The 56423-nt window shown below is 68.7% G+C and carries 53 protein-coding genes and 7 pseudogenes (2 of these 60 running past the window's edge); 31 read left to right on the top strand and 29 right to left on the bottom strand.

From position 1 onward, the window contains the following. A protein-coding gene (locus tag JEK78_RS22550) for an NADPH:quinone reductase (RefSeq protein ID WP_200262004.1) crosses the window boundary here: on the bottom strand, positions 1-138 show its 5' end (the start). The gene continues 837 nt to the left of window position 1, outside the view; the window shows 138 of its 975 coding nt (coding positions 1-138); it begins with the start codon at positions 136-138; its stop codon lies off the left edge, out of view. A gap of 521 nt (positions 139-659) precedes the next feature. On the opposite strand from JEK78_RS22550, the gene JEK78_RS22555 reads away from it, so the two are divergent. Next, positions 660-1532 (top strand): isopenicillin N synthase family oxygenase, encoded by an 873-nt coding sequence (locus JEK78_RS22555; protein WP_200262005.1) that lies wholly within the window; start codon positions 660-662, stop codon positions 1530-1532. Between the two features lie 339 nt (positions 1533-1871). On the opposite strand, the gene JEK78_RS22560 is transcribed toward JEK78_RS22555, so the two are convergent. After that, complete coding sequence (locus tag JEK78_RS22560) at positions 1872-2270, bottom strand: hypothetical protein (protein ID WP_200262006.1); 399 nt, start codon at positions 2268-2270, stop codon at positions 1872-1874. Then, positions 2267-2416: pseudogene (locus tag JEK78_RS22565) on the bottom strand (IS5/IS1182 family transposase); the annotation flags it as partial. The pseudogene JEK78_RS22565 and the gene JEK78_RS22560, both read right to left, overlap by 4 nt. Positions 2417-2487: 71 nt before the next feature. Between JEK78_RS22565 and JEK78_RS22570 the strand changes: the two are divergent. The 8 genes from JEK78_RS22570 (at position 2488) to JEK78_RS22605 (ending at position 12101) form a co-directional block, all read left to right on the top strand. Continuing rightward, a protein-coding gene (locus JEK78_RS22570) for an IS3 family transposase (protein ID WP_200259843.1) occupies positions 2488-3689 on the top strand; the annotation gives its coding sequence in 2 pieces (ribosomal slippage) (positions 2488-2779 and positions 2779-3689; 1203 coding nt in all). Between the two features lie 374 nt (positions 3690-4063). Next, entirely contained in the window at positions 4064-4837 is a 774-nt protein-coding gene (locus tag JEK78_RS22575) for a hypothetical protein (protein ID WP_242483189.1), read from the top strand. Between the two features lie 76 nt (positions 4838-4913). Further along, the gene (locus JEK78_RS22580) at positions 4914-5561 is read left to right on the top strand and encodes a PadR family transcriptional regulator (RefSeq protein WP_200262007.1); all 648 of its coding nucleotides are present in this window, start codon (positions 4914-4916) and stop codon (positions 5559-5561) included. 59 nt (positions 5562-5620) lie between these two features. Then, entirely contained in the window at positions 5621-6583 is a 963-nt protein-coding gene (locus JEK78_RS22585) for an ATP-binding cassette domain-containing protein (protein ID WP_200262008.1), read from the top strand. A 9-nt stretch (positions 6584-6592) separates the two neighbouring features. After that, positions 6593-7348 (top strand): ABC transporter permease, encoded by a 756-nt coding sequence (locus tag JEK78_RS22590; RefSeq protein WP_200262009.1) that lies wholly within the window; start codon positions 6593-6595, stop codon positions 7346-7348. Between the two features lie 445 nt (positions 7349-7793). Next, positions 7794-8309, top strand: coding sequence for a hypothetical protein (locus JEK78_RS22595; protein WP_200262010.1), 516 nt, complete (start codon positions 7794-7796; stop codon positions 8307-8309). A 66-nt stretch (positions 8310-8375) separates the two neighbouring features. Next, positions 8376-9896 carry an ISKra4 family transposase gene (locus JEK78_RS22600; RefSeq protein WP_200262011.1) on the top strand — a complete coding sequence of 507 codons (1521 nt, stop codon included), beginning with the start codon at positions 8376-8378 and terminating at the stop codon, positions 9894-9896. Between the two features lie 498 nt (positions 9897-10394). Continuing rightward, a complete protein-coding gene (locus JEK78_RS22605; protein WP_200262012.1) occupies positions 10395-12101 on the top strand; it encodes an IS1634 family transposase in 1707 nt (568 codons plus the stop codon). A 64-nt stretch (positions 12102-12165) separates the two neighbouring features. Here JEK78_RS22605 and JEK78_RS22610 read toward each other — a convergent pair whose 3' ends face one another. Continuing rightward, complete coding sequence (locus tag JEK78_RS22610; protein WP_200259767.1) at positions 12166-12480, bottom strand: hypothetical protein; 315 nt, start codon at positions 12478-12480, stop codon at positions 12166-12168. Positions 12481-12586: 106 nt separating this feature from the next. Between JEK78_RS22610 and JEK78_RS22615 the strand changes: the two genes are divergently transcribed. From JEK78_RS22615 to JEK78_RS22630, 4 genes and pseudogenes are all read left to right on the top strand, one after another. Beyond that, positions 12587-13417, top strand: a complete 831-nt coding sequence (locus JEK78_RS22615) for an IS5 family transposase (RefSeq protein WP_200259770.1) — start codon at positions 12587-12589, stop codon at positions 13415-13417. Then, entirely contained in the window at positions 13414-13836 is a 423-nt protein-coding gene (locus JEK78_RS22620; protein ID WP_200259772.1) for a hypothetical protein, read from the top strand. Before JEK78_RS22615 ends, JEK78_RS22620 begins: the two co-directional genes overlap by 4 nt. Positions 13837-14614: 778 nt before the next feature. Continuing rightward, positions 14615-15816 (top strand): IS3 family transposase gene (locus tag JEK78_RS22625; protein ID WP_200264315.1). Its coding sequence is split into 2 segments (ribosomal slippage): positions 14615-14906 and positions 14906-15816, totalling 1203 coding nucleotides; the frame shifts between segments, so codons are not numbered across the junction. A gap of 627 nt (positions 15817-16443) precedes the next feature. Beyond that, positions 16444-16947: pseudogene (locus JEK78_RS22630) on the top strand (class I SAM-dependent methyltransferase); the annotation flags it as partial. A gap of 14 nt (positions 16948-16961) precedes the next feature. Here JEK78_RS22630 and JEK78_RS22635 read toward each other — a convergent pair. After that, positions 16962-18077, bottom strand: coding sequence for an IS4 family transposase (locus JEK78_RS22635; RefSeq protein ID WP_242483190.1), 1116 nt, complete (start codon positions 18075-18077; stop codon positions 16962-16964). Further along, positions 18059-18289: a transposase domain-containing protein gene (locus JEK78_RS23565; RefSeq protein WP_347341195.1), complete on the bottom strand. Its 231-nt coding sequence runs from the start codon at positions 18287-18289 to the stop codon at positions 18059-18061. The genes JEK78_RS22635 and JEK78_RS23565 overlap by 19 nt, the downstream gene beginning before the upstream one ends. Before the next feature lie 169 nt (positions 18290-18458). Between JEK78_RS23565 and JEK78_RS22640 the strand changes: the two are divergent. After that, a pseudogene (locus tag JEK78_RS22640) lies at positions 18459-18593 on the top strand (SAM-dependent methyltransferase); the annotation flags it as partial. A gap of 79 nt (positions 18594-18672) precedes the next feature. Here JEK78_RS22640 and JEK78_RS22645 read toward each other — a convergent pair. The 8 genes and pseudogenes from JEK78_RS22645 to JEK78_RS22670 all read right to left on the bottom strand — a co-directional run. Beyond that, positions 18673-19554 (bottom strand): recombinase family protein, encoded by an 882-nt coding sequence (locus tag JEK78_RS22645; protein ID WP_242483191.1) that lies wholly within the window; start codon positions 19552-19554, stop codon positions 18673-18675. Between the two features lie 196 nt (positions 19555-19750). Further along, positions 19751-20701, bottom strand: a complete 951-nt coding sequence (locus JEK78_RS22650; protein ID WP_200262013.1) for a phosphotransferase — start codon at positions 20699-20701, stop codon at positions 19751-19753. An 83-nt stretch (positions 20702-20784) separates the two neighbouring features. Beyond that, entirely contained in the window at positions 20785-22440 is a 1656-nt protein-coding gene (locus JEK78_RS22655) for an ABC-F family ATP-binding cassette domain-containing protein (protein ID WP_200264317.1), read from the bottom strand. A 200-nt stretch (positions 22441-22640) separates the two neighbouring features. Next, entirely contained in the window at positions 22641-24353 is a 1713-nt protein-coding gene (locus JEK78_RS22660; protein WP_242483444.1) for a Tn3 family transposase, read from the bottom strand. A gap of 177 nt (positions 24354-24530) precedes the next feature. After that, positions 24531-25568: an IS1634 family transposase gene (locus JEK78_RS23570; RefSeq protein WP_242483192.1), complete on the bottom strand. Its 1038-nt coding sequence runs from the start codon at positions 25566-25568 to the stop codon at positions 24531-24533. Next, complete coding sequence (locus JEK78_RS23575; RefSeq protein ID WP_242483193.1) at positions 25484-26242, bottom strand: hypothetical protein; 759 nt, start codon at positions 26240-26242, stop codon at positions 25484-25486. The genes JEK78_RS23570 and JEK78_RS23575 overlap by 85 nt, the downstream gene beginning before the upstream one ends. A gap of 288 nt (positions 26243-26530) precedes the next feature. Then, positions 26531-26872 carry a transposase gene (locus JEK78_RS23580; protein WP_242483445.1) on the bottom strand — a complete coding sequence of 114 codons (342 nt, stop codon included), beginning with the start codon at positions 26870-26872 and terminating at the stop codon, positions 26531-26533. 11 nt (positions 26873-26883) lie between these two features. Next, a pseudogene (locus JEK78_RS22670) lies at positions 26884-28272 on the bottom strand (transposase); the annotation flags it as partial. 197 nt (positions 28273-28469) lie between these two features. Between JEK78_RS22670 and JEK78_RS22675 the strand changes: the two are divergent. Next, on the top strand, positions 28470-28997 hold the full coding sequence (locus tag JEK78_RS22675; RefSeq protein ID WP_200262014.1) for a DinB family protein: 528 nt from the start codon (positions 28470-28472) through the stop codon (positions 28995-28997). A 49-nt stretch (positions 28998-29046) separates the two neighbouring features. Here JEK78_RS22675 and JEK78_RS22680 read toward each other — a convergent pair. Both JEK78_RS22680 and JEK78_RS22685 read right to left on the bottom strand, forming a co-directional pair. Next, positions 29047-29178, bottom strand: a pseudogene (locus JEK78_RS22680) (ATP-binding protein); the annotation flags it as partial. 30 nt (positions 29179-29208) lie between these two features. Further along, positions 29209-30410 (bottom strand): IS3 family transposase gene (locus JEK78_RS22685; protein WP_200262015.1). Its coding sequence is split into 2 segments (ribosomal slippage): positions 29209-30119 and positions 30119-30410, totalling 1203 coding nucleotides; the frame shifts between segments, so codons are not numbered across the junction. Here JEK78_RS22685 and JEK78_RS23590 point away from each other — a divergent pair. Continuing rightward, entirely contained in the window at positions 30396-30683 is a 288-nt protein-coding gene (locus tag JEK78_RS23590; RefSeq protein ID WP_242483194.1) for a hypothetical protein, read from the top strand. The two genes, JEK78_RS22685 and JEK78_RS23590, sit on opposite strands and share 15 nt — an antisense overlap. Positions 30684-30895: 212 nt before the next feature. On the opposite strand, the gene catA is transcribed toward JEK78_RS23590, so the two are convergent. The 3 genes from catA to JEK78_RS22705 form a co-directional block, all read right to left on the bottom strand. Next, positions 30896-32263, bottom strand: coding sequence for a type A chloramphenicol O-acetyltransferase (gene catA, locus JEK78_RS22695; RefSeq protein ID WP_200262016.1), 1368 nt, complete (start codon positions 32261-32263; stop codon positions 30896-30898). A gap of 272 nt (positions 32264-32535) precedes the next feature. After that, positions 32536-33261, bottom strand: coding sequence for a hypothetical protein (locus JEK78_RS22700; protein WP_200262017.1), 726 nt, complete (start codon positions 33259-33261; stop codon positions 32536-32538). Between the two features lie 76 nt (positions 33262-33337). After that, positions 33338-33889, bottom strand: a complete 552-nt coding sequence (locus tag JEK78_RS22705; RefSeq protein ID WP_200262018.1) for a hypothetical protein — start codon at positions 33887-33889, stop codon at positions 33338-33340. Between the two features lie 46 nt (positions 33890-33935). Here JEK78_RS22705 and JEK78_RS22710 point away from each other — a divergent pair, with 46 nt between their 5' ends. Continuing rightward, positions 33936-35231, top strand: a complete 1296-nt coding sequence (locus tag JEK78_RS22710; protein WP_200262019.1) for an ISAs1 family transposase — start codon at positions 33936-33938, stop codon at positions 35229-35231. Here JEK78_RS22710 and JEK78_RS22715 read toward each other — a convergent pair whose 3' ends face one another. Continuing rightward, positions 35232-35558 (bottom strand): hypothetical protein, encoded by a 327-nt coding sequence (locus JEK78_RS22715; protein ID WP_207187882.1) that lies wholly within the window; start codon positions 35556-35558, stop codon positions 35232-35234. A gap of 393 nt (positions 35559-35951) precedes the next feature. Then, a complete protein-coding gene (locus tag JEK78_RS22720; RefSeq protein WP_200262021.1) occupies positions 35952-36827 on the bottom strand; it encodes a recombinase family protein in 876 nt (291 codons plus the stop codon). Between the two features lie 235 nt (positions 36828-37062). On the opposite strand from JEK78_RS22720, the gene JEK78_RS22725 reads away from it, so the two are divergent. After that, positions 37063-37686 (top strand): HAD family phosphatase, encoded by a 624-nt coding sequence (locus tag JEK78_RS22725; protein WP_200262022.1) that lies wholly within the window; start codon positions 37063-37065, stop codon positions 37684-37686. A gap of 29 nt (positions 37687-37715) precedes the next feature. On the opposite strand, the gene JEK78_RS22730 is transcribed toward JEK78_RS22725, so the two are convergent. Then, the gene (locus tag JEK78_RS22730; RefSeq protein WP_200262023.1) at positions 37716-38279 is read right to left on the bottom strand and encodes a hypothetical protein; all 564 of its coding nucleotides are present in this window, start codon (positions 38277-38279) and stop codon (positions 37716-37718) included. Between the two features lie 767 nt (positions 38280-39046). Here JEK78_RS22730 and JEK78_RS22735 point away from each other — a divergent pair. From JEK78_RS22735 to JEK78_RS22755, 6 genes are all read left to right on the top strand, one after another. After that, positions 39047-40093, top strand: a complete 1047-nt coding sequence (locus JEK78_RS22735) for a DUF4158 domain-containing protein (RefSeq protein WP_200262024.1) — start codon at positions 39047-39049, stop codon at positions 40091-40093. 51 nt (positions 40094-40144) lie between these two features. After that, entirely contained in the window at positions 40145-40975 is an 831-nt protein-coding gene (locus JEK78_RS22740) for an IS5 family transposase (RefSeq protein WP_200259770.1), read from the top strand. After that, complete coding sequence (locus tag JEK78_RS22745; RefSeq protein WP_200259772.1) at positions 40972-41394, top strand: hypothetical protein; 423 nt, start codon at positions 40972-40974, stop codon at positions 41392-41394. The genes JEK78_RS22740 and JEK78_RS22745 overlap by 4 nt, the downstream gene beginning before the upstream one ends. A gap of 128 nt (positions 41395-41522) precedes the next feature. Further along, the gene (locus JEK78_RS22750; RefSeq protein ID WP_200262025.1) at positions 41523-43067 is read left to right on the top strand and encodes a Tn3 family transposase; all 1545 of its coding nucleotides are present in this window, start codon (positions 41523-41525) and stop codon (positions 43065-43067) included. Next, positions 42968-44032 (top strand): tyrosine-type recombinase/integrase, encoded by a 1065-nt coding sequence (locus JEK78_RS23595; RefSeq protein ID WP_242483446.1) that lies wholly within the window; start codon positions 42968-42970, stop codon positions 44030-44032. Before JEK78_RS22750 ends, JEK78_RS23595 begins: the two co-directional genes overlap by 100 nt. Before the next feature lie 26 nt (positions 44033-44058). Continuing rightward, positions 44059-46125 carry a site-specific integrase gene (locus JEK78_RS22755; protein ID WP_200262026.1) on the top strand — a complete coding sequence of 689 codons (2067 nt, stop codon included), beginning with the start codon at positions 44059-44061 and terminating at the stop codon, positions 46123-46125. A 16-nt stretch (positions 46126-46141) separates the two neighbouring features. On the opposite strand, the gene JEK78_RS22760 is transcribed toward JEK78_RS22755, so the two are convergent. Continuing rightward, the gene (locus JEK78_RS22760; protein ID WP_200264325.1) at positions 46142-46312 is read right to left on the bottom strand and encodes a hypothetical protein; all 171 of its coding nucleotides are present in this window, start codon (positions 46310-46312) and stop codon (positions 46142-46144) included. A 43-nt stretch (positions 46313-46355) separates the two neighbouring features. Between JEK78_RS22760 and JEK78_RS22765 the strand changes: the two genes are divergently transcribed. Further along, positions 46356-47557, top strand: a protein-coding gene (locus JEK78_RS22765; RefSeq protein WP_200259843.1) for an IS3 family transposase whose coding sequence is annotated in 2 segments (ribosomal slippage) — positions 46356-46647 and positions 46647-47557 — 1203 coding nt in all. Because the reading frame shifts where the segments join, the coding sequence is not laid out codon by codon here. Between the two features lie 31 nt (positions 47558-47588). Here the strand turns inward: JEK78_RS22765 and JEK78_RS23600 are convergent. Beyond that, positions 47589-47918: pseudogene (locus JEK78_RS23600) on the bottom strand (hypothetical protein); the annotation flags it as partial. 181 nt (positions 47919-48099) lie between these two features. On the opposite strand from JEK78_RS23600, the gene JEK78_RS22770 reads away from it, so the two are divergent. The 3 genes and pseudogenes from JEK78_RS22770 (at position 48100) to JEK78_RS22780 (ending at position 50478) form a co-directional block, all read left to right on the top strand. Beyond that, positions 48100-48774 (top strand): transposase, encoded by a 675-nt coding sequence (locus JEK78_RS22770; protein WP_242483447.1) that lies wholly within the window; start codon positions 48100-48102, stop codon positions 48772-48774. 456 nt (positions 48775-49230) lie between these two features. Continuing rightward, positions 49231-50059: pseudogene (locus JEK78_RS23825) on the top strand (IS5 family transposase). Further along, on the top strand, positions 50056-50478 hold the full coding sequence (locus JEK78_RS22780; RefSeq protein ID WP_200259772.1) for a hypothetical protein: 423 nt from the start codon (positions 50056-50058) through the stop codon (positions 50476-50478). Before JEK78_RS23825 ends, JEK78_RS22780 begins: the two are co-directional and overlap by 4 nt. Positions 50479-50697: 219 nt before the next feature. On the opposite strand, the gene JEK78_RS22785 is transcribed toward JEK78_RS22780, so the two are convergent. Both JEK78_RS22785 and JEK78_RS22790 read right to left on the bottom strand, forming a co-directional pair. Then, positions 50698-50997: a transposase gene (locus tag JEK78_RS22785; RefSeq protein ID WP_200262027.1), complete on the bottom strand. Its 300-nt coding sequence runs from the start codon at positions 50995-50997 to the stop codon at positions 50698-50700. Between the two features lie 234 nt (positions 50998-51231). After that, entirely contained in the window at positions 51232-52089 is an 858-nt protein-coding gene (locus tag JEK78_RS22790; protein WP_242483196.1) for a DMT family transporter, read from the bottom strand. Positions 52090-52165: 76 nt separating this feature from the next. Between JEK78_RS22790 and JEK78_RS22795 the strand changes: the two genes are divergently transcribed. Further along, entirely contained in the window at positions 52166-53602 is a 1437-nt protein-coding gene (locus JEK78_RS22795; protein ID WP_200262029.1) for a PLP-dependent aminotransferase family protein, read from the top strand. Positions 53603-53620: 18 nt separating this feature from the next. Here the strand turns inward: JEK78_RS22795 and JEK78_RS22800 are convergent, their stop codons facing one another. Continuing rightward, positions 53621-54010, bottom strand: a complete 390-nt coding sequence (locus JEK78_RS22800) for a hypothetical protein (RefSeq protein WP_200262030.1) — start codon at positions 54008-54010, stop codon at positions 53621-53623. 141 nt (positions 54011-54151) lie between these two features. Between JEK78_RS22800 and JEK78_RS22805 the strand changes: the two genes are divergently transcribed. Both JEK78_RS22805 and JEK78_RS22810 read left to right on the top strand, forming a co-directional pair. After that, positions 54152-54463, top strand: a complete 312-nt coding sequence (locus JEK78_RS22805; RefSeq protein WP_173266951.1) for a transposase — start codon at positions 54152-54154, stop codon at positions 54461-54463. After that, on the top strand, positions 54460-55161 hold the full coding sequence (locus JEK78_RS22810; RefSeq protein ID WP_200262031.1) for an IS3 family transposase: 702 nt from the start codon (positions 54460-54462) through the stop codon (positions 55159-55161). Before JEK78_RS22805 ends, JEK78_RS22810 begins: the two co-directional genes overlap by 4 nt. 45 nt (positions 55162-55206) lie before the next feature. Here JEK78_RS22810 and JEK78_RS22815 read toward each other — a convergent pair whose 3' ends face one another. Next, positions 55207-55629 (bottom strand): hypothetical protein, encoded by a 423-nt coding sequence (locus tag JEK78_RS22815; protein WP_200259772.1) that lies wholly within the window; start codon positions 55627-55629, stop codon positions 55207-55209. Continuing rightward, positions 55626-56423, bottom strand: the 3' portion of a protein-coding gene (locus tag JEK78_RS22820) for an IS5 family transposase (protein WP_200259770.1). 33 nt of this gene lie beyond the right edge of the window; 798 of the gene's 831 nt are visible here — the last part of the coding sequence; its start codon lies off the right edge, out of view — the gene reads right to left on this strand; its stop codon occupies positions 55626-55628. The genes JEK78_RS22815 and JEK78_RS22820 overlap by 4 nt, the downstream gene beginning before the upstream one ends.

Consider the following 56423-nt stretch of genomic DNA (forward strand, 5'->3'; position numbering starts at 1 on the left):
GACGAAGGTGTCCACATGGTTGACAGCGGTGAACTCGACGTCGACGAGTACGTCGTTCGGTCCGGGCACGGGAGGGGGAAGCTCACCGTATCGAATGACGCTCGGTGAGCCCAGCTCGGTGATGAAGGCAGCACGCATGCGGCGGAGTCTCGCATCCGACCCCACGCGACGGTCGACCCTCGATCATGGAATGCGACACGGTACGTCAGGTTCCGACGGTCGGGGTCCGGGCCGCGTGCCCCGCCGCCGGTCGCCGGCAGGCAGGGGCGTCGGGACGGCCCGCGGGTGGCCGTCGCGCAAGCCCTCCGGGCCCCTGAGCAGTCCGAGGGCATCTGGGTCGACCGCCGGACTCGCGCTCCGCCCGGGCGGGGACCGCTGCCGTTTCCGGTCGAGTTGCCACATCCGTGCACCGGCGGTCGCGCCCCGCGTCGAGCGGTCGTAGCGTCGTGAAGACCAGGACGATCACGATCACGGGGGACAGAGGTGTGCCGGCGACGGGCCTGTCGGTACGCGTGAGGCCGCGGGGGCTGCCCCGCCCTGGCCGGGCCGATCGATCCTCGCCGTCGGGTCGGGACCCGGGCGAACCGAACGTCGGATCGCCGGACGGGGGTCCGCGCGGCATCGGCCTGTCGAGGTCTCGTTGATGACAAGGACATGCCATGTTGATGGAGATTCCCCTGGGCCACCGCGGCGACCGGAACCACGTGCGGGAGGCCCTGAGACTCGGAGCGTTCCTCGTCCGGAGCACCCTGCCGCAACCACTGCTCGACGAGGCGCAGGCATTTCTCGACTGCTTCTTCGACCTCCCGCCGTCGGACAAGGCGGACTGCCGTGTGCCGGGCGCCGCCGGCCGCTCCGGCTACACCCGCCCAGCCCTTCCGACGGCGGGCGAGAGCCCGCCGGGGGCTCGATCCGAGATGTTCCACTGGAGCACGAGCCTTCCCTCAGGACACCCCCTGAGGGAAGGGTTCCCGGACCGCTACCCGGTCCTCCACTTTCCCGACCACCTGGTGCCCGGCATCGGCTCGGCTCTGCGCGAGTTGCACGGACGCATGCTCCGAGTCCAGCGCGAAGCCCTCGGCGCGGTCGCCCACGCGCTCGGCGCGCCCCCGGGACACTTCGACGGCATGTTGCGTGTGGGACCTGTCGTCAGCGAGGCCGTGCGCACCATCCGGGGAGGGGTTGTGCCCCTCGCGAGTCCCCCGGGGCCCGGTGCTTCGCGCCGCCGAGAAGTCGAGGTCGCGGCTCTGCGCCCCAGACCGGTCGGAATCGAGTTCCTCTCGGATCGGCGATGGACCACCGTCGACGCTCCGGAGGGCTACGCGCTGTTCAGCGTCGGCGTCGAACTCGAACGTCTCACGGGCGGCATCGCCAGGTCGACGTCCCACCGAGCGATCGAGGAACCGGCAGACCGCGGCGCCCGCCCGAGCCTGGCACAGTTCTGCCACCCGCCTCCCTGGGCGGAGCCGCCCGCCTCCCACGCCGTCCCGCAAGGCAGCCGGTGGGCCGACTGGCCCGGGTTCCGCAGTTGATGTAGCGGGATAGTCCGTAGATTCGGGTGTTGACGTGCGGAAACGCGCCGTCGGCTGGTGGGACGGCGTGTATCTAGGGCCGGTGGTTCGTGCTGGTCAGCGGCTCGCGGGGGCGAGCTGGTAGATCCGTGGCGGTGGGTCGAGCTTGAGGGCGTTCAGCAGGTCGCGTTGGGGTTTGGTGATCTCGGTGCGCTGCTGGAAGGTGCCGGCGGGGCCGGTGAAGGTGCCGAGCTTGATGCGGTCGAGTTCGTGGCGCAGTGTCGGCCAGGTCTGTCCGGTCTGGGTCTCGGCGATGCGGGCCAGGAGCAGGGCGAGTGTCGGCGTACACGTGAGAGGGCGTTAAGTCCGTTTCTGATAGCGGCCACTTCCGGGCTGCTCGAGGAATCCCTGGCGAACGAGTCGTCCCAGGCGGGAGCGGGTGACGTTGATCGAGGGCTCGTCGTCGGGCAGACCGAGATGTTCGTGCAGGTCGCGGACGCGGAATACCTTCTCGGGGTGCTCGTTGAAGGCAGTCACGATGCGCTGGTAGACAGTGGCGGTGTCCGCGGGGGCCGGTTCGTAGTCGGGCGGGGCGAGGCTGTCGATGACCTTGCGGGTGGTGGCGAGTTCGGCCAGGCGGGCCTCGGTCTCGACGAGGGCGGTGGTGAGCCTGTCGATCTGCTCACGCAGGTCGTCGGTATGGGCGGTGGTCTTGTCGTGTTCGGTCTGCAGCAGCCGCAGGAGCTCGAAGACGTTCACGCGGCCAGCTCCACGTGGTCACGCCAGGCGGGGGTCGGGGTGGTGAGGCGGCGGAGCAGGCCGGCAGTGGAGGCCCAGTAGACGCGGGAGGCAGCGTTGTCGGGCCGGTGGTCGCAGTCGCGGGCGAGGCGGCGGTGGAGCACGAGAGGGGCCTTGACCCCGGATCCTGGACACCCGAGACACTTGGATCTTGAAGGTCCAGGAGAACGGATGTCCCGTGGTCATGAAGCACTACCCGCCTGAGTTCAAGGCGGACGCGGTCGCGCTGTACGAGTCGCGGCCCGGGGCGACGATCAAGTCGGTCGCCGCTGATCTGGGGGTCAACCCGGAGACGCTGAGGAACTGGATCCGGGCGGCCGGTGCCGCCCGTCCCCGTGGCCGCCGCCCGGAGGGTCCGGCGGTGCCGGAGTCTTCGCTTCAGGCAGAGCTCGCCGCCGCGCGGAAGAAGATCCGCGAGCTGGAGGAGGAACGCGAGCTCCTGCGGAAGGCCGCGAAGTATTTCGCCGGGGAGACGCGCTGGTGAACCGCTTCCAGTTCGTCTGCGACCACCAGCGCCGATACGGCGTGAAGCGGTTGTGCCAGGTCCTGGGCATCGCCCGCTCCAGCTTCTACTACTGGCGCCGGACCGCACCGGACCGGGCGGCCCGCCGGGCGGCCGACGCCCAGCTCGCCGCACGGATCCAAACCGTCCACCGGGAGTCGGACGGCACCTACGGTGTCCCCAGGATCACCGCCGAGCTCCGCGAGGACGGTGAGCGCGTCAACCACAAGCGCGTCGCCCGCCTCATGCGCACTGCCGGTATCGCCGGGACGCGCCTGCGCCGCAGACACCGCACCACGGTCCCGGACCCGGCCGCCGCGAAGGCGCCCGACCTGATCGGCCGGGACTTCACCGCCACGGAGCCGAACACCAGGTATGCCGGCGATATTACGTATCTCCCGCTGGAAGGTGGGAAGTTCCTCTATCTCGCCACGGTCATCGACCTCGCCTCGCGCCGCCTGGCCGGATGGGCGCTGGCCGATCACATGCGGACCGAGCTCGTCACCGATGCCCTGGACGCGGCGATACGGACCCGCGGCAGCCTCGCGGGGGCCGTCATGCACAGCGACCACGGGGCGCAATACACCAGTCGGGCCTTCGCCCACGCCTGCGCGAAGGCCGGTGTCCGCCAGTCCATGAGCGCGGTCGGCAGCTCGGCGGACAACGCGCTGGCCGAGTCCTTCAACGCGACGTTCAAGCGGGAAACCCTCCAAGGCCGCAAGAGCTGGTCCAGCGAGCGCGAAGCCCGGCTCGACGCCTTCCGATGGCTGAACCGCTACAACACCCGACGCCGCCACTCACGACTCGGACAACGCAGCCCGATCGCCTACGAGACGGCACTCGCCGCAACATCAACTACGCTGGCTCAAGCCGCATAGCCCGTGTCCAGGATTCGGGGTCAAGGCCTCACGGCGGGTCAGTGACATCAAAACTCACTGACATCGATCTTGCTGAGCCATACGAGGCGACTCCCGGAACCGCCTCCAAATGACTCCCTCACAAAGTGACACAGCCACCCCTCTCTGTCAGCCTTGGGTGAGACGCACGTCCAGCACGTGTTGACCGCACTTGCGATCAACGTCGAGCGGCTCAGCGCCCAGGAGCCCGTGGACGCCACCTACCAGCCCCGTCCTCCCACCGCGTTCCAGCAATACCTCGACGCGCGCAGCCTGCCCCGCCCACTGTGGTGGCGCCAAGGAAAGTCAACCGGCATCTCAAGATTCCCGACAGAGTCGCTCACTGGGCGACCGTGGTGGACCAGGAGCCCATCGGCCGGACACCGCGCTCCAACCCGGCCACGTACACCAAGGCCTTCAACCTGATCCGCAACCTCTTCGCAGCCACCGACGCCGCCGCCCGCCGCGGGCTGACCGCGGCCTCCTTCTCCTTCAACTCGCCGGGTGGCCGCTGTGAGCCGTGCACCGGGTACGGCGTGCGGCAGGTCGACATGAACTTCCTGCCCGACGTCTGGGTCACCTGCGACGTCTGTGAGGGCAGGCGGTACGGGTCCGACGTGCTCGCGGTGACCTACCAGGGACTGGCCATCGACGAGGTTCTGGACCTGACCGTCGACGAGGCCACCGAGGTCCTCGACACTCCCGCACTGCGGCCGGTGCTCACGGCCCTGCGGCAGACTGGTCTGGGCTATCTGCGGCTGGGGCAGAGCTCCACAGTGCTCTCGGGCGGTGAGGCACAGCGGCTGAAGCTGGCGGCCGCGCTGACCAAGGGCTCGCGGCAGCCCGGTCTGGTCGTGCTGGACGAACCGGTCACCGGTCTGCACCCGGCGGATGTCCAGGTTCTCGTCGACGCCTTCGACGTGCTCCTCGCCGCGGGCAACACCGTTGTACTCGCCGAGCACGACCTGCACCTGGCCGCCGCCGCGGACTGGCTGATCGACATGGGGCCAGGCAGCGGAGAGGCCGGGGGCACGGTCCTGCACTGCGGCCGCCCGGACGCCCTGCGACCGGACTCCGGCCCTACGGCCGAGTATCTGCTGCGGCTCCACTCGGAGTCCGCCACGACTTGACCGTCAGCCGATGCGCCGGTCGATCGATACATCAGTCGATGCCGTATAGTCGGATCCGACTAAAGGAGGTTGAAAGATGGCGGCGCGCAAACGGCCGGTCTCCAACCTGCTCGGGCTCGCAGTCCTCGGACTGCTGCTGGAGCAGCCGATGCATCCGTACGAGATGGCCACGACCCTGCGGGAACGCAACAAGGACACCAGCTTCAAGATCAAGACCGGTTCGCTCTACGACGTCGTCGAATCGCTCGTCCGGGCGGGCTGGATCGCCGAACACAGCACCGAGCGCGCCGGACGCCGGCCGGAGCGCAAGGTGTACGCCCACACCGAGATGGGCCGCAAGGAGTTCATGAGCTGGCTGGACGAACTTGTCCGCACACCGGTGAAGGAATATCCCAGCTTCCTCGCCGCAGTGAGCTACCTCGGCGTCCTGGGGCCCGAACGTGCGGTCCTGGCTCTGCGGGAACGCATTGCCCGGCTGGACGAGGAGATCGACCAGGCACGTCAGGCGCAGTCCGAGGTGCTACGCCAGCAGACGCCACGGCTGTTCGTGATCGAACTCGAATACGCCCTGACCATGGCCGAGGCCGAGCGGGACTGGGCCGGCCGGATCGTCAGCGAGATCCAGGACGGCACCCTCACCTGGCCCGAACTCACCACCAGGGAGGGCCGCCAGGTATGGGCCGATCAAGAAGAGCAGAAAGAGCGCGAAGGACTGCAGGCATGACCGCACCACCCGCATCGCACGAGCGTGCCGTACAGGATCCGTCACAGGAGGCATTACCCATGATCCAGGCCAAGGGGCTGGCCAAGACTTTCCACACCAAGCAGGGCCGCGTCGAGGCGGTGGCCGGAGTCGACTTCACCGTGAACGCGGGGGAGATCGTCGGTTTTCTCGGCCCCAACGGTGCCGGCAAGACCACCACCATGCGAATGCTCACCACCCTGCTCGGCCCGAGTTCGGGCACGGCCACCATCGCCGGATGCGATCTGATGCAGGAGGCGGCGAAGGTCCGGACGCACATCGGCTACGTCTCCCAGGCAGGCGGATCCAAGCCCAGCTCCCCGGTCCGCAGGGACATCGTCCTGCAGGCCCGCCTCTACGGGATGTCCCGTCCCGAGGCCGAGGCCCGCGCCGACGAGGTGATCGCGCAGCTCGGTCTCGAAGAGCTGGCGAACCGTGTCATCCAGAGCCTCTCGGGCGGCCAGCGCCGCCGCGTCGACATGGCACTCGGTCTGGTACACGAACCGAAGCTGCTCTTCCTCGACGAGCCCACCGCCAACCTCGACCCCGAGAGCCGCAACGGTGTCTGGGAACACATCCGTCGCCTGCGCGACGAGCACGGCACCACCGTGTTCCTCAGCACCCATTACCTGGACGAGGCCGACAACCTCTGCGACCGGGTCCTGATCATCGACAAGGGCCGCATCATCGCCGAGGACAGCCCGCAGAACCTGAAGGCCGCCATCGCCCACGACACCATCGAGATCGAGGTGGACGGCGACGCGGCGCGAGCCGCCGAACTGATCAACGCCCACGCAGAGGTCCACGGCGTCTCAGTGAACGGCACCGTGCTGTCGGTCAGTTGCCGAGGCACCGAGCGCATCCTCGCCGACCTGCTGCGCGAGTTGGAGTCCGCGCGCATCCGGGCGGAGTCCCTGCGCTTGGCGAGGCCCTCGCTCGACGACGTCTTCATGACCATGACCAACCGCAGTCCGCAGCCGGACGCGGACGCCGTCCACGCCTGAGGGAGCCCAATGATGCACACGATCCGAGACGCGGGAATCGTCTTCCGGGACGAGGCCTCGGCCGCCGCGCAGAAGAGGATGGGCCTCCTCATCGGCCTCGTCCAACCGTTCGTCTACATGGCCCTCTTCGGCCCGCTCCTGGTCAAAATGCTGCCGGAGAGCGGCCCGTCCGCCTGGCAGGTCTACATCCCGGGCCTGCTCGTCCAACTGGGCCTCTTCGCCACCGGCTACGCCGGCTTCGGCCTGATCCCCGATGTCCGCTCCGGCTATCTGGAGCGACTTCGGGTAACCCCGGCGAGCCGACTCGGGCTGCTGCTGGGGCGGGTGCTCTGGGACGTGCTGGCCCTGTTCATCCAGTCGGTCGTCATCGTCCTCATCGCCCTGCTGTTCGGGCTGCGTGCTCCCGTAGGGGGCGTACTGGCCGCCATCGCCATGATGATGCTCGTCGGGATCAGCCTGGCCTTCCTCTCCTACTCGCTGGCCCTGAAGCTGACATCGGAGTGGCTCTTCGCGCCCGTCCTCAACGGCATTGCCCTGCCGCTCATGCTGCTGTCCGGCATCCTCCTGCCGCTCTCGTACGCCCCCAGTTGGCTGAAGGCCATCGGCTCCGCCAACCCCTTGCGGTACGCGGTGGACGCCATGCGCGGATTCTTCGCCGGCGAGTACGGCTCGCACGCCGTCCTGACCGGGCTGGCTGTGGTGGTCGGCCTGATGATCGTGTCAGCGACGGCCGGTACCCGCATCTTCGCCAAGTGCAACGCCTGAGCCTTCCTACGTCTCCGGGTCTCCGGTGTCGTCGCGGGCGCGGCGGACGACTGTCGCGGTGCGGCCACGTGATGACGTTCACGGCGGCCGAAGGGAACCCCCTCGGCCGCCGCATCCCGTTTCCTCTGGCCCACCTCGGCGCGTACTGCCCGACGTGTCCCGTAGAGTCCGTCGGATCACGCTGCCGGGAGGTCGACCGTGACGCGCTCGTGATCCGCGTTCGCGTTACCAAGCCTGAGCAGACCCAAGGTCGGCTCACTCAGGGAGGCACCCCGACACGGCCCGGCCGCCAACTCTCCGCGCTCTGCCCGCAGGGCTGAGTGCGTTGTGGCAAACCGGATTGGGTGCGGATCCTTTCGGGGGATGGTTGAGCTGGGGATTTGCTGATCCGGGTGTGGAGTGGGTGGTGGCGTCTCTACCGTGTCGGTAGAGGAGGCGGTGCCGGATGGGCTCGTTGATCGGGGAACTCGAGGCGAGACAGGCGGCGGTGAGGGGTCGGGTGGAGGAACTCGAAGGGCAGATCGCCGCGTTGACGGTCCGGCTGGAAGAGGAGCGGGGCCGGCTGGAGCGGCTGACCGTGGCGCGGGAGACTCTGGAGGAGCTCGCGGCCGAAGGGATCGTCCTCGATGCGTCGGCACTGGCGGCGGAGCCGGTCGGTGGGGGCCGGGTCGTGGGGGTGCAGACCGTGACGGTCTGGCGGGAGGGGATGACCAGCGCGGATCTCCCGCCGGTCTACCGGGACATCGTGGACGTGGTCGATGACGCGCCGGGGCCGGTGCAGGCGAAGCAGATCGTGCCCCGGATCGGTCTGCCGGCCCAGACGGCGAAGATCGAAGGAACGCGGGGCAAGCTGAAACGGCTGGTCGAGCGGGGCTGGCTGGACGAACAGACTGCGGGGCTGTTCACCGCGTCCGCCCGGCGGAGGGCCGCAGGCGTGACGGGCGGCGTCAAGTCCCGGTGATGAAGGGGCTCTTCTCACTACATTCGTAGGTGCGAACCCAAACGAACGCCTGGAAGAAGAGCCCGGATGGAACGTTACGACACCAGCTGTGTCCCTGACCCGTTCGCCTCGTCGATGGAGGCGGTGAAGGCGCTGGCAGCACGGCTGTCGGCACCGGAGACCGCCGCGTTGAACCATGCCGCGGTGGAGGAGCTGATCGCCACCGACGGGCGGGAGGTCCTGCGCTTGTTCTTCCAGGACCACCTCGACCTGCGTGCCCTGCGCGAGGAACAGCACCCGCCGTCCCAGGCGGTCGTGGGTGCCGACGGTGAGGTGCGTGCGCACCGTGAAGCAGGCCGCGCCCGGCAGCTGACCTGCCTGTTCGGCACGGTGAGTGTGGTGCGGTGCGCCTGGCGGAGCCGGGGGCGCGTCGACGTGCACCCGGCGGACGTGCGGCTGTCGCTCCCGCGTGGCCGGCACAGCCACGGGATCAGGCGCCTCGCGGTCCGTGAGGCGATCCGTGGCTCGTTCGCGCAGGCCGTGGAGGCGATTGGGGAGCGGTGCGGGCCGGTACTGGGCAAGCGCCGGTCCGAGTCCCTGGTCGTCGAGGCCGCCCGCGACATCGACGCCTTCTACCGCCACAAGATCGCCCCTGTGTCCACGGCTGATATGCCGCTGGTCATCCAGGTCGACCAAAAAGGCGTGGTCATGCGACCCGAAGCCCTGCGCGAAGCCACCCGCAAGGCGGCCGAGGCGAAGAAGCGACAGGGTCGTCAGGCCCGGCTCGCGCCGGGCGAGAAGCCGAATCGGAAGCGGATGGCGACGATCGCCTGCGTTCACGACACCGTCCCCGCGAAGCGTCGTCCGCACGACATCGTCCATCCGCCCGGCGGCCGCAGCGGCCTGCGCACACCGAGTCCCGGCCCGAAGGCCGTCAACCGGTGGTGCACCGCCTCCCTCATCCACGACCCGGCCGATGTGATCGCCGAGGCATTCACCCAGGCCGCCGACCGTGACCGGGGCCATCACCGTCCCTGGCTCATCCTGGTCGACGGCGCTCACCACCAACTCGACCTCATCGAGGCCGAGGCACGGCGGCGCAGGGCGAGAATCCACGTCCTGATCGACTTCGTGCATGTCGCGGAATATGTCTGGACGGCCGCCCACGCCTTCCACCCGGTCGGCAGCGAGGCCGCGGAGACCTTCGCCGCGGAGAAACTCACCGCGATCCTGCACGGACACGCCGCCCGTGTCACCCGGGAGATGACCGCGCAGGCCGAGAAGGACCAGCTCAGCGGAGCGAAACGGGGCAGCGTGGAGACGTGCGTGCGCTACCTGACCGGGCACCTCGGCCGGCTCCGCTACGACATCGCGCTGAAGGCGGGCTGGCCGATCGCAACCGGCTCGGTCGAAGGAGCCTGCCGCCACCTCGTGGGCGACCGCCTCGACATCACCGGCGCCCGCTGGGGCCTGGACAGCGCCGAAGCCGTCCTCAAACTCCGGGCAGTCCAGGCCAACGACGACCTCGACTCCTACCTCGCCTACCACCACACCCGGGAACACCAGCGCACCTACCCCAACCAGCGCGACCACCAACCCGGAGCTTGATCAACGACCTTCCCCCGAAAGGATCCGCACCCGATCCACATCGCGGTGGTGCCGTGGGGATTGCCGGCCCGGGCGACCCGCGCGGTCAGCTGCGGGATCTCGGCTCCGGGACGGGGCTGGAGGGACACGACAGACTCCTGGGGCACTTCGGCATCACGTCTGACGATCCTGACGCAACGTCATGATCGTTAACTGCCAGTCCTCAAGATTCCCGACAGAGTCGCTCACTGGTCACCGTGATCTGCCTGGCCCTGCTGGTGTTCTGCCTGATCGAGCGCCAGGTCCGCCGGGCCCTGGGTGGCGATCAGAAGATGCAGGGCCTGTATCCGGGAAACCAGAGACCTGGGTTCGACGTAATTCGAGGGTCCTGGAGGCTCTTGCGGGCTGAAGGTGCAGGTCATCGGGGCGCGGACGGCGCAAACGGCTGGAATGGCCTAGAGACACGACTTTCTTGATTCACCTGTGTTGGCCTGCTACTTCGGCCTATCGTCTGGATCCATGTACGTGAGGACGACGAAGCGGGAGAACAAGTCCGGCACGGTCCGGTACCTGCATCTGGCCCACAACGAGTGGGATCCGGTGAAGGGGCGGGCGGTGCCGAAGGTGCTGTTCACCTTCGGCCGCGAGGACGACCTGGACCGCGAGGCGGTCAGGCGTCTGGTCATGTCTCTATCGAAGCTGCTGGAGCCGGGCGACGCGCTGGCCGCAACCGCGGCGTCGGACCTGGAGTTCGTCTCCTCGGTGCCGTTCGGCGGCGCCTATGTGCTCGACCAGCTGTGGCGCCGGTGCGGATCGACCAGATGTGGCCGGGTCGGGCAGCCCAAGCGAGGCCGGCGCCGGGACATGACCGCGACCGAGCGGGTGCTGTTCGCCCTGGTCGCCAACCGGGCGCTGGCCCCGTCGTCGAAGCTCGCGGCGGCGGAGTGGATCACGAACGACGTGCACATCGACGGCCTGGCCGAGACCGGCGAACAGCCCTGCTACCGGGCGATGGACTGGCTGCACGAGGTGCAGGACGACTTGGAGAAGCAGGTGTTCGACGAGGTCGCGAACCTGCTGAACCTGGAGGTCGACCTGCTGTTCTTCGATACCACCAGCACCTACTTCGAACTGGAGGAGCCCGACGAGCCCCTCGCCCGCAACGACGCGGGCCGGCGCCTGGACGCCGACGATGTGGACGACAACGAGGCCAGGCAGGCCGGGTTTCGGACCTACGGCAAGTCGAAGGACTCCCGCGACGACCTGCCGCAGATCGTGATCGGCATGGCCGTCACCAGGGACGGCATCCCGGTCCGCTGCTGGTGCTGGCCGGGCAACACCTCCGACCAGACGCTGATCCGGCAGGTCAAGGACGAGATGCGGGACTGGACCCTGTCCAAGATCGTGTGGGTGGCAGACCGCGGTTTCTCCTCCGCCGCCAACCGCCGCTACCTGCGCAAGGGCGACCACGCCTACATCATCGGCGAGAAGCTCCGCTCCGGAAGTCCCGAGGTGCAGGCCGCCCTGTCCCGCCAGGGCCGCTACCAGGACGTCGGCGAGAACATGCGCGTCAAGGAGGTGCGGATATCCGACACCGACCGGTTCGTCATCTGCCACAACCCTGAAGCGGCCGAGCGTGACCGGCACATGCGCGAACAACTCGTCGCCCAGCTGGCCGGCTTGATCGCCGACACCGACAAGCTCAGCGACTTCAAGCGGGGTGAACTACGCGGGAAGATCGCCGACAAGCCCGGCCTGAACCGCTACCTTCGCGCTACCCCGGCCGGCAAGCTCCGCGTCGACCAGGCGAAGATCAAGGCGGAGGAGAACCTCGACGGGAAGTACCTCCTGCGCTGCTCGGACCCCCACCTGAGCGCCGAGGACATCGCGCTGGGCTACAAGCAACTGCTCGAAGTCGAGCGCGGCTGGCGCGACATGAAGCAGATCATCGACCTGCGGCCCGTCTACCACCGCCTCGAAGAACGCATCCGAGCCCACGTCATCCTCTGCTGGCTCGCCCTCCTCCTCATCCGGATCACCGAGACCACCACCGGCAAGACCTGGCCGCACATCCGACGCGAACTCGACCGCCTCCATCTGGGCACCTTCACCGGCCGCACCGGCACGTTCCAGCAGGTCACCACCCTGACCAAGCCTCAGCGCGACCTACTCGCGAAGCTGGACATCCCCGCCCCCAAGCAGGTCGTCTCAGAGTGCGGAACGTGAGCTCTTGTCCGTTTCGTGATTGAGGGTTGGGGAAGGACCGCTGGTCGTGGGTTCGGGGTGGCCTTCAGGTCTCGGGGCGGGTGAACAAGCCGGGTTCAGGTTCGACGAGGATGCCGCGGCTGACCAGGCGTTTCAGTTTGGAGCGGATGCCTTCGGTGTTCTTCGGGAGGGTCGGCAGGTCGAGGGCCTGGCAGAGGTCGCGGGCGCGCATCGGTCGGCCCTCGTCGGCCAGGGCGGTGAGGATCTGCTGGTAGGCGGGGTGGTCCGGGATGTCGGGGCGGTCCGGCTCAGTGGCGGGTGTGGGCAGTGGGAGAGCGAGGAGGGTCTTGCGGGTGATGCGCAGGTTCTCGCTCTCCGCGTCGATCTCGCCGAGCCGCACTCTGAGAGTGCGGTATGTGGCGTTCTGTCGGTCTTGTCATCGCTCGATGGTGTGACGTTGGGGCATCGTTGCCGGTCAGGCGTTCGGGGTTCGCTTGGGTTGTGGCATGAGCATGCGCAAGCCGTACCCGAGTGATCTCACCGATGAGCAGTGGGAGCTCGTCGAACCCGTGATCACGGCGTGGAAGGCCCGGCATCCGTCGGTCAGCGGGCATCAGGGGAAGTACGCGATGCGGGAGATCGTGAACGCCATCCTCTACCAGAATCGCACGGGGTGTCAGTGGGAGTTCCTGCCCCACGACATGCCCCCGCCCGGAGCGGTGAAGTACTACTTCTACCTCTGGCGCGACGAGGGCACCGACCAGGACATTCACGACCTGCTGCGCTGGCATCTGCGAGAGAAGCGGAAACGATTAGCCGACCCGAGCCTGGTGATCCTGGACACGCAGAGCATCCACGCCGCAGTCGGCGTCCCGGCCACGACGACCGGCAAGGACGCCGCGAAAAGGGTGCCGGGGAGGAAGAGATGCCTGGCCGTGGACGTACTGGGCCTGGTCGTGGACTGCGTCGTCCTGCCCGCCTCCGCGCACGAGAACACCGCCGGCATCGCCCTGCTGGACGGTGTCGCCGGGCAGTGCGACACCGTGGCCAAAGCCCTGGTCGACCAGGGCTTCAAGAAGAAGGTCGTCGATCACGGCAAGAACGTGGGCATCGACGTCGAGATCGTCGAGCGCAACCCGGCCGGCAAGGGCTTCGTCGTGCAGGCCAAGCGGTGGATCGTGGAGCAGACGAACGGGATCCTGATGTTCTACCGCCGTCTCGTACGCGACTACGAACACCGGCCCGCCTCCTCCCGATCCCGCGTCTTCTGGGCGATGACCTCCGTGATGAGCCGCCGACTCACCGGAGCCACCCTCGCTTCCTGGAGGACCACGTGAGCGAGAACCCACAGGTCAAAGCCATCCTGGAACACATCGAAACCCGCGAGCGTGAACTAGCCGACCAGGCCGGGCAGTTCCGGGACCGCATCGAGGAGCTCAGAGTGCGGCTCGGCGAGATCGACGCGGAGAGCGAGAACCTGCGCATCACCCGCAAGACCCTCCTCGCTCTCCCACTGCCCACACCCGCCACTGAGCCGGACCGCCCCGACATCCCGGACCACCCCGCCTACCAGCAGATCCTCACCGCCCTGGCCGACGAGGGCCGACCGATGCGCGCCCGCGACCTCTGCCAGGCCCTCGACCTGCCGACCCTCCCGAAGAACACCGAAGGCATCCGCTCCAAACTGAAACGCCTGGTCAGCCGCGGCATCCTCGTCGAACCTGAACCCGGCTTGTTCACCCGCCCCGAGACCTGAAGGCCACCCCGAACCCACGACCAGCGGTCCTTCCCCAACCCTCAATCACGAAACGGACAAGAGCTCACGTTCCGCACTCTCACTTCAGCCCACACCTCGCTGACCAGCGAGAACACCACCGCCTAGAGACACGCCCTCCAGGCGGACACACGCATGTCCACCCAGGTCAGGCCCCAGATTCGCCTCTCCAGACTGCCGAATTACGTCGAACCCGGGCCACACATCGGCCGCAGAGAAACCCCCGAACGAATTTCGCTCCAACACGACATGGCTGAGCAGCCTCTGCACAGCACCAGGATGCGGACCCGGCTCAGCGCTTAGCCGCAGGTTCCCCCAGTCGGCCACGTCGGCATCCATCGCGATGGCCAGCAACACCACACACCGGAAGGCCACGAACGAGCCGGCCAGAGGCCAGGCACGCCACCACCGCACGACATACCCAGGGGCCAACCCATGGCCGCCGACACGATCTTGTATGTGAGGCGGCACCAACAGGAGCTGCGTTAGGAGTGGAGCAGCTCGACGCACCCCCAAGTCGGCACGCCATCGCTCGAAGCGCTCCCAAGACGCCAATACCCAGCGCTGAACCGGCCAAGGAAAGGACAGAAGCACTGGGACCACGACCACCCACAGAAGGGTCGCGATGAGAAGAAGACCAATCAGCACCTCGGGAGTCTCGCGCATCCCACCGCCAACAGCCTTGGTAACGGGGCCTTGACCCCGGATCCTGGACACCCGAGACACTTGGATCTTGAAGGTCCAGGAGAACGGATGTCCCGTGGTCATGAAGCACTACCCGCCTGAGTTCAAGGCGGACGCGGTCGCGCTGTACGAGTCGCGGCCCGGGGCGACGATCAAGTCGGTCGCCGCTGATCTGGGGGTCAACCCGGAGACGCTGAGGAACTGGATCCGGGCGGCCGGTGCCGCCCGTCCCCGTGGCCGCCGCCCGGAGGGTCCGGCGGTGCCGGAGCCTTCGCTTCAGGCAGAGCTCGCCGCCGCGCGGAAGAAGATCCGCGAGCTGGAGGAGGAACGCGAGCTCCTGCGGAAGGCCGCGAAGTATTTCGCCGGGGAGACGCGCTGGTGAACCGCTTCCAGTTCGTCTGCGACCACCAGCGCCGATACGGCGTGAAGCGGTTGTGCCAGGTCCTGGGCATCGCCCGCTCCAGCTTCTACTACTGGCGCCGGACCGCACCGGACCGGGCGGCCCGCCGGGCGGCCGACGCCCAGCTCGCCGCACGGATCCAAACCGTCCACCGGGAGTCGGACGGCACCTACGGTGTCCCCAGGATCACCGCCGAGCTCCGCGAGGACGGTGAGCGCGTCAACCACAAGCGCGTCGCCCGCCTCATGCGCACTGCCGGTATCGCCGGGACGCGCCTGCGCCGCAGACACCGCACCACGGTCCCGGACCCGGCCGCCGCGAAGGCGCCCGACCTGATCGGCCGGGACTTCACCGCCACGGAGCCGAACACCAGGTATGCCGGCGATATTACGTATCTCCCGCTGGAAGGTGGGAAGTTCCTCTATCTCGCCACGGTCATCGACCTCGCCTCGCGCCGCCTGGCCGGATGGGCGCTGGCCGATCACATGCGGACCGAGCTCGTCACCGATGCCCTGGACGCGGCGATACGGACCCGCGGCAGCCTCGCGGGGGCCGTCATGCACAGCGACCACGGGGCGCAATACACCAGTCGGGCCTTCGCCCACGCCTGCGCGAAGGCCGGTGTCCGCCAGTCCATGAGCGCGGTCGGCAGCTCGGCGGACAACGCGCTGGCCGAGTCCTTCAACGCGACGTTCAAGCGGGAAACCCTCCAAGGCCGCAAGAGCTGGTCCAGCGAGCGCGAAGCCCGGCTCGACGCCTTCCGATGGCTGAACCGCTACAACACCCGACGCCGCCACTCACGACTCGGACAACGCAGCCCGATCGCCTACGAGACGGCACTCGCCGCAACATCAACTACGCTGGCTCAAGCCGCATAGCCCGTGTCCAGGATTCGGGGTCAAGGCCCACGCGAGAGTCGACGCACTCCGGCCGCCGAGGTCTGGTCACCACCGGCCGCCGCAAGGGCAAGCGGCCGGAGAAGCTGCGCACCCAGGGCGGCTGGTCGAAGAACAGCCCGGTGTTCTGGGAGTACGTGGACGAGGGCGAGAAGTGGGAAGACAACGCAACCGAGGGGATCGGCCTGTGAAGAGGGAACTGTTGGGCACGCTGTGCGAGGGCACACCGCCGGTGGAGGCCCTGTTCTCCCGAAGCTACGGCGAAGTGACAAGTAGCTCCCTGTAATCAGCGTGACGCTAGGTCAGGGACAGCGGGGCGGGGTCCGGGGACTTCGCCGACCTGGAGGGCGCGCGGCCGATCAGAGGCAGCGAGCACGTGACCGAAAGCGGCCCCGGTACTGGTGTGATCGCCTAATCAACTGTCGCCAGTTCCCCGGGGGAACCCAGCCAGCTGGTCACCGACTGTGGTCGCCGGCGGCGTATCGCTTCAGGTTCTCCTGGTCTCGTTGCGGAGCCGGGTGGTGATCTTGTCGTGGTAGCCGAGCGAGTCCGCTACGACGGCGCGGGGCCGGAGAACAGCTGAGAATGGGGGGTGTTAACTTCCTTCCCGTGGCGGAGCACCAAGACGAGACCAGGGCGGCCTATGACGGGGTCGTCGAGCTGTATGCGTCGATGTTCGCTAATCGACTGGAGACCCAGCCGTTCGCGCGGAACATGATCGGCACCTTCGCCGAGCTGGTGCGCGGGACGGGGAATTCGCGGGTGGCCGACGTCGGCTGCGGGCCCGGACATCTGACGGCCATGCTGCACGACCTGGGGCTGGATGCCTTCGGGCTCGACCTCTCCCCGGCCATGGTCGACCACGCCCGGCGGGCCCATCCGGCGCTGAAGTTCGACGAGGCCCGGATGGAGGCCCTCCCAGTTGAGGACGGCGCGCTCGGCGGCGTGCTGGCCCACTACTCGATGATCCACACCCCTCCTGGGGAACTACCCGCGCTGCTCGCCGAGCAGGCGCGTGTCCTGGCACCAGGGGGCTTGCTCCTGGTTTCGTTCTTCGCGACCGACGGGCCCGAGCCGGTCCGCTTCGACCACAAGGTGACACCCGCCTATAGCTCAAGGCCGTGAAGTTAGGGTTCGGGAGCCGACGTCAAGATGTCGATGCTGATGGTGGCCTTGTACGTGTGGCGGTCGACTTTGATGCTCTTGTAGGCGTATCGGGACAAGGGCCGTTTGACCGCGCGGGGGCCGAGGCGGATTCGCCGGGCGGGCATGAGAGTGCCCAGGACCGCGTGCCCGATCGCGCCGACGAGGTCGATGACGGTGTCGGCGATCACGCCTTGAGCCTGGACGATCTGGTCACGGGCGGTGTTCAGGGCGATGGAGAAGCTGCATCGGTCGGGATCGGCGCCGGATGCCTGGGCAGCGTCGGCTATGGCGATCCGGATCACCTGGTAGGCGGTCAGGAGAGCGTAGATCTCCTGGGCGATGCCGGGCCAGGTCCGAGAGCGCAGGACGCGTCGGCCGAGCATCGATTTCTTGATCTCGAAGTAGGCCGATTCCACTTCCCAGCGCTCGTGATAGAGCCTGACCAGGTCGAATGCCGGGTGGGTGCGATGGTCAAGGAGCGTGGTGGCCAGCCGGTAGGCGCCGGTGCGGCGGCCCGCGCTGGTGGCGATGGTGATCTCGCAGATGATGACGCGGACCTCGATGTCACCGATCCTGGACAGGAACGAGCCGTCCGCAAAGACGGCCAGGACGGGCGGCTTGCGTCCCGAGGAGAGACGGGCGAGGAAGTCCGCTCCGGCGCCGGCGACGGTCGTCAGGAACGGATTGGAGGAGAATCCCCGGTCCAGCAGGACGATCATGTCGTTGGTCAGGGAGCGTGCCAGGCGGCGGCCCAGGACGGACTCGCCGGGCTTGCGGGGCCCGAAGACCGCGTCGATGACCGCGCGGGTGCCGCAGGCGACCAGGGCCACCAGCATGACCTGCGGGTATCCCGAGGCGGCGGTGTACTGGTTGGACCCCTTGCCCAGCTTGGCGCGGACCGCTTCGTCGTCGGCGACGTCCAGGTGGGTACCGTCGATCGCGACGACGAGCAGGCCCTTCCAGCGTGCTCCGGTCGTACGGATCGCGGAGACGGGTCCGCGCAGGACGTCGAACAGGGCTCGCATCGGGCGCACGCCGAGCCGGCAGCGGGCGTGCCACAGCGCGGTCGCGGTCACTTTCACCAGGGGCAGCCCCACCAGGGCGCCGGTGAGCTTGCGCCATACCTCGCGATAGCCGCAGTCTCGAACAGGGCTGCGGCCAGCAGCAGGTAGACAATGACCCGCGCGGGCAGTTTCCGCAGCCGTTGCTGGACCGTTCCGCACTCGACAAGCACGGCATCGACCAGCTCGAACGGAACGATCCGGGTCAACTCACCTAAGTGACCCGGGGCATAGAGTCCTTCGGCCACCTTGACGACACGCGTGATGGCAGACTGTCCGGACAGCGGAGCCTCCGGTGAGTGAACGGTTGTCTTGGTCGACTGCCAGTTCTACCGGGGCTCCGCTTCTTGCGTCTCCCGAACCCGCAGATCACAGCCCTATCGACAACCCAGCCCGGACCGTAACTTCACGGCCTTGGCCTATAGCTGGCCGGCGGACCGGTTCGCCGAGCTGCTGGCCGGGGCCGGGCTCGTCACGTTCGCCCGGCTGCTCCACGACCCGGCCTCCGAGCGGGGCTTCCTCGACGCCCACTTGCTGGCCCGCCTCCGCTAGAGCATGGCCTTCTACTGGTGGGCTCGCGTATTGGCCCCGAAGTCCTAGCTCAGACACCAGCCGCAAAGTGGCGGGGCGATCAGGTGCTCACTGCCGTTGTCTGCTCGTCGTGTTCGCGGAGCATCCGCATGACGGTGGCGGGGGAGGGGTGGCGGCCCTTCTTCGCGCCCTTGGTGATGACGAGCCGGGACGCCATCTCGCGCAGGCTCAGGCCCGTCTCCCGCAGGTGCAGCGCCATCGCCAGCATGTCACCGTCGGTCACCTTCATGCCGCCGATGGTCTTGCCCTTGGTGCGGGCGGTTTCGTGCCCCTCCAGCGTCTTGTCCCGGATGTAGTCGCGCTCCGCCTCCGCCATGGCGGCGAAGAACGCGAACAGGGCCGCTCCGTACCCGGCAGGGTCATGTCGGCCTTGGAGCGGGCCGGTCAGGAACTCCAGCTCGATGCCCGCGTCGCGCAGTTCCTCGGCGACCTTCAGCAGTTCCAGGGCGCCGCGGCCGAGGCGCTTCATCTCGTGCACGACCAGGGTGACCTTCGCGCCGAGGGCCCGGTACTCCCGGGCGGCGTCCAGCGCGGCCTTCATCTCGGGGCGTTCGCGGACCCGGGTGCTGATGCGCTCCTGGAACAGCCGGTGGACGTTCGCTGCGTTGAGGGCGTCGATCTGGGACTGGATCTCCTGCTGTGTGGTGGAGACGCGGGCGTAGCCGATGCGGATCTCGGCGTCGAGCGCGGGGCGGGCCGACGTCGGGGCCGGCAGTTCCCGCCAGGTGGCCCCAGGGTGGCGGACGGCCGGGGTGGCGACGCGCAGCTCGGAGCGGAGCGAGGGCACGGCCTGGAAGCGGGCGGTGTGGTAGCTGACGGCCACTTTCCCGGCCGACGTTCGGCACGGCGAGCCCGCCGGCGCCCGGCAGGTCGACATCGGGCAGGGGTGGGCCTCGACGAGGAGGTGCGGAGCGGTGTCCATGCCTCCACTGTTTCACGAGTCCGTTTCACCAATCAAGAGCTTGGAAACGGCCAATGAAACACTCCCCGACGTGATCCCCAAGGTCCGCGCGCGGTGTTGAAACAGGGACCACCTATGAAACGCCACAGCAGGTTTCCCGAAGCCTCGCCACCCAACGACGGACTGAGCGGGTACCACGCACAGCCATCGGCCGGTGTCAGCTGTCCATGCCGCCTGCGAAGGGCATCGTCTGCCAGCGGTCGACGGCAGGCTTGAGGTACTCCATCAGCTCGGGAAGCTGTGGGACCAGCGTGAGAGTGGCGACAACTCGCAGCATGCCCAGGGCGTTGACGAAGCCCAGGACCTCCTCATCGAGCGGCCTCGTGCCGTTGCGCTGCGCGCCGCGGTTGTAGGCGGATTCGTGCTCGGGTCCGAGAGCGGCCAGGTCCCACTCGACAGGCCCCAGGGTGACGAGTTCGAAGTCGGCGTACAGGTTGCCGTCCACCCCGGAGAAGATGTTCGCGGGCGGGGAGTCGCCATGGATGGGCTGGAGACCGATGCCCGGGAACCGGGCCTCAAAGGCCGCGCGTGAGCGCACGAGGGGTTCCAGGAGCTGCCACTCGCGGCGGGCACGGTCCAGCTCGGCCGCACCGATCAGGGCGGGGTGCTGGTGGAGCCGGGCGAGGCTTTCCGCGATGAACCGCGGATCGGCCGCGGACAGATAATCCAGGCGGCCGGGGTAGGTGCGCATTGCGGCGTGCAGGTCGGCGACGCTTTCGGCGTTCGCCACGTAGTCGGGTTCCGTGTCCCGGTCCTCCGGGACGAAGGGCCAGAACGTCATGGAGAGACCGCCGCGCTGCACGGGCTCCCGCGGCACGAGCGGACTGGGCACGATCACGGGGATTCCCTGGTCGGCCAGCCAACGTGTCACGTCCAGTTCGTCCTGCTGGCGGCGCGCGAGGGCGGCCAGATCTTCTGGGTGCGGCAGGACAGTGGGAATCCGGGCCACGACCGGCGAGGGCGCCAGGTGTACGACGACGGAGAAGACGTCGTGGAGCACCGTGGGGTCGGTGATGGTCAGTCCGAGCTCGCGCCCTGCCACGAGGGCCGCTTCGACGGCGGCGGAGGTGCGGGCGGCGACTTGCTGTGGTGTCAGGAAGGTGGTCATGACTCTATCGTTTCCGTGGGTCTTCTGGCTGTTGGGCAGGTCGGGGTGAGCGCCGTTCGTGGCAGAGGAGGGCCCGACGGGGGTCAGCGCCTGCGGCTGGTGCGCAGTTCCAGCTGATCCCCTTCGAAGCGCGCGCGGAAGCCGCGGTCGTGCGAGACCATGACCACCGCTCCCGGGTACGTCGCGAGCGCTGCCTGGATGTCCTCGACCAGATCGAGCGCGATGTGGTTGGTGGGCTCGTCGAGGACGAGGAGGTCCGCGGGCCGGGTCACCAGGCGGGCGATCTGCAGTCGCCGTTGCTGTCCCGCGGACAGCGCGGCAACCGGGACGTGCAGGTCCCCTTCTCGGAACAGCCCCAGGGCCAGGAGCTGTTCGGCGTACTCGTCCGGCAGCCCGGGCCACCCGGCGGCGAACGCGGCGAGCAGTGGCAGTCGGGTGGAGTGCGCGGGCAGTTCCTGCGCGAGGTAGCCGATCCTGGCGGGGCGGCGTGCCGTGCCCGCGTCCGGCTCCAGGTCGCCCGCCATGACGCGCAGGAGCGTCGTCTTGCCCGCGCCGTTCTCGCCCGTGACCAGAAGCCGCTGTCCGGGCACGATTGCAAGAAGCCCGTCCAGACGCAGCCGCCCGCCGACCCGTACGCCGTCGAACTCAGCGAGGGTGGAGCCCTGGGCGAGGCTGTCTGCCGCCGCCGGCGCCGTCGTGAAACGAAGCGGTGCCGGCGGCTGTGCCACCGGGTTGCGCCGCAGCTGGGCCAGACGCTCCCGGACGGAGCGCACCTGCCCGCCGAGCTTCGCCTCGCTGGACCGGCGGTGCTTGCCGAAACCCTGCTTCGGGTCGCGGCCGGTGCCGGCGAGTCGCCTTCCTGCGGCCTCGAGCAGCTCCTCCGTGCGAACCACCTCCTCGACCCAGTCCGCGTACCGCTGCTCCGCGCCGCGCCGGGCGGCGGCCTTCGCGGCGCGGTAGCCGGCCCAGCCGTCGCCGTACCGGCGCACCGTGCGCTCGTCCCCGTCGACCTCGAGAATCGTGGTGGCGATGCGCTCCAGGAAGCCGCGGTCGTGGGTGACGGCGACGACGGTGCCGCGGTGCGCGCGCAGGCGCTCCTCAAGCCAGCGCACGGCTGCCGCATCGAGGTGGTTGGTCGGCTCGTCGAGGAGCAGCAGTTCGGGAGAGGCGGCCAGTACACAGGCGAGCGCGAGCCTGGACTGCTCGCCGCCGGACAGCGAGCCGAGCACGCGGTCGCGGGTGATCCGGGCGAGCCCGAGCCCATGCATGGCGGCAGCCACGCGAGCGTCCGCCTCGTACCCGCCGCGTTCCTCGTACGCGATCAGCAGCTCGCCGTAGGCGGCGAGATCCCCTTCCGTCGCCTCTCCGAGGCGCATCTCCGCCACCCGCAACCGGCACTCCATGTCGTGCAAGTCAGCGAAGGCGAGGTCGACGGCGTCCTGCACGGTGCAGTCCGCATCGAGGTCAAGCGTCTGGGCCAGGTGGCCGGTGCCGCCGGCGAAGTTGACGGTGATCTCCCCGGAATCCGGCATCTCGACCGCGGCGAGCAGCCGCAGCAAGGTGGACTTGCCGGAGCCGTTCTCGCCGATGACGGCGGCCTTCTCGCCCGGACGGACGGTGAAGCAGACCTGGTCGAGGACAATCCGGGTGCCGTAGGACTTGGTGACGTTCTTGACAGACAGCTGCGCCACGGTAGCGGGGGCGACGGTGGACACGGAGGCATGGGCGCGGTCGCGCATATGGCTTTCCCTGGGCATACGAAGGGGCTACGGGCAGCAGAAGCGGCGGCGTCGGCCGTGCCCGGACTCAGACGAAGAAGAGGAAAGCCATGCCCCCACCGTAACAAGACGAATCGTCTCGCTTCAATTCGTACCTGCCGCGAAGTCCGTGATCCTCAACCCCCCTCGCTCATCCGAGGGGGGTGAGTCTGGGCAGCCCTTCATCGGTTCTCCGCGGACGATCGGGCGGCGTCCGCCGGGACGCGGGGGCGGGGCACCATGAGCCCCAGGTCGAGGCGCTTGTCCATGTCCAGGCGGAAGGTGCCGTACGGGTTGACGTTGGACCAGAACAGCGCGGTCAGGCCCCGCCGGTCCTCGTCCGAGAGCTTCTTGGCCCAGGCCGGTTCGGCCAGGATCTGCTGGATCAGCAGGGTGTTGACGTGGACGAGCGCGGACTGGAGCAGGTGCAGGGCAAGCATCGAGGTCTCGGCGTGCTCCTTGTCCGGGCCGGTCAGGGCGCCGTCCTTGCCGTAGTGCAGCACGGTGTTCGCGCTGTTCCAGTTCTCCACGACCTGGAGGCCGCCGTGAATCTCCCGGCGCAGGCCGGGGCTGGCGAGGTAGTCGCAGGCGAAGACGGTGCGGACGGCGCGGCCGAGTTCTTCGAGCGCGGCGTACGTGGGGTGCTTGGGGCCGCCGCGGGTGAAGCGCCGCAGCACCTGCTCCGCCTCCGCCGTTCCCAGGCGGAGCGAGGTCGCGTACTTCACCATCTGGTCGTACTGCTGCTCGATCAGCTCCCAGCGGATCGGCCGCGTCAGCGAGGCCCCGAGGGCGGGCCAACCGGGCGGGGCGTCGTCCGGACGGTACAGGCGGATGCTGCCGATGTTCTTCAGTCGCGGCAGCAGGCGGAAGTTCAGCAGCTCGGTGAACGCGAACCCGACCACCGAGGCGCCGTGCGTGTCGACGTAGTTGGACTCGATCTCGGCGTCCGTGCAGTGCCGCAGCACTCCCTCGATCATCGCCGCGACCTCGGACGACGAACAGGACTTGAGCTGGGAGTAGATGCAGACGTTCTTCCGTTCCACGTGCCAGTAGATCATCACGCCGTTGCCGCCGTACCGGGCGTGGTACTCGGTCATGAAGTTGCTGGACCAGGACCCGAACTTCTTCGAGTCCGACGCGCAGGCGTTGCCGCGACCCCACCAGGCAGCATCCCGGGCGGCGAACGTGCCGTTCACCAGCCTGGTCACGGCCGCACGGAGGTTGTCGACGGTGATGAAGTGCCGGCGCACGTGCCGCAGCGCGGCCTCGCTCTCGCCGTGCTCGCCGGTCGCCACGATCGCGCGGATGCCCATATTCGTGCCCAGCGCGAAGATGGCGAGCAGGAGGCGGCGCTGGAGGACGTCCCGCTCGATGCGCTCGTACGCGGCGACCGAGGAGAACTCCTCGGTGAAGCCGGTGAGGAAGTCGGAGTTCTTCAGCACGTCCAGCAGGTCCAGGACGCCCCAGCGGCGTACGACCTCGTCCTTGAGTGCTTGGAGGCCGGTGGGCTCGGCCAGCGGCTCCAGCTTCGGCACGGTGATCCACGGCTCGCCCTTGCGGGCGGTGACCTTCACCCCGCCCGCCGAGCCGTCCGCGAGCGCGGCCGAGAGCCCGTCCAGGCCCGCAGTCATGCGCTTCTTCAGGTCCGCGATGAACACCCTCGGGTTCAGCGGCTGGCGGATCGCGGCGTAGTGCACAGCGCGGGTGGCCTCGAAGTCGCCGGGCAGGTCGTCCTCCGGGTTGCACCACCGCGCGGCGCCCTCGACGTAGATCTCCCGGCGCCGGACCGCGTCCCGCAGCGCCACCAGCACACACAGCTCGTACGGGATGCGCTCGACGCGGCCCCTGTCGTCCACGACCGCCTCACGCCAGTCCCTGCGCACCACCCCGTCCATCGGCACCACGTCTGTGGCGTCGTAGAAGCGGGTCTTGCCGTCGACGCCGGCGTACTTCTCCAGCCCCGGGTTCGACGTAATTCGGCAGTCTGGAGAGGCGAATCTGGGGCCTGACCTGGGTGGACATGCGTGTGTCCGCCTGGAGGGCGTGTCTCTAGGCGGTGGTGTTCTCGCTGGTCAGCGAGGTGTGGGCTGAAGTGAGACGACCTGCTTGGGGGCGGGGATGTCCAGCTTCGCGAGTAGGTCGCGCTGAGGCTTGGTCAGGGTGGTGACCTGCTGGAACGTGCCGGTGCGGCCGGTGAAGGTGCCCAGATGGAGGCGGTCGAGTTCGCGTCGGATGTGCGGCCAGGTCTTGCCGGTGGTGGTCTCGGTGATCCGGATGAGGAGGAGGGCGAGCCAGCAGAGGATGACGTGGGCTCGGATGCGTTCTTCGAGGCGGTGGTAGACGGGCCGCAGGTCGATGATCTGCTTCATGTCGCGCCAGCCGCGCTCGACTTCGAGCAGTTGCTTGTAGCCCAGCGCGATGTCCTCGGCGCTCAGGTGGGGGTCCGAGCAGCGCAGGAGGTACTTCCCGTCGAGGTTCTCCTCCGCCTTGATCTTCGCCTGGTCGACGCGGAGCTTGCCGGCCGGGGTAGCGCGAAGGTAGCGGTTCAGGCCGGGCTTGTCGGCGATCTTCCCGCGTAGTTCACCCCGCTTGAAGTCGCTGAGCTTGTCGGTGTCGGCGATCAAGCCGGCCAGCTGGGCGACGAGTTGTTCGCGCATGTGCCGGTCACGCTCGGCCGCTTCAGGGTTGTGGCAGATGACGAACCGGTCGGTGTCGGATATCCGCACCTCCTTGACGCGCATGTTCTCGCCGACGTCCTGGTAGCGGCCCTGGCGGGACAGGGCGGCCTGCACCTCGGGACTTCCGGAGCGGAGCTTCTCGCCGATGATGTAGGCGTGGTCGCCCTTGCGCAGGTAGCGGCGGTTGGCGGCGGAGGAGAAACCGCGGTCTGCCACCCACACGATCTTGGACAGGGTCCAGTCCCGCATCTCGTCCTTGACCTGCCGGATCAGCGTCTGGTCGGAGGTGTTGCCCGGCCAGCACCAGCAGCGGACCGGGATGCCGTCCCTGGTGACGGCCATGCCGATCACGATCTGCGGCAGGTCGTCGCGGGAGTCCTTCGACTTGCCGTAGGTCCGAAACCCGGCCTGCCTGGCCTCGTTGTCGTCCACATCGTCGGCGTCCAGGCGCCGGCCCGCGCGTTGCGGGCGGGGGGGTCGGGCTCCTCCAGTTCGAAGTAGGTGCTGGTGGTATCGAAGAACAGCAGGTCGACCTCCAGGTTCAGCAGGTTCGCGACCTCGTCGAACACCTGCTTCTCCAAGTCGTCCTGCACCTCGTGCAGCCAGTCCATCGCCCGGTAGCAGGGCTGTTCGCCGGTCTCGGCCAGGCCGTCGATGTGCACGTCGTTCGTGATCCACTCCGCCGCCGCGAGCTTCGACGACGGGGCCAGCGCCCGGTTGGCGACCAGGGCGAACAGCACCCGCTCGGTCGCGGTCATGTCCCGGCGCCGGCCTCGCTTGGGCTGCCCGACCCGGCCCACGATCTGGTCGATCCGCAGCCGGCGCCACAGCTGGTCGAGCACATAGGCGCCGCCGAACGGCACCGAGGAGACGAACTCCAGGTCCGACGCCGCGGTTGCGGCCAGCGCGTCGCCCGGCTCCAGCAGCTTCGATAGAGACATGACCAGACGCCTGACCGCCTCGCGGTCCAGGTCGTCCTCGCGGCCGAAGGTGAACAGCACCTTCGGCACCGCCCGCCCCTTCACCGGATCCCACTCGTTGTGGGCCAGATGCAGGTACCGGACCGTGCCGGACTTGTTCTCCCGCTTCGTCGTCCTCACGTACATGGATCCAGACGATAGGCCGAAGTAGCAGGCCAACACAGGTGAATCAAGAAAGTCGTGTCTCTAGGCCATTCCAGCCGTTTGCGCCGTCCGCGCCCCGATGACCTGCACCTTCAGCCCGCAAGAGCCTCCAGGACCCTCGAATTACGTCGAACCCAGGCCAGCTGGCTGTGTCACTTTGTGAGGGAGTCATTTGGAGGCGGTTCCGGGAGTCGCCTCGTATGGCTCAGCAAGATCGATGTCAGTGAGTTTTGATGTCACTGACGACTCTGTTGCGCATTTTGGCTGGTGCTACGCGGCGAGTTGGTAGACGAGGCGGGACAGGCGGCTTGTCCAGGATCGTCTGGTGCGGTGGGGCTGGCGGCTGGCCCAGTGGGCGTCGAGCCGGATGATGTTGATCGCGGTGGCGGAGAAGGCGTGTTGGAGGGTGACCTTGGGCAGGCCGCGGTAGCGGGCCCGGCGCATCCCGGTGACGTCGAGGGCCTGGTTGATGGTGCCCTCGACACCTGCACGCAGGGCGTACTTGGCCTGCCAGGTGTCGCTCTTCTGCTCGGCGCGGGCGGCGGTGACGTGCTCGTGGACCTCGGGGGCCGCAGGGTGAGCATGCGATTGCCGCGGACGGCAGCGGTGCACCGCTCGCGGGAGGGGCAGGGGCGGCAGTCACCGCCGGCGAAGGCGATCACGATGGCGTCGCGGCCGTGCTGTTGCACGGGATACCAGCCGGTGCTGGTGCTGCCCTCGGGGCAGGTCACCTGGCGGGTGTTCCAGTCGATCCGGAACGCGGCCTTGTCGAAGCCCTCGGCCTCCCGTGCCTGGCGGGAGTGGTCGCCGAGGAGCGGGGTGATCATGGTGATGCCGTCGCGGGCCGCGTCGGTGACGAGGTCGGCGGAGGGGTAGCCGGAGTCGAGGTAGTGCTCGCCCGGCTTGACCTGGCGTTCGGCCAGGCGGTGCTGGATGGCGGCGGTGGCAGTCACGTCCGGCGCGGTCGAGGCGGTGGTGGCCACGTCCGTGATCAGGTGCGGGGCGCCGGCCGCGGCGGGAGCGGTGCCGTCAGTGCCGCCCGCACCGTCAGTGCCGTTGTCGTTGTCGCAGGTCTCGGTGAGGTGGACCTTGTAGCCGCACCAGAACAGCTCGTCTCCCTTCGCCGACCAGCGGGCATCCGCGTCGTAGGGCGAGGCGAGCCGCAGTTGTCCGGGCGGGACGCCGTCACTGTCGGCCTCCCGCTTCCTGACCACCTCCCGTCCCCGGGCGTTGCAGGTGACGTGGTAGGTCTGCACGAAGATCCGCCGCAGCAACTCCACCGGCTCCACTTCGCGCAGCCAAGCGGGGGCATCCGGCTCGCGCACGGCGCGCAGCAGCACGAGCGCGTCCTGCCCGTAGACCTCGGCGAGCCGGTCCCGCCTGGTCTTCGACGACGGCAGCCGCCAGGAATCCACGCGGGCCGCATACCGCAGCTCCCACTCGGCGATCCGCTCAGCCCCGAACCGGCCCGCCAGCCAGGACGGCGCCGCACCGGCCAGCGCCTCCAGCACCGCGCGCACGCTCTCCCCGGCCAGCTCCAGACGGTTCAGGTCCCGCACCGCACTGATCACGTGCGTGGAGTCCGTGCGCTGTTTCCCGCCCGCGCCGACCAGGCCCTTGCCGCGGCAGTGCTCCAGCAGCCGGTCGAAGACCAAGCGCTCCATGCCGTGCTCGACCAGCCGAGCCCGGAACCTCGCCAGCACCGTGAAGTCGAAACCGGTGTCGGTCAACTCCAGTCCCAGCGCGTACTTCCACGACAGGCGCTCACGCACCGCCTCCGCGGCCTGCCGGTCGGTCAGGTTCTCCGCGAACTGCAACACCGTGACCAGCGCCAGCATCCCCGGCGACAATCCCGCCGGCCCGCGCGCACCGAACGCCTCCGCGAACGGCTCGTCCGCGAACACCCCCGCCAACTCCTCCCGAACCCGCATCGCCAGCGAGCCGTCCGGGAACACCACCGCGGCCACCGCCGCCGTCAACTCCGGAACCTCTGGTAACCCCTGCGGCCGCATCGACACCGAGCACCGTCCTCCCCGGGCCCCGCAACAACCCGGCAGGACCCAACGGAACGATCATCCCCGACCCGACGAGCACCCCGCAGCAAAATGCGCAACAGAGTCACTGACCCGCCGTGGAAGACGGGCGAGACACGTGTTCGTCGCCAGCGAAGACGGTCGTGGCCCATAGCCGCCGCTGCCAGGGTGTGCTCATGAATACGACACCGGATGGACGGCCGATCCCGCCCGCGCATGCCGACGAGCGCACCATGCTGGAAGCATGGCTGGACTTTCACCGTGCGACTCTCGCCCTGAAGTGTTCGGGCCTCAAAGATGATCAATTACGGCTTGCTGCGGCGTCACCGTCGTCGATGACGCTGCTCGGTCTCGTTCAGCACATGGCCGAGGTGGAGCGCAACTGGTTCCAGCGTGTGTTCGCAGGTCTGACCGTGTCGCCAGTCTTCGGGGAGGGCAACTTCGACGGCTTCGCCCTTCAGCCGGAACGAGGACTCGACGAGGCGATGGCTGCCTGGCAAGGGGAGGTCGCCCGAGGTCGTGAGCTGATCGCTGACGCATCGCTGGATGACTCCGGCCAACTGTCCGAGCAGGAAGCGGGTCACGTCGGCGATCAGGGAGTCTCCCTGCGCTGGATATTGGTGCACATGATCGAGGAATACGCACGTCACAACGGTCATGCTGATCTCATCCGCGAGCAGGTCGACGGAGTCACCGGCGCGTGAGACGTGCTGGCGCGGTTGAAGCGACCGCGCCAGCACCCGGCAGCCCCTCTCAGCCGGCGGCGGCCTGCTCGGCCAGGGCTTTGGTGTGGGCGAGGCGGTAGGACTCGGTGCCGGTCTGGATGATCGCGCCGTTGAAGGTGAGACGGTCGACGATGGCAGCGCAGAGCCGGGGATCGGTGAAGGGGCCTTGACCCCGAATCCTGGACACGGGCTATGCGGCTTGAGCCAGCGTAGTTGATGTTGCGGCGAGTGCCGTCTCGTAGGCGATCGGGCTGCGTTGTCCGAGTCGTGAGTGGCGGCGTCGGGTGTTGTAGCGGTTCAGCCATCGGAAGGCGTCGAGCCGGGCTTCGCGCTCGCTGGACCAGCTCTTGCGGCCTTGGAGGGTTTCCCGCTTGAACGTCGCGTTGAAGGACTCGGCCAGCGCGTTGTCCGCCGAGCTGCCGACCGCGCTCATGGACTGGCGGACACCGGCCTTCGCGCAGGCGTGGGCGAAGGCCCGACTGGTGTATTGCGCCCCGTGGTCGCTGTGCATGACGGCCCCCGCGAGGCTGCCGCGGGTCCGTATCGCCGCGTCCAGGGCATCGGTGACGAGCTCGGTCCGCATGTGATCGGCCAGCGCCCATCCGGCCAGGCGGCGCGAGGCGAGGTCGATGACCGTGGCGAGATAGAGGAACTTCCCACCGTCCAGCGGGAGATACGTAATATCGCCGGCATACCTGGTGTTCGGCTCCGTGGCGGTGAAGTCCCGGCCGATCAGGTCGGGCGCCTTCGCGGCGGCCGGGTCCGGGACCGTGGTGCGGTGTCTGCGGCGCAGGCGCGTCCCGGCGATACCGGCAGTGCGCATGAGGCGGGCGACGCGCTTGTGGTTGACGCGCTCACCGTCCTCGCGGAGCTCGGCGGTGATCCTGGGGACACCGTAGGTGCCTTCCGACTCCCGGTGGACGGTTTGGATCCGTGCGGCGAGCTGGGCGTCGGCCGCCCGGCGGGCCGCCCGGTCCGGTGCGGTCCGGCGCCAGTAGTAGAAGCTGGAGCGGGCGATGCCCAGGACCTGGCACAACCGCTTCACGCCGTATCGGCGCTGGTGGTCGCAGACGAACTGGAAGCGGTTCACCAGCGCGTCTCCCCGGCGAAATACTTCGCGGCCTTCCGCAGGAGCTCGCGTTCCTCCTCCAGCTCGCGGATCTTCTTCCGCGCGGCGGCGAGCTCTGCCTGAAGCGAAGACTCCGGCACCGCCGGACCCTCCGGGCGGCGGCCACGGGGACGGGCGGCACCGGCCGCCCGGATCCAGTTCCTCAGCGTCTCCGGGTTGACCCCCAGATCAGCGGCGACCGACTTGATCGTCGCCCCGGGCCGCGACTCGTACAGCGCGACCGCGTCCGCCTTGAACTCAGGCGGGTAGTGCTTCATGACCACGGGACATCCGTTCTCCTGGACCTTCAAGATCCAAGTGTCTCGGGTGTCCAGGATCCGGGGTCAAGGCCCGACCTGGACGGCTGGACGCTCCACCGGCTCCGCCACAGTTCCCTCACCCACGACGCCGAGGGCGGCACCTCTACCCCGATGCTGCTGGCCCGCTCCCGCCACGCCTCCGTCCGCTCCCTGGAGCGGTACGCCCGTCCCGGCGTCGACGCGGTCGCCCGGCACGTCGCGGAGCGCGACCCTGCCGCACGTCGCCGGAACCGGTAGCGGGCGCGGCCCTACCTTGCACCGTGGGTCAGAGATAGGAGACCGGGGCCGTGATGGCAGACGGGGAGGTATTGCCAGTTCCAACTGCGGGTTCCGCTTCGCGAGCTGAGGGCCCTTCGGTCCCGGAAGACGGCGGCCTGCGCCCACTGCGCGACCCGGTCGCCGCCGGGCTTGACGACGAGGACGGCGCGAGGACTGACGAGGCCTTTTGCTCAGGCCTTCGGGGTCTCCTCCAGCCAGGTCGGATCTGTAACGAGAGCCTGCAACTCGTTGACGAGCCGTGTCGAGTGAAACCCATCCGCGGCGGCGTGGTGCACCTGTACTGCCAGGGGGAGCAGGACCCGGCCGTCTCGCTCGGTGTAGCGGCCCAGCGTGAAGATCGGCGCGAGGTGGTCCCAGCCGTTGCCGATGTTGAGGTTGAACCCGGTGAAGGACGCCCATGGCAGGCTCGACACGTCGAACGCGTTGGCCGGCAGCTTCCCCTGTGGGAAGAAGTCGGTGGCGCGACTGTGCTCCGCGAGCAGAGGGGCGGCTACGTCATGGAACGCTCCGAAGTCGGAATCGTAGGCGGCCCACACACACGCGAACGTCTCGCGTTCCGGGTTGAATACCGTGAAAGCAGGGTGCACGACAGGCCAGACGGCCGGCTCACCCGACGTAGTGAGACACATCTTGAACTCATCGTGACGGTTGACAACCGTGGAAAGTGCCCAGACTTGCGCGATGTAGGACTTACGTCGCGATCGACGCAACGCCGCAGTGAACGCGGTGACGTCCAACTCCACCGTCATCGAGTACGTGCACGGTACGAGCCGACGATAGTGCTCGAAGTGCTGTCGGCGCGGCCACGTGTCGACGTCGATCGGGGTAGGAGCGTCCATCCGCTCATCATGCCAGCCGTCGAGTTTTGGACCCAACCGATTGACGAGACCGCCGGTTCGGACAGAGAGCCGGAAGCCGATCAGCACATCTCCTCCAACCGGCCGTGGAGGGCGCCCCAGCCCTCGGGGCCCTGCCCGGCCAGGACGGCGGCGGTCGTACTCGGCCTGGGCGAGGGTGTTGCCCTCGGCGTCGAGGAGGTGCAGGACGTTGTTGGCGCCGAGGTCCTGCCAGTCGTAGCGGTGGCGGGCGGTGTTGCGGAAGCGGGCGCTGTCGGGGCTGGGTCGGCGGGGGTCGTCCTCGTACCACGCCTCGACCATCCACGAGCGGTAGTCCGGTCGCAGCTGCTCGACCAGGGCGCGGAGTTCCCGGCGGGGCCGGGGGATCTGGTCGGCGTCGCGCAGGTAGAGCGGATCGTCGCTGGCGGGGTCGCCGTGGTAGCGGACCACGGCGGCCACGGGGTGGACGAGTTCGCTCCCCCACGCGTCGCGGAGGGCCTGGCGCTCGTCGGCGGCGGCCTGGCGGCGGGCGAGTTCGGCCTGGTGGCGCTGGCGGGCCTCCCACCACTCGGCGGCCTCGGGCGGCAGCAGCACCGCGAGGGGCCGGCCGTGCCGGGTGATGAGGGTCGCCTCGCCCTGGGCTGCGTCCTCCAGAAGCTGGGTCAGTTGTGCCCGCGCTTCGCGGACTCCGTTCTCACGCACAAGCCATTGTGTACACAACTCGGGAAGCGGAACGGCCTCTACCGCCGGTTGCGGTTCCGTTGATCCTCGCCCTGGGGGCTGGCTGATTCGGCGGTAGCCCAGCGGTCGGGCGATCACGGACGCGAGAATGGGCCCCTGTGTCGAGGTCAACTCAGGGGGCCCTCAATGGTGTTCTTGCTGTTCCAGGCTGCTCGGGCGCAAGTGGACGTGGCGGGTGATCGGCGCCTTCGTGCTGTTCGCCATGGTGGCGGGCTGCCTCCACAGCTGAGGCGTCAGGAGAGGCCGAAGTCGCTGGGGCGTCCGGCCGCGACGCGTGCGCCGGCCAGCTTGCCCTCGCTCGCGGCGACGGCCAGGGCGGCGGCCTGCTCGACCTCGGGGGCGTCGTGGCTGCCCGCGGCGTCTCCGCCGAGGAGCAGGACCTGGTGCCCGTCGAGCACGGCCTTGACCCACCCGGCGGGCGGCCTGGGGAGCGTGCCCGCGTAGAACTTCTCCCCGGTCGGCGTCAGGACGGCGAGCTGCAGGTCGCGGCCGTGGGGCTGGAACACGGCCACCCACTCGGCCAGTGGCTCGGCGTCGAGCTCGGCGGTGACGAGCTGGAATCCGTTCTCCAGCAGGGCCTGCATGAACACGTTGCGCGGCTCCGACCCGTAGGTGCCGGAGTCGGTGAGCGGCGTCATCACCATGCGGGCGACGAGCACGGGTGTGCCCTCGACGATGCCCGCGGCCATCGTCATGTCGAGCCCGTCCTCGGGCTGCACGAGCGCGGCCTCGGCCTCGGCGTTCAGCTCGATGATCCGCGACGGCGCACAGCGGTCGTGCACGAACCAGATCCCGCCGGCGCCCATGGGTCCCATGCCCAGCACCACGTTGACCGGCCCGGCGTCGAGCGGCTGCTGGCACTCGATGCACGTGCCCTCGGTGATGCCGCGGGCCTGCACGGCCATCTGCGGGCCGAGGGCCTGCTTGACCTCCGGGCTCATCCGTACGGCCAGTGTCATGGCCGGCTCCCCTCCGTTGTGCCGATGACCTCGGCGTTCTCGTTCTCCGGCCACGGTACCGGCGTGGTCCTGGTGCTCATCCCTGGTTGCGTCGGCGGGCGCGCTTCTCGGCGCGGGCCTTGGCCACGGCGGCCTGCCAGCTGATCTCGGAGGACGACAGGGCGCGCGGGGCGTCGAGGGCGCGGCGCGCGGCCATCTGTGCCTCGTGGACCTCCTCGGGCTCCCGGGCGGCCCACCGCCGGGTCGGGCTCTGCTCAGCGAACCGTTCGAGGCCCCACCGCCCGGTGAGCTCGCGGCGCGTGGACTCCTCGGCGGCCTGCTTCGCCTGGGCGGCCAGCTCGGCCTCGGCGGCCAGGCGGGCGGCCTCGCGGCGGCGCTCCTGCTCCCGCAGGTCCTCCAGCCGGTCGAAGTCCGGCGGGGCCTGGACGACGGCGTTGGCGCGGGCCCGGCGGCGCTCCAGCTCGGCCGGGGTCATGTTGTCCCACCGCTCGACGTGGGCGGCGGGCACGACCTCGCGGCGGCGGCCGTAGCCGTGCTGGTTCTTCCAGGGCCCCGGCGAGTGCCTGAATTGCCCCAGCTTGGGGTGTTGATCTCGGTGGTGGGCCCCGGAAGCAGGCGAACACGGCACCTGTGGATCATGGAGTTCTCTACGCTTCAAGATCCACGAAGGTGCCGTGTTCGTTCCTCCATCATCCCCTGTCGCTGCCCCCGCTTGCGCGGTGCCCCGCCTGGAAGCCCTTGGCGAGGGGGCCGCCAAGGACCAAGTCCGCCGCCTGGTGGCCGAGTTCGAGTCGGTCACCGACCCGAGAGGGACTTGCGGGGTGCGCTACCGGCTCTCCTCACTGCTGGCCCTGATGGTCTGCGCGATGACCCCGTCCGGCCACGACTCGATCACCGCGGCGGCGGAGTGGTGCCGACGTGCGACGCCGGAGGAACTGGCCGCCTTCGGCCTGCCCTACCACCCGCTCCTCGGCCGCTACCGGGTGCCGAGCGAGAAGACCCTCCGCAGCGTCCTGGGACGCCTGGATCACGGTGAGATCTGTGCGGCGGCTTACGACTACCTGCGGCCCTTGCTGTCCGCACAGCCCCGCCGGCCGGAGCCGGTCATGCCCGACGGTGGCACCGAGCGTGAACAGCGCCGGGCCCACCGGGCGGCCGCCCATGCCGGGCCGGTACGGATCCGGCGGCGGGCGATCGCGGTGGACGGCAAGTGCCTGCGGGGCGCCAGGCGCCCGGACGGCAGCCGGGTCTTCGTCCTGTCCGCCGTCCGCCACGGCGACGGTGTCACGCTCGCCTCCCGCGAGATCGGCGCGAAGACCAACGAAATCCCCGAGTTCCAGCCCTTGCTCGACAGAATCGACGACGCGGATCTCGCGGGGGTGGTCGTGACCGCCGATGCCCTCCACGCCCAGCGCGACCACGCCACCTACCTGCACGAACGCGGCGCTCACTACCTGCTGACCATCAAGAACAACCAGCGCGGCCAGGCCCGTCAACTCCACGCCCTGCCCTGGAAGGAGATCCCCGTCATCCACCGCGACGACGCCCGCGGCCACGGCCGTCACGAACAGCGTCTCGTCCAGGTCGTCACCGTCAACGGCCTGCTCTTCCCCCACGCGGCCCAGGTCCTGCGGATCCAGCGCCGTCGCCGTCTCTACGGGGCCAAGAAGTGGTCCAGCGAGACCGTCTACGCCATCACCGACCTGCCCGCCGAGGAAGCGAACGCAGCCGAGATCGCGTCCTGGGCTCGCGGGCACTGGACGGTGGAAAACACCGTCCACTGGTGCCGAGATGTCACCTTCAACGAGGACAAGTCCCAGGTCAGGACCCACAACACGCCCGCCGTACTCGCTGCCCTGCGCGACCTGATCCGCAGCGCGCTCAAGCTCGCCGGCTATGTCAACACCGCCGCCGGACGACGAGCCCACACCGAACGCCCCCGCGTCCTCGCCCTCTACGGCATCACATGATCAAACCGGACGATCCAGGCACTCGCCGGGGCCCTGCTGGTTCTTCCGGGAGTTGATGAGCCGCCACAGGCGCCACCCGGCCAGACGGCCGAGGTTCTCGGCTCGCCAGACGATCTCGCCCCACTCGTTCCGCTTGACGACGTTGCTGGCGAGCAGTTCGACGAGCTCGGACTCGGTGGACCGGCGCAGGGCGACCTCGACCGTGTGGTGCAGGTCGTTCCACGCGTCGCCCGTGATTGACCGGCTGAGCTCCTCCGGGGTGCCGGAAGGCAAGAACACCACCCCATGGCCGAGTTGGACCCTCCACGCGTGCCACACGCGGCGCATGACCTTCCTGGCAACGGCGCTGAGGTCGTCCCCGAACGCCTGGCCAGTCCTCTTCCCAGTCGCCGCCGAAGGCGTCGTCTTTGCCTTTTCCATCCCGTTCGCCGGGATCAGCCCACTACTACCTGTAGAAGTAAAACCATCTAGCTGGGAGAACCCCCTCGCGTATAGAGGGGACGTTTTGCCATTAGCTCCAAGCAGCATGAGCCGGTGGACCCGGGCGGTGATCTCGGCGGCGCGGTCGCGGTCGGCGACGGCGATGCAGCGGAGGTCCGGGGCCGGGGCGGGCTTCGCCACGGCGGGGGCCACCAGAGCGGCCGTGGGCTCCTCTAGAGGGTCAGCCGAGATACGGCCGGAAGGGATAGCAGGGTGATCTTGCGGCCGTAGACGGGCTGTTCAGGTCTCGGGTTCGTCCTCTGCGAGGACGCGGTAAACGGAGGCGACGGATGGGTTCTGGCCCTTGTTCTTGCCGGTGGGGATGAAGAGCTTCGCCGCGATCTCGGGTACGGAGACGCCGCCGGCACGCAGGGTGCGGGCGTAGTGGGCCATGTCGTCGTCGAAGACCTTGGGCCGTCCGCCGTGCCTGCCCCGGTCTCGGGCGGACGCCTGGCCTTCGAGGGACTTCTCACGGATGTACTCGCGTTCGGACTCGGCCATGCCTGCGAAGAACGCGAAGAGGGCGGCGCCGTGCCCGGACGGGTCGTAGACCCCTTGCAGGGGCCCGGTGAGCAGTTCGAGCTCGATGTCGTTGGTGCGCAGGTCGTCGGCGATGGACAGGAGTTCCGCGGCGCCGCGTCCGAGGCGCTTCATCTCGTGGACGGTGAGAACGACCCGCTGGTGGGGGACGGCCTTCTTGATGGTGCGGGCGAAGTCCAGGGCCTTCACGAACTCGGGCCGTACTTTGACGCGGGTACTGATCTTCTCCGAGAAGACCGGGTCGCACCCGGCTTCCGCCAGGGCATCGAGCTGGCTCTGGAGTTCTTGCTGGGCGGTGCTGCAACGGGCGTAGCCCACTCTCGTGGGTTTCGTCGCAGGCTCCGGCGGGGTGGTGTCGACGGCCGGGCCCTTCGCCCAGGCGTGGCCGGGGTTCCGGTCGGCCGGGGTGCGGACTTCGAGTTCGGCGCGGAGCTGGGGTACGAGCATGAAGCGCGGAGTGTGGTACTTCGGGGCGACCTTGCCGCCGCGGGTGCGGCAGGTGCTTCCGGCGGGCACCTCACAGGTGGGGCAGTCGAACTGTTCGACGGCGGCGGCCGGTTCGGCGAGCTGGCTCATGTCGCTGACCTGTGACAGTGAAGTTTGACGGTTTGCCACCGAAGTTTGACCGCGCATCGGGCAGGGCTGTGCCTGCGGGTTCAGCGGGACGGGGGCGGCTTTCAACAGGACTGTCACGGGAACTGCTTGTTCCTTGACCTTGCCCTGGGGTGAAGGCCGAGAGTGTGCATGGATCACATGAACGAACTGCGTGCGCGTCGGTGGCTCGACCACGCAATGAACGAGGGGGAATCCGTTGGACTCGCGCTGCGTCATTCTCGATATCGGTGGAGTGCTGGAGCTCACTCCCGAGACGGGGTGGGTTGGACGCTGGGAACAGAGGCTCGGGCTGCCGACGGGTGCTGTGCACGAGCGGTTGGGAGAGGTCTGGCAGGCGGGCAGTATCGGGGCGGTCAGCGAGCCTGAGGTGCGAGATCAGGTGGCTGAGCGTCTCCGTCTCGACGCTGTTGACGTGGAAGCCTTCATGGCGGATCTGTGGGCCGAGTATCTGGGAACGCCGAACAGTGAGCTGATCACGTATGTGCGGGGTCTGCGGTCACGCTGCAGGCTGGGCATCCTGAGCAACAGCTTCGTCGGTGCCCGGGAGCGGGAGGTAGCCGCGTACCACTTTGACGAACTGGTCGAGCAGATCGTCTACTCCCACGAGATCGGCGTTTGCAAGCCCGACCCGCGCGCCTTCGAGGTGACCTGTGCCCGGCTGGGAGTGCGCCCGGAGGACTGTCTGTTCGTCGATGACGTTGCGGTCAACGTCGAGGCCGCTCAGGCAGTCGGCATGCAGGCGCACTTGTTCGAGGAGAACGCGGGGACCATCGTGCGCATCGCGGACCATCTGAACGGGAAAGTTTCGATCTCCGGCTGACGTCGCTTGCCCAACAGCCCGGACCGTGATCATGAGGGCGGTGCCGACGTCAGTGGGGTGAGCATGTCGTGCAGATCGGCGGGGTCGATCGCGGCCAGGAGCGTGATGAGGTTGTGGGTGTGGCGCATGGGTCCGCGGGGTTGCTGGTGCTGGAGTGCGATGCGGACGATGCGCCGGTCGAGTTTGTAGCGGGCGCTGAGCTGGTGCCGGTGTGTGCCGTCCTGGTAGGCGTCGAACAGGAGCATGACGAGGTTGAGCCTGGTCGGGGAGTCTGTGACCCGGCGGTCGAGCGCTGTGGAGAAGACGCAGGTCCGAGCCGGGTCGGAGTCAACGCGTCCCGGGGCGTCGGGGAGTGCCCGTCGAAGGTTGGTGACGGTCCGTCCGGTGACCTGGGCCAGCAGGTCGAGGTCTGGAGTCCCGTAGCTGCCGTGTCGGCAAAGGACCCTGAGCAGGTATTTGTAGGGCAGGTGGTTGGCGCGGGCGAGACGGCGGATGAAGGACTCGGTGCCCTCGCCGAGGCGGGGTCGGACCTGGATGGGCAGGCGGGTGAGCCGAGAAGCCTGCGAGGGGCTGTCCGCTTGGGGAGTGGTCACGGGCTGATCAGGCCGTCGTGAGCGGGGACGTTGTCCCGTACTTCCTTCCGCCGCCGGAAGGCTCTCTGGCGGCAGGCGGCGGAGCAGTATCGGCGGGCGCCGGTCCGGCCTGGGTCGATGGGGGTGCCGCAGTGGCTGCAGCCGGCCGTGGGCCTCTGCTCGGAGAGGTCGGGCTGCCGCTCGAGAACGGTCGGTCCGGCCGGTTGGAGGCGTGCGCGGTGGTGGCAGCGCGATGAACACCAGCGCCGGGCCTCTCCCTCGGCCGTCTCTGCGATGGGCTTCGCGCAAAACTCGCAGGCCAGCGGCGGGGGTTGAGTGGACTGGTCCGGGTGGCGTCGTCGTCGGTGGGCTCGCCGACGGCAGCGGGCGGAGCAGTGCTGGCGAGGGCTCCGGGCGCCGGGCTTGGTCGCCGGGAGCGGTGCGTCGCACTCTTTGCAGGTGCCGGACGTGCCTTCCAGGGTGTCCCGGAGGGCGGCGGGGTCCCGGCCGGTGGCGGCGCCGAGGCGGCTGAAGCTCGGGGCGCCTTTGTGGTGGGGCGGTTCGCAGAGGTAGTCCCGCAGGTAGCCGGCCTTGAGGTGGTTGGCGTGGGCGAGGCGGACGATGAACGCATCGGTGCCCTCGCACGGAAGCGGCCGGACCTGGGGTGCCGGTAAGAACTCTGTCACCAGCCGCAAACGGCGGTGATCTTGTGGGGGTGTCACCCGTGTGGGTGAGTCCGGGGTCGTACAGCTGCGCGGGGTGATGCCCCGAGAGGACGATCGACAACCGTGGCCCGTACCTCTTTGGACCTGGACGACCTGGTCGAGCACTGGACGCTGTTGAAGGACGAGCAGGGGCTCGTGTCCGGCAAGCGCGGCGCGACGCGCCTGGGCTTCGCCGTGCTGCTGAAGTTCTACACGCAGTACGGCCGGTTTCCCCGGGGCCGGTTCGAGCTGCCGGGCGAGGCGGTGGAGTTCGTCGCCCGGCAGGTACAGGTGCCCGCCGCCGAGCTGGACGCGTATGAGTGGAGCGGCCGGACGGTGGAGTACCACCGTGCGCAGATCCGCGGGCATCTGGGCTTTCGTGAGTGCAGTGTCGCGGACGCGGACAAGTTGACGGCCTGGCTCGCCGAGCACGTCGCGTGCAAGGAGCGGCGGCCGGAGCAGGTGCGGGTGGAACTGCTGGCCCGTTGTCGTACGGAGTGCATCGAGCCGCCCACACCGGGGCGGTGTGACCGGATCGTGGGGGCGGCGCTGCGGGTCGCCGAGGAGACGCTGACGGCGCGGATCTCGGCGCGGATCACGGTGGAGAGCATCGAGCGGATCGTGGCCCTGGTCGCTGGCGCCGACCAGGAAGACGACGCCGAACCCGGTGACGCCGGTGCTGGTGAGGGCGAGGACGGGCCGCCGGTCCTGGGGAAGATCAAGGAGGCCCCGGGCAATGTGAGCCTGGAGACGATGCTCACCGAGATCGATAAGCTGCTCGCGGTCCGCGCGGTCGGGCTGCCGCCGGATCTGTTCGCGGACGTCGCGCCGAAGGTGGTGGCCGGATGGCGGGCGCGGGCCGCGGTGGAGTCTCCCTCGCACCTGCGCACGCACCCGCTGGCGCTGCGGGTGACGCTGCTGGCCGCGCTGCTGCATGAGCGGGAGCGGGAGATCACGGACACGCTGGTGGAACTGTTGATATCCACGGTGCACCGGATCGGGGCGCGGGCGGAGAAGAAGGTCACCGAGCAGCTGGTCAACGCGTTCAAGAAGGTGTCGGGCAAGGAGAACATCCTCTTTAGAGTGCGGTATGTGGCGTTCTGTCGGTCTTGTCATCGCTCGATGGTGTGACGTTGGGGCATCGTTGCCGGTCAGGCGTTCGGGGTTCGCTTGGGTTGTGGCATGAGCATGCGCAAGCCGTACCCGAGTGATCTCACCGATGAGCAGTGGGAGCTCGTCGAACCCGTGATCACGGCGTGGAAGGCCCGGCATCCGTCGGTCAGCGGGCATCAGGGGAAGTACGCGATGCGGGAGATCGTGAACGCCATCCTCTACCAGAATCGCACGGGGTGTCAGTGGGAGTTCCTGCCCCACGACATGCCCCCGCCCGGAGCGGTGAAGTACTACTTCTACCTCTGGCGCGACGAGGGCACCGACCAGGACATTCACGACCTGCTGCGCTGGCATCTGCGAGAGAAGCGGAAACGATTAGCCGACCCGAGCCTGGTGATCCTGGACACGCAGAGCATCCACGCCGCAGTCGGCGTCCCGGCCACGACGACCGGCAAGGACGCCGCGAAAAGGGTGCCGGGGAGGAAGAGATGCCTGGCCGTGGACGTACTGGGCCTGGTCGTGGACTGCGTCGTCCTGCCCGCCTCCGCGCACGAGAACACCGCCGGCATCGCCCTGCTGGACGGTGTCGCCGGGCAGTGCGACACCGTGGCCAAAGCCCTGGTCGACCAGGGCTTCAAGAAGAAGGTCGTCGATCACGGCAAGAACGTGGGCATCGACGTCGAGATCGTCGAGCGCAACCCGGCCGGCAAGGGCTTCGTCGTGCAGGCCAAGCGGTGGATCGTGGAGCAGACGAACGGGATCCTGATGTTCTACCGCCGTCTCGTACGCGACTACGAACACCGGCCCGCCTCCTCCCGATCCCGCGTCTTCTGGGCGATGACCTCCGTGATGAGCCGCCGACTCACCGGAGCCACCCTCGCTTCCTGGAGGACCACGTGAGCGAGAACCCACAGGTCAAAGCCATCCTGGAACACATCGAAACCCGCGAGCGTGAACTAGCCGACCAGGCCGGGCAGTTCCGGGACCGCATCGAGGAGCTCAGAGTGCGGCTCGGCGAGATCGACGCGGAGAGCGAGAACCTGCGCATCACCCGCAAGACCCTCCTCGCTCTCCCACTGCCCACACCCGCCACTGAGCCGGACCGCCCCGACATCCCGGACCACCCCGCCTACCAGCAGATCCTCACCGCCCTGGCCGACGAGGGCCGACCGATGCGCGCCCGCGACCTCTGCCAGGCCCTCGACCTGCCGACCCTCCCGAAGAACACCGAAGGCATCCGCTCCAAACTGAAACGCCTGGTCAGCCGCGGCATCCTCGTCGAACCTGAACCCGGCTTGTTCACCCGCCCCGAGACCTGAAGGCCACCCCGAACCCACGACCAGCGGTCCTTCCCCAACCCTCAATCACGAAACGGACAAGAGCTCACGTTCCGCACTCTAAGCTCGCTGAGGCGTCGATCGGCGAGCCGGAGGGCACAGTCCGTGAGGTGGTCTACCCGGCGGTGTCCGGCGGGGAGCAGACGCTGCGGGAGCTGGTGCACGAGTTCAAGACCCGCGGCCCTGTCTACCGTCGCACGGTGCAGACGACGTTGAAGGCGTCGTACACCAACCACTACCGGCGCGGGCTGATCAGGCTGCTGGACGTGCTGGAGTTCCGCTCGTCCAACCACACCCACCGGCCGGTGATCGAGGCGTTGGCGTTGGTGGCCCGGTATGCGTCGGCGGGCAACACCACGTACTACCCGCTGGGCGAAACGGTGCCGGTGCACAAGGCGATGGGCGGGGACTGGGCGGAGGTCGTCCACCGCGCCGACAAGCGCGGCCGGCGCCGGGTGGTGCGCATGGTCTACGAGGTCGTCGCCTTCCAGGCTCTGCGCGACCAGCTCAAGTGCAAGGAGATCTGGGTCGTCGGCGCCGACAAGTGGCGCAACCCGGATGACGATCTGCCGCAGGACTTCGCCGAGCGGCGCGAGGAGCACTACCGCGAGCTGCGCAAGCCGCTGGACGCGGCGGTGTTCGTCGACGAGCTGCGCGAGCAGATGACCACCGAGCTGACGCTGCTGAACGACGGGATGCCCAAGCTGGGCTGGCTGGACATCGCCGAGCGCAAGTCCGGGGCGATCCGGCTGACTCCGGCCGAGGCCCAGCCCGAGCCGAAGAACCTGCGCCGGATCAAGAACGAGGTACAGCGCCGGTGGGGTGTCGTGCCGCTCATCGACATGCTGAAAGAGGCCGTGCTGCGTACCGGGTGCCTGGACGCGGTCACCTCGGTCTCCGGCGGCGGCAGCCTCTCGGCGGAGGTCCTGGCCGAGCGCCTGCTGCTGGTGATCTACGCCTACGGCACCAACACCGGGATCAAGGCCGTCGCCTCCGGCGGCCACGGCCACACCGAGGACGAACTGCGCTACGTCCGCCGCCGCTACCTCTCGGCGGAGTCCGCCCGCGCCATCGCCGTGAACATCGCGAACGCCACCTTCGCCGCCCGCAGCACCGAGCTGTGGGGCCAGGGCTCGACCGCGGTCGCCTCCGACTCCACGCACGTGCGAGCCTACGACCAGAACCTGTTCACCGAGTGGCATTCCCGCTACGGCGGCCGCGGGGTGCTCATCTACTGGCACGTGGAGAAGAAGTCCCTGGCCATCCACTCCCAGCTGATCAACTGCACCGCCTCCGAGGTCGCCGCGATGGTCGAGGGCGCGATGCGGCACGGCACCACCATGGACGTCGAGGCCAACTACACCGACAGTCATGGCCATTTGGTTACCTGGACACCTTGCCCCTCGTTGAGGGTCGGGGGCGGCCGTCACGGTCGTCAGGTGCGATGGCCCTGGGGGCGTCCGTGCGCGTACGGCAGCGGTGTCAGGAGGACGGCTCGACCGTGGTCGAGCTGCTCGACGAGAACGAGGACCCGGTCGAGGTCGTTGCGGGGTTCCTGCGGTTCCTCAAGGCCCGGGACTGCTCGCCGAACACGTTGGTCTCGTACGCCTACGACCTACGTCATCTCTGGCGGTTCTTCGAGAGCCGGAGTCTGAGCTGGGACCGCTTCGGCCCTCCGGACGCGATCGCCCTGCTGGAGTACCTGCGGTCGGTGCCCTCGCGTCGGCCTCGTCGCCGGATGACGCTGTCGGTGGTGACGATGGGCGCCGACGGTCCGGCGACCAAGCTCGCGGCGAGCACGGTGAACCGGATCCTGGCCGCGGTGTCCTCGTTCTATGAGTACGCGATCCTGGCCGGGCTGCTGGAGCGGGCCAATCCAATCGAGAAGCGCCCCGACCCCGCGCTGCAGCGGGTCTCCGAGCGGCACCGCCCGTTCATGGGGCGCGCGAGCCGGCAGCGTCCGGTCCGCCGCGCGGTGCGCGTCAAGACCGTCCAGCGGGTGCCCCGTCCCTTGGACGACGAGCAGGTCGAGTCACTGCTCGCGCAGCTGCGTGGACTGCGTGACCGGGCGATCGTGTTGCTGATGCTGAACGGTGGGCTGCGGCCTGGCGAGGTTCTCGGCCTGCATCTGGATGATCTGGCCTACGGTCGGCGGCGCGTGGTGGTCCGGCACCGCGAGGACCATCCCAAGGGGGCTCGGTCGAAGTCCCGCCAGGAGCGGGTGGTCGACCTGCACGAGACGGAGACCCTGGCCACGGTCAGTGCCTACGTGATGAACGAGCGTCCGCAGGACGCCGACAGCCAGCTGGTGTTCCTGATCGGGGGCCGCGGCACCCGGCGCCTGGAGCCGCTCGGCTACGACGGGCTAGTGCGGATGTTCTCCCGGGCCTGCACCCGGGCGGGCATCCGCGAGCCCTGGGTGACGCCGCATGCCCTGCGCCATACGCACGCGACGCGCATGTGGGAGGGCGGGATGCGGGAGCTGACGCTGCAGAAGCGGCTCGGTCACGCCTCGCCGGAATCGACTCGCCTCTATACCCGGGTCTCCGACCCCGCCGTCGTCGCCGACTACCACCGGGCCCTGGACGCCCTGGGCAAGCCGCGGGAGATCACCGAATGAGGGGCGGCCCCACCTCCACCGCGGCCATGACGGCCAGCCCGGAAACGATCCGCCGACAGCGTCCACGGCACTGCCCCGATGGCGAGTACGTGCAGTTCGTCCGCGGTCAGGACGGCTTCAACCACCACTACCTCAACGCCAAACTGCGCTACTACCGCGCCTTTCGCGAGCGGTGGCCGGACCTGGCCGCCTGGTTCGCCGAGTCGCTGGTCGAGCGAGTGGGCCGACGGCCCGGCGAGTCCTTCCACCGGCCCTCGTTCCCGTCCTCGCACAGGGCCCGGCCCTACCTGACCTACCTCGGCCTGCGCGGATATGCGACGTTCGACTACCGGTGGATGTTCGCCGTCGACCAACTGCGCGTCCACGACCAGGCTGCGCTCGCCGGGATCGACCTGGGCACCACGGCGCTGGTCGAGGAGGCCCTCGAACTCGGCTACAGCGGCCCGGCCGCGCGGCAGGCGATGTCCTGGTCGGTGGCCCGCATCGTGCTCCGCAACAGCCTGACCGACGTCAACGAAATCACCGGCGAGCACATCGCCGAGATGCTGGAGGCGATCCGGCTCTTCCCCGAGGACCCCGAGTTCACGGCCTTCTACCCCTCGGCCCAGCAGTTCTACGAAGGGCCGGCGAAGGGCTGGATCACCCATTTGCACCAGTTGGAGGTAGTGCTCTTCCACCGCGGCCAGGTCGCCACCCAGCCGCGCAAGTTGATGCCCTCGTGGAAGGAGCCCTTGAAGCTGCCGCCGCGGATGCTGGCCGTCGCGGAGAGGTGGCTGGCGGCCCGCAAGCTGACTGACGCGCCCTCGACGGTGGACAAGCTGGAACTCGCGGTGCGGGTCTTCGGCCATTGGCTCGGCGAGCACCACCCCGGCATCACTACCTTCGCCGACGTCACCCGCCAGCACTGCCTGGACTGGATCGGTCACCTCGCCGAGGCGCCGGCCAAGAGCACAGGCAAGCCGCTGGGCGTCATGTCGCGGATCCAGCGGATCTCCGGGCTCTCACAGTTCTTCCGGGACACCGCGCTCTGGCAGTACGACGACGTGCCCGGCCACACCCTCATCGGCGCCGGGGACGCACCGAAGTACACCGAGAAAGTTCCGCGGTTCATCCCCGAACAGGACCTCGACCGGCTGATGCCCGCCATCAATGCTATCTCCTGCCCGTTCCAGCGGGCCGCCCTGCTGGTCGCCCGCTGGTCCGGCGCCCGCCGCACCGAGATCCAGCGCCTGCCGCTGGACTGCCTGGACCGCTATCCCAACGGCACCGCCCGGCTTCGCCTGTCCGGCCGCAAAACCTACAAGGAGCGCGTCGTCCCCCTGCACGAGGACGCCGCCGAGGCCCTGCAAAAGGTCATTGACCTGCGCAGGAACGCACCGGAGCGGCCGTTCACCGACGAGCGGACCGGCGAGGAGATCCGCTACCTGTTCATGAGCCACGGCAAGCTGCTGTCGACGTACTACCTGTTCGAGACCCCGATCCAGGCCGCCTGCAAGGCCGTCGGCCTGGTCCGCCCCGGCGGTCGCGGAGGCACCGGCCGCGGCACCGTCTCCGCTCACCGCTTCCGCCACACCGTCGGCACGCAGCTCGCCGAACGCGGCGCCAAGCTCCACACCATCATGAAGGTCCTCGGACACACCTCGGTGAACATGGCACTCGTCTACGCGCAGATCAGCGACCAGGAGGTCCTGCGCGACTACAAGGCCGTGCTCGGCCCCGGCGCCACCATCGCCGGCCCGGCCGCCGAGGAACTGCGCAGCGGCACACTGCCCGATACGTCGATCGACTGGCTCAAGACCAACTTCTTCAAGACCGAGCTCGAGCTGGGCCGCTGCCTCCGCCTCCCCGCTGAAGGCCCCTGCGAATGCGACCTCTACCTGACCTGCGCGAAGTTCGTGACTACCCCCGAATACGCGCCGAGGTTGCGCGCACGGCGGGAGGTCGAGGAGGCCCTCGCCCACGACGCGGCCGAACGCGGCTGGGACCGGGAGGTCGAGCGTCACCGCTGCACCAGCGAACGTATCGAAAGACTCCTGGCCGACCTCAGCCAGCCGATCAACGCGGCAGCGGAGGAGGACGGCTCCAGTGCGTGATCACCCCATGGCGGAGCTAGCGGAGCGGTCCTTGCTCGTCAACGTGGACAGTGGGCTCCGACAAGAACACGTCAGCATCCACCGGGCCATAGGCGATGTTGAAGGTGTCCAGCCAGTACGACCAGTCCCGCACACCCGCCGCACTGCTGAAACGGTAGTTGGGGCCTTGACCCCGGATCCTGGACACCCGAGACACTTGGATCTTGAAGGTCCAGGAGAACGGATGTCCCGTGGTCATGAAGCACTACCCGCCTGAGTTCAAGGCGGACGCGGTCGCGTTGTACGAGTCGCGGCCCGGGGCGACGATCAAGTCGGTCGCCGCTGATCTGGGGGTCAACCCGGAGACGCTGAGGAACTGGATCCGGGCGGCCGGTGCCGCCCGTCCCCGTGGCCGCCGCCCGGAGGGTCCGGCGGTGCCGGAGTCTTCGCTTCAGGCAGAGCTCGCCGCCGCGCGGAAGAAGATCCGCGAGCTGGAGGAGGAACGCGAGCTCCTGCGGAAGGCCGCGAAGTATTTCGCCGGGGAGACGCGCTGGTGAACCGCTTCCAGTTCGTCTGCGACCACCAGCGCCGATACGGCGTGAAGCGGTTGTGCCAGGTCCTGGGCATCGCCCGCTCCAGCTTCTACTACTGGCGCCGGACCGCACCGGACCGGGCGGCCCGCCGGGCGGCCGACGCCCAGCTCGCCGCACGGATCCAAACCGTCCACCGGGAGTCGGACGGCACCTACGGTGTCCCCAGGATCACCGCCGAGCTCCGCGAGGACGGTGAGCGCGTCAACCACAAGCGCGTCGCCCGCCTCATGCGCACTGCCGGTATCGCCGGGACGCGCCTGCGCCGCAGACACCGCACCACGGTCCCGGACCCGGCCGCCGCGAAGGCGCCCGACCTGATCGGCCGGGACTTCACCGCCACGGAGCCGAACACCAGGTATGCCGGCGATATTACGTATCTCCCGCTGGAAGGTGGGAAGTTCCTCTATCTCGCCACGGTCATCGACCTCGCCTCGCGCCGCCTGGCCGGATGGGCGCTGGCCGATCACATGCGGACCGAGCTCGTCACCGATGCCCTGGACGCGGCGATACGGACCCGCGGCAGCCTCGCGGGGGCCGTCATGCACAGCGACCACGGGGCGCAATACACCAGTCGGGCCTTCGCCCACGCCTGCGCGAAGGCCGGTGTCCGCCAGTCCATGAGCGCGGTCGGCAGCTCGGCGGACAACGCGCTGGCCGAGTCCTTCAACGCGACGTTCAAGCGGGAAACCCTCCAAGGCCGCAAGAGCTGGTCCAGCGAGCGCGAAGCCCGGCTCGACGCCTTCCGATGGCTGAACCGCTACAACACCCGACGCCGCCACTCACGACTCGGACAACGCAGCCCGATCGCCTACGAGACGGCACTCGCCGCAACATCAACTACGCTGGCTCAAGCCGCATAGCCCGTGTCCAGGATTCGGGGTCAAGGCCCTTGAGCTGCCAGCGGACCCACTGGCCGGAGGCAAGACGCACGGCCGGGGGCCGTCGCGGCCGAGGTGGGATGGCGAACAGGGGCTGCACTCGGGGAAGGACGCGCAGCCGGCCGTCGGCTTCGCGAAGCTGGACGTCAACCTTGCGCAGGTCTTCCTCGACGCCATGGGGCTCGAAGCCGTCTCGTTCATGCATGCGGACCACGTGCGCAAACGAGGGCGGCACAGGCGGGACAGTGAAGCCGACAGGGGCCGCGTTCCTACGGGCGGCGGCCTCTCCGCCGCGGGACTGTTTCGTCCAGGACGTCCGTATCCACTGGACGGTGATTTCCACGGCCTCCACCCCTGCCACTCCATCGAAGATCTCACTTTATGCGCGCGGCTTCTCCGGCCCGCGCCAACACCGCCAACGGCCCGAGCGGCAACCCGAAGGAAGATCAACTTGAACTGTCCACATAAAGTCGGAGATCGGGTTCGGCATCACGAGGCTGCTGAACTTCGACCTGCTGCCCAGGATCAAGCGGATCAACAAGGTGAAGCTGTACCGGCCGACGGCCGGCGCCCCGGACGCCTACCCGCAGCTGGTCCCGGCGCTGACCCGCCCGATCCGCTGGGAACTCATCGCCCAGCAGTACGACCAGATGATCAAGTATGCGACCGCGATCCGGACCCGGACCGCGTCCACCGAGGCGATCCTGCGCCGCTTCACCCGCAACGCCTCCCACCCCACCTACGCGGCCATGCTGGAGGTCGGCCGCGCGCAGAAAACCATCTTCGTGGCCCGCTATCTGCGGCTGCGGGATCTTCAGCGGGAGATCGAGGAGGGCTTGAACGTCATGGAGTCCTCCAACGGCGCCAACTCCGTGATCGCCTACGGCAAGGGCGGAGAGATCGCCTCGAACCGGCGCGACGAACAGGAGATGTTCGTCCTGTGCCTGCGCATCCTCCAGTCCGCCCTGGTCTACGTGAACACCCTGATGCTTCAGAACATCCTCGGTGAGCCGGAGTGGGCGGACCTCCTCACCCCTGCCGATCGGCGCGGTCTGACCCCGCTGTTCTGGTCCCACGTCCGGCCCTACGGCGACGTGAACCTCGACATGGACGCCCGCCTCAACCTCGCCGCGGCGGCCGTTCCGGGGCCCCGGGCCGCGGACAGCGACGCCGCCCGATCCACCGTGGAGAGCGCATGAACCTGGTCCGCTACAGGCCCGGGACCGGGCCGCACCGGCATCTCGCCTGGCGCGACACCGACACGTGGCTGCCCCAGGCCCATGCCTGGGCCACCGTGCTGGCCTCACCCGCGTGGTGGCGTCTGCCGGACGATGACCGTGAGGCCCCCACCGCTCCGGCATCGAACTCGCCTACTGGATAAACCGCCAGGTCCACCGAAGCGGCCTGTGCATGTTGTGCTGGATGCACAAGAGCGAGCCCGGCGTCCTCTTCTGCGACGGCGGCCGGTGCCGCAACTTTACCCAGCTCCTCCAGGTACTCGCGTGACCACTTCTGCGGCCGTACAGCCGAAGCGGCGCCCGAAGCCACCTCTTAGAGTGCGGTATGTGGCGTTCTGTCGGTCTTGTCATCGCTCGATGGTGTGACGTTGGGGCATCGTTGCCGGTCAGGCGTTCGGGGTTCGCTTGGGTTGTGGCATGAGCATGCGCAAGCCGTACCCGAGTGATCTCACCGATGAGCAGTGGGAGCTCGTCGAACCCGTGATCACGGCGTGGAAGGCCCGGCATCCGTCGGTCAGCGGGCATCAGGGGAAGTACGCGATGCGGGAGATCGTGAACGCCATCCTCTACCAGAATCGCACGGGGTGTCAGTGGGAGTTCCTGCCCCACGACATGCCCCCGCCCGGAGCGGTGAAGTACTACTTCTACCTCTGGCGCGACGAGGGCACCGACCAGGACATTCACGACTGCTGCGCTGGCATCTGCGAGAGAAGCGGAAACGATTAGCCGACCCGAGCCTGGTGATCCTGGACACGCAGAGCATCCACGCCGCAGTCGGTGTCCCGGCCACGACGACCGGCAAGGACGCCGCGAAAAGGGTGCCGGGAGGAAGAGATGCCTGGCCGTGGACGTACTGGGCCTGGTCGTGGACTGCGTCGTCCTGCCCGCCTCCGCGCACGAGAACACCGCCGGCATCGCCCTGCTGGACGGTGTCGCCGGGCAGTGCGACACCGTGGCCAAAGCCCTGGTCGACCAGGGCTTCAAGAAGAAGGTCGTCGATCACGGCAAGAACGTGGGCATCGACGTCGAGATCGTCGAGCGCAACCCGGCCGGCAAGGGCTTCGTCGTGCAGGCCAAGCGGTGGATCGTGGAGCAGACGAACGGGATCCTGATGTTCTACCGCCGTCTCGTACGCGACTACGAACACCGGCCCGCCTCCTCCCGATCCCGCGTCTTCTGGGCGATGACCTCCGTGATGAGCCGCCGACTCACCGGAGCCACCCTCGCTTCCTGGAGGACCACGTGAGCGAGAACCCACAGGTCAAAGCCATCCTGGAACACATCGAAACCCGCGAGCGTGAACTAGCCGACCAGGCCGGGCAGTTCCGGGACCGCATCGAGGAGCTCAGAGTGCGGCTCGGCGAGATCGACGCGGAGAGCGAGAACCTGCGCATCACCCGCAAGACCCTCCTCGCTCTCCCACTGCCCACACCCGCCACTGAGCCGGACCGCCCCGACATCCCGGACCACCCCGCCTACCAGCAGATCCTCACCGCCCTGGCCGACGAGGGCCGACCGATGCGCGCCCGCGACCTCTGCCAGGCCCTCGACCTGCCGACCCTCCCGAAGAACACCGAAGGCATCCGCTCCAAACTGAAACGCCTGGTCAGCCGCGGCATCCTCGTCGAACCTGAACCCGGCTTGTTCACCCGCCCCGAGACCTGAAGGCCACCCCGAACCCACGACCAGCGGTCCTTCCCCAACCCTCAATCACGAAACGGACAAGAGCTCACGTTCCGCACTCTTATGGCTTCGGGCGCCTCTTCTTATCGTGGGGTGTGGCTTACGGGGCAGCACAGCGCTTACCTATGGGAGTGCCGTGCTGGCGGGAGGGCACGCCGCCCGCACCGTGCTTGCCCGGCCTGACGTCCAGCTGGCGCCACCTCATTTGCTGCTCTGGCCCGTCCTCAGCGATACGGAAGAGATGGCGAGCAGGGACCAGTGTGCAGCCTCGCACTCGCCCATCCGGTCCGCAACGGTCTGGTGCAGGCGGGGCCAGACATGGGCCTGACTCCATTCGTTGTACCGCCGGTAGACGGTCGGCCAGCTGGGCCCGAAGACCGGCGGCAGCTGCCGCCAGGTACATCCGGTGCTCGCTACCAGGAAGATCGCCGCCAGCACCTCCCGGTCGTCGGCCCTGCGGCGGCCGCCGCCCTGCGGGCGTCTGACGACTGTCGGGGGCACGACCTCGCGGAAGAGGTCCCACAGTTCGTCGGGGACCAGACGTTCAACGAGTCCGGATACAACTCGTCCTGCCTCCGGGGAGCCATCGGGGGCCCATCCCGAGGAAGCGGTTGTTGGGATGAGGATGGAGGACACACAAACCCTCTCACCGGCCTGGCGGGAGCAGCCGGGAACAGTGGGCACGCGCATTGCGGCCGCGGGGACGACGGGCAGGGGGATCAGCGGTCGGCCCGATCAGGACGTCCGGGCACGCTGGGTAACAACGATGCAGGCGAGCACCACCGCTGCGGTGAGGGGCACGGTGGCGGTCAAGTGCTCACCGAGTAGGAGCACTGCCCACACGAGCGTCAGCAGTGGCTGGGCAAGCTGGAGTTGGCTGGCGCGCGCCACCCCGATCAGGCCCATGCCCTTGTACCAGACGACGAAGCCGCCGAACTGGGAGATGGCGGCGATGTAGGCCATACCGGCGACGGCCTTGGCGGTCAGGTGCACTGGCTCGTGCGGCAGCGCCAGGACGGACACCAGCAGGTTGACGGGGGCGGAGAGCGTCACCCCCCAGGCGATGACGTGCCAGCCCGGCATGCGGGCCGAGAGTCGGCCGCCCTCGGCGTAGCCGGCCGCACAGACCAGCAGGGCCCCGAAGAGATAGAGGTCGGCAAGGCTCGGGCGGCCGTGGTTCTGCGAGAGCGTGAAAGCGATGACGGTGACCGCGCCGGTGCCGGCGGCCGCCCAGAACGCTTTCGAGGGATGGCGCCGGGTGCGGAAGGCGGAGATGCTCGCCGTGGCCATCGGGAGTGCCCCGATGACGACCGCCGAGTGTGCCGTCGAGGAGGTCTGCAGCGCCAGGGTCGTCAGCAGCGGGAACCCGATGGCGCAGCCGCCAGCTACAACGGCGAGGGCGGCCCAGTCGGCCCGGGCCGGGATGGGTGCCCGTGTCAGGAGGAGCGCTGTGAGAGCGATGACGGCGGCCAGCACACCGCGAACCCCTGTGGCGCTCCAGGGGCCGAAGCCGTCCAGGGCCCAGACTGTCCCGGGGAAGCTGAAGGAGAAGCTGAGGACGCCGAGGGCGGCGAAGAAGGTGCCGTCGCGCATCGCCGACGGTCGCGAAGGCGTGGGTGACGATGATGGCGCTATTGGCGCGTTGACGATAGCGCTACGATCCTGTGTCATGAATCACGATAGCAGTTCGCATGTGTTGGCCAGCGTCCTCGCGACGGAGATCGAGAGTCAACCGGCGGGAACGCGGATCGCCACGCACCGCGAACTGGTACGCCGCTTCGGGGTGAGTGCCACCACCGTCTCCGAGGCGCTGGCGCATCTCGCCGGACGGGGCCTCATTGCCTCCCGTCCGGGCGCCGGCACTTATCGCACCGAGACGCGGCCGATGCCCCGGCCCGGGGACACGTCCTGGCAGGAGGCGGCCCTGGAACTGACCAACAACATCGACTCGGCGACCGGCACCACCCGCAGATATAAGGCACCCGCCTTGCTGGGAGCGCTTGCCTCCCCAGGTCCCGACGTCGTCGACCTCAACGGGGGCTACCTGCACCCTGGTCTGCAGCCGCTCACCCACCTCAGCACCGCGTTCTCCCGCGCCGCCCGGCGTCCCGAGGCGTGGAACCGCCCGCCCGCTGGCGGGGTGCCGGAACTGCGGGACTGGTTTGCGGCCGACATCGGTGGCGGTCTGGGGCGGCACGACATCCTTGTCTGCGGCGGCGGGCAGAGCGCCCTGGCGACGGCCCTGCGCGCGCTCGGACAGCCCGGCGATCCAGTGGTCATCGAGTCGCCCACCTACCCCGGCACCATGGCCGCCGCGCATGCCGCTGGACTGCGAACCATCCCGGTCCCACTGGACGTGGAGGGGTTGCGCACCGATTACCTCGACGACGCCCTCACCCGTACCCGGGCCCGTATCGTCATCGTCCAGCCGCTGTTCCAGAATCCCAGTGGGGCCAGTCTTCCGGTGCAGAGGCAGCAAGCGATCCGCGAAATCGCCCGTCGGCACGGGGCATTCGTCATCGAGGATGACTTCGCCCGTCACATGGGACACGCCGACGCCGGGCCGACACCGCCCCCGCTGATCGCCGACGACCCCGACGGTACAGTCGTCCACATCCGTTCCTTGACGAAGGTGGCCTCACCTAACCTGCGCGTCGGCGCGCTCGCCGCCCGCGGGCCGGTGATGGCGCGGTTGCGCTCGGCCCACGTCGTGGACACCATGTTCGTGCCGGCGCCGCTGCAGTACACGGTGCTGGAGCTGGTGACGGCACCAGCCTGGCGGCGTTCCCTGGCGGCTCTTGCCACAGCCCTGGAGCACCGGCGGAAGGTCGCCGTCGGCGCGGTGACGGCGACCTTCGGACCAGACGCCCTGACGGTCCGGCCGCGGGGCGGCTACCACCTGTGGGTGTCGCTCCCTGGCCACCTCGACGGAGCGGAGTTCGCGGCGGCGGCGCTGGTCAGCGGCGTCGCTCTCACTCCGGGCGATCACTACTACCCCGTCGACAGCAGCACCCCACACTTCCGGCTCAGCTATGTGGGGGCGCCGTCGGCAGCGGACGTTGACGATGCGGTCCGCCGCCTCGCGCCGCTCCTCGCCGAGCGGTGACGGCCTGCGGCAGACGCCTCAGCGGGGGTGAGAAAGCCGGGCCGCCATCGCCTCGGCGAACCGCGTGGCACCGGTCTTGGCGAACGGCAGGCTGAGCGAGGGTTCGCACAACTCTGCCTCCAAAACCAGAGGTTCGCCCTCACTCCCACGCACCAGGTCGATGCGGCCGTACAGCAGCGGCTGGTCCAAGTGTAGATGCGCCGCGGCAGCGTCGAGAGCGGCGGAGGCGACGGCGCGCTCGCCCTTGTCGGCGACACGCGCCTTACGAAACTCCATTAGGGGGACGTTGACCGTGCCGTCCGCCCCCAGCATCGCGCTCTTGCGTATCGCGTGGCTGTAGGTGCCGTCGAAGTAGATGAGATCGGTCTCGCCCTCCAGGTCGATCGCATCGAGGTAGGGCTGCAGCATCACCTGGCTTCCCTTTGCCAGCAGGCTGGCGGCATATTCGGCCGCCTCGGCATGCTGCGAGCGGGGAAATGAGCTGCACTGGTTCTCGTGGAGTCCCTGAAGCTTGGGTTACGCTTCCAGGCGTAAGGAGAACCACGAGCAATGCCAGCACCCCGTAAATATCCTGATGAGCTGCGTGAGCGCGCGGTGCGCGAGGTCCGCTCGAGCGGACGTCCCATCGCGCACGTCGCCCGCGACCTTGGCATCCACAAGGAGGCCCTGCGCGGCTGGGTCCGCCAGGCCGAGGCGGACGCCGGTGAACGCGACGACCGGCTGACGACTGCCGAGCGCGAGGAGTTGAAGGAACTCCGAAAGGAGAATGCCGAGTTGAGGCGGGCCAACGAAATCCTGAAGGCCGCCTCGGTGTTTTTTGCCCAGGAGATCGACCGTCCCCGGACGAGGCCGAGCAGGTGATCGACCACCTGCGCGACAAGGGCCTCGGGGTCGATCCCGTCTGCCGGGTGCTGGACCTGTCACCGTCGACGTACTTCGCGCGCAAGACGCGGCCGAAGTCGGCTCGCCGGCTCCGCGATGAGGAGCTGATTCCGCTAATCACAGGCGTTTGGGAGGACTCCGGCCACACCTACGGCGCCCGCCGCATCACCCGCGCGCTGGTCCGCGCCGGCCACCGCGTCGCCCGCTGCACGGTCGAGCGGCTGATGGGCGAGCTCGGTATCGAGGGCGTCATCCGCGGACAGCGCCGCCGCACCACGGTCCCCGAACCGGCCGCGCCGCGCCCGCCGGACCTGGTCAACCGCCGCTTCACCGCCGAGCGGCCCAACCAGCTCTGGCTGGCAGATCTCACCTACATCCGCACATGGTCGGGGTGGGTCTACGTGGCGTTCGTCCTGGACGCGTACTCACGCCGGATCGTGGGCTGGCAGGCCGCCACGCACATGCGCACGGACCTGCCACTGGACGCGCTGGAGATGGCGCTGTGGAGGCAGAAGATCAAGAAGGACGCCCAGCTCATCCACCACAGCGACAGAGGGTCGCAATACGTGTCCATTCGCTATACGGAACGTCTCACGGAGGTCGGGGCTTCCGCGTCGGTGGGGTCCGTCGCGGACAGCTATGAGAGTGCGGAACGTGAGCTCTTGTCCGTTTCGTGATTGAGGGTTGGGGAAGGACCGCTGGTCGTGGGTTCGGGGTGGCCTTCAGGTCTCGGGGCGGGTGAACAAGCCGGGTTCAGGTTCGACGAGGATGCCGCGGCTGACCAGGCGTTTCAGTTTGGAGCGGATGCCTTCGGTGTTCTTCGGGAGGGTCGGCAGGTCGAGGGCCTGGCAGAGGTCGCGGGCGCGCATCGGTCGGCCCTCGTCGGCCAGGGCGGTGAGGATCTGCTGGTAGGCGGGGTGGTCCGGGATGTCGGGGCGGTCCGGCTCAGTGGCGGGTGTGGGCAGTGGGAGAGCGAGGAGGGTCTTGCGGGTGATGCGCAGGTTCTCGCTCTCCGCGTCGATCTCGCCGAGCCGCACTCTGAGCTCCTCGATGCGGTCCCGGAACTGCCCGGCCTGGTCGGCTAGTTCACGCTCGCGGGTTTCGATGTGTTCCAGGATGGCTTTGACCTGTGGGTTCTCGCTCACGTGGTCCTCCAGGAAGCGAGGGTGGCTCCGGTGAGTCGGCGGCTCATCACGGAGGTCATCGCCCAGAAGACGCGGGATCGGGAGGAGGCGGGCCGGTGTTCGTAGTCGCGTACGAGACGGCGGTAGAACATCAGGATCCCGTTCGTCTGCTCCACGATCCACCGCTTGGCCTGCACGACGAAGCCCTTGCCGGCCGGGTTGCGCTCGACGATCTCGACGTCGATGCCCACGTTCTTGCCGTGATCGACGACCTTCTTCTTGAAGCCCTGGTCGACCAGGGCTTTGGCCACGGTGTCGCACTGCCCGGCGACACCGTCCAGCAGGGCGATGCCGGCGGTGTTCTCGTGCGCGGAGGCGGGCAGGACGACGCAGTCCACGACCAGGCCCAGTACGTCCACGGCCAGGCATCTCTTCCTCCCCGGCACCCTTTTCGCGGCGTCCTTGCCGGTCGTCGTGGCCGGGACGCCGACTGCGGCGTGGATGCTCTGCGTGTCCAGGATCACCAGGCTCGGGTCGGCTAATCGTTTCCGCTTCTCTCGCAGATGCCAGCGCAGCAGGTCGTGAATGTCCTGGTCGGTGCCCTCGTCGCGCCAGAGGTAGAAGTAGTACTTCACCGCTCCGGGCGGGGGCATGTCGTGGGGCAGGAACTCCCACTGACACCCCGTGCGATTCTGGTAGAGGATGGCGTTCACGATCTCCCGCATCGCGTACTTCCCCTGATGCCCGCTGACCGACGGATGCCGGGCCTTCCACGCCGTGATCACGGGTTCGACGAGCTCCCACTGCTCATCGGT

Source organism: Streptomyces sp. HSG2, assembly GCF_016598575.1.
Taxonomy (GTDB): domain Bacteria; phylum Actinomycetota; class Actinomycetes; order Streptomycetales; family Streptomycetaceae; genus Streptomyces.

Excerpts from the sequence above, each read along its gene's own strand:
- JEK78_RS22555 (WP_200262005.1), top strand. The coding sequence starts at position 660 with ATGTTGATGGAGATTCCCCTGGGCCACCGCGGCGACCGGAACCACGTG.
- JEK78_RS22580 (WP_200262007.1), top strand. The coding sequence starts at position 4,914 with ATGGCGGCGCGCAAACGGCCGGTCTCCAACCTGCTCGGGCTCGCAGTC.
- JEK78_RS22585 (WP_200262008.1), top strand. The coding sequence starts at position 5,621 with ATGATCCAGGCCAAGGGGCTGGCCAAGACTTTCCACACCAAGCAGGGC.
- JEK78_RS22590 (WP_200262009.1), top strand. The coding sequence starts at position 6,593 with ATGATGCACACGATCCGAGACGCGGGAATCGTCTTCCGGGACGAGGCC.
- JEK78_RS22595 (WP_200262010.1), top strand. The coding sequence starts at position 7,794 with ATGGGCTCGTTGATCGGGGAACTCGAGGCGAGACAGGCGGCGGTGAGG.
- JEK78_RS22600 (WP_200262011.1), top strand. The coding sequence starts at position 8,376 with ATGGAACGTTACGACACCAGCTGTGTCCCTGACCCGTTCGCCTCGTCG.
- JEK78_RS22605 (WP_200262012.1), top strand. The coding sequence starts at position 10,395 with ATGTACGTGAGGACGACGAAGCGGGAGAACAAGTCCGGCACGGTCCGG.
- JEK78_RS22615 (WP_200259770.1), top strand. The coding sequence starts at position 12,587 with ATGAGCATGCGCAAGCCGTACCCGAGTGATCTCACCGATGAGCAGTGG.
- JEK78_RS22645 (WP_242483191.1), bottom strand. The coding sequence starts at position 19,554 with ATGGACACCGCTCCGCACCTCCTCGTCGAGGCCCACCCCTGCCCGATG.
- JEK78_RS22650 (WP_200262013.1), bottom strand. The coding sequence starts at position 20,701 with ATGACCACCTTCCTGACACCACAGCAAGTCGCCGCCCGCACCTCCGCC.
- JEK78_RS22655 (WP_200264317.1), bottom strand. The coding sequence starts at position 22,440 with ATGCGCGACCGCGCCCATGCCTCCGTGTCCACCGTCGCCCCCGCTACC.
- JEK78_RS22660 (WP_242483444.1), bottom strand. The coding sequence starts at position 24,353 with ATGGACGGGGTGGTGCGCAGGGACTGGCGTGAGGCGGTCGTGGACGAC.
- JEK78_RS23575 (WP_242483193.1), bottom strand. The coding sequence starts at position 26,242 with ATGTACGTGAGGACGACGAAGCGGGAGAACAAGTCCGGCACGGTCCGG.
- JEK78_RS22675 (WP_200262014.1), top strand. The coding sequence starts at position 28,470 with ATGAATACGACACCGGATGGACGGCCGATCCCGCCCGCGCATGCCGAC.
- JEK78_RS22700 (WP_200262017.1), bottom strand. The coding sequence starts at position 33,261 with ATGACACTGGCCGTACGGATGAGCCCGGAGGTCAAGCAGGCCCTCGGC.
- JEK78_RS22715 (WP_207187882.1), bottom strand. The coding sequence starts at position 35,558 with ATGCGCCGCGTGTGGCACGCGTGGAGGGTCCAACTCGGCCATGGGGTG.
- JEK78_RS22720 (WP_200262021.1), bottom strand. The coding sequence starts at position 36,827 with ATGAGCCAGCTCGCCGAACCGGCCGCCGCCGTCGAACAGTTCGACTGC.
- JEK78_RS22740 (WP_200259770.1), top strand. The coding sequence starts at position 40,145 with ATGAGCATGCGCAAGCCGTACCCGAGTGATCTCACCGATGAGCAGTGG.
- JEK78_RS22755 (WP_200262026.1), top strand. The coding sequence starts at position 44,059 with ATGACGGCCAGCCCGGAAACGATCCGCCGACAGCGTCCACGGCACTGC.
- JEK78_RS22790 (WP_242483196.1), bottom strand. The coding sequence starts at position 52,089 with ATGCGCGACGGCACCTTCTTCGCCGCCCTCGGCGTCCTCAGCTTCTCC.
- JEK78_RS22795 (WP_200262029.1), top strand. The coding sequence starts at position 52,166 with ATGAATCACGATAGCAGTTCGCATGTGTTGGCCAGCGTCCTCGCGACG.
- JEK78_RS22800 (WP_200262030.1), bottom strand. The coding sequence starts at position 54,010 with ATGCTGCAGCCCTACCTCGATGCGATCGACCTGGAGGGCGAGACCGAT.
- JEK78_RS22805 (WP_173266951.1), top strand. The coding sequence starts at position 54,152 with ATGCCAGCACCCCGTAAATATCCTGATGAGCTGCGTGAGCGCGCGGTG.